Origin of the sequence: Streptomyces sp. NPDC002698, from assembly GCF_042888945.1 — a bacterium.
Lineage (GTDB): Bacteria > Actinomycetota > Actinomycetes > Streptomycetales > Streptomycetaceae > Streptomyces.
The window spans coordinates 57,672-114,216 of the sequence record NZ_JBIAQM010000013.1; the positions used below are offsets into that span (position 1 = coordinate 57,672).

The window sequence follows — 56,545 nt, forward strand, 5'->3', positions numbered from 1 at the left end:
GGTCGCAGCCCAGGGCGGCGCCCAGCTCGCGGCCCACCTGGGCGCACTCCAGGGAGTGGGTCAGCCGGGTGCGCGGGCTGGCGTCCCACACCTGGATGGGCGCGCCGCCGGATCCGGCGGCGCCGAGCACCTGGGGAAGGGTTCCGGGCGTGACGACCTGGGTCTTGCCCGCGAGGCGGCGCAGGGCCGCGGAGTGCAGCACGCGTGCGCGGTCGCGCTGGAAGGCGGTGCGGCCCGGTCGTTTGTCGGGCTCGGCGGCCCAGCGCTCGACGGCCGACAGGTCGTACTCGTCATGGGCCGTGTGGTTCTCGTGGGCCTGTGGTGCGGTGTCTTCGGGTGCCTGTCGTGCGGTGTCTTCGGTCCTCGGTGCCATGCCTTCCATGCACCGACCCTAGACGCAGACGGTGACAATCGGGGCGGGGACGACGTCGGCGCGGTGCCGGGCGCGGGGAGAAGCGCCGGGTTCAGGCCGGGACCAGGGTGCGCTCCGGGGTGGACTCGGGGGCCGCTACGGCCTGGTCGTAGCGGTGCAGGACGAGGCGGGCCATCGCCGGGTGGTCGCCCAGCGGCCGGGCGCAGATCCAGGGGGCCTGCTCGGCGCACTGCGTGGCGAAACGGCCGGGGGCGGTGAAGTACGAGGCGACGGCGATCCGGTGGCGGCCCCGGGCGGCCAGCGAGCGCACGGCGGCGGGGACGGTGGGCGCGGCGGCGGAGGCGTAGGCCGGGACGACCGGGACACCGAGGCGTTCGGCGAGCAGCTGGGCGGTGCGGCGGGTGTCGGCGGCCGAGTCCGGGGCACGCGATCCGGCGGACGCGAGGACGACGGCGCTCGCGCGGCGGGCCGCGTCACTCATCCGGGTGCGCCATCCGGCCTCCACGAGGCGGGCGTAGAGGGTTTCCACGAGCAGCGGGTGCGGACCGAGCGGGCCGGCGACACGGGCGTTCAGGCCGGGCACGGCGGCGGCGGTCTCGGGGATGTCGCGCCGGACGTGATAGCCGCGGCCGAGCAGCAGCGGTACGAGGACGGTGTCCTGCCGGCCGGCCAGGGAGGCGAGCGTGTCGCCGAGGAGGGGCTCGTTGAGCTCGATGTGGCCGAGGTGCACGGGCAGGTGCGGGCGCAGCTCGCGCACGCGTTCCATCAGGGTGCGTACGGTGGCGAGCGCGCGCGGGTCACGGCTGCCGTGGGCGACCAGGACGAGGGCGGGCGGCGGCGGGCGGCGGGTGCCGTCGGGCGAGACGAGAGCGAGGCTGCTGCCGAGCTGGCCGGCGATCCGGTTCAGGAGCTGCGCCGCGTTGCCGAGGTGGCCTTCGAGGTCGGCGCCGCGGGGCGGCGGGCCGCCGAGGCCGTGGGAGAACGCGTCGCGAGAGGAGTTCGAGGCCGTCATACGTCGATCCTGGCGGGAGGAAGTTGCCGGGCCGTTGCGTGGGCGTGACGGACGTTTTCCAGCGGTTCACCGAACGGCGGCGGCGCGCTGTGAGGGTCTCCACCTGCGGCTCTCTCCTGTCAAAAAAGCCCGGGCCGGGACATCCGGGCGAACCGAACGGTCCTACGATGCGTCTTCATCTGCTGAACGGGCACGCGGGACCCGGCGCGGGATCCGGCGCCGGCCTTCCCGGGGACACGGGCCCGCGCGCCGTCGCGAGTGACGACACCTGGGGGACATCGATCATGCCGCGTCTGCCGCGCCCGAAGCGCCCGAGCTTCCGCAGGCCCCGCCTGCCGCGTACGCGCAGGGGGCAACGGCGGGCCGTGCAGGCGCTGATGCTCCTGTGCGTCCTGGCGCTGCTCCCGGCGACCTGGCTGCACGTGTCGACGGGCGACCGGCTGCGGACGACGGCGGACGCCCCGCGCACCGGGGTCGCGATCGTGTTCGGCGCGGGCCTGTGGGACGGCGAGCCGTCCCCGTATCTCGCCCACCGCCTGGACGCCGCCGCGAAGCTGTACCGGGCCGGCCGGATCGAGGTCGTCCTCGTCACCGGCGACAACAGCCGCGAGGACTACGACGAGCCCGACGCGATGCGCGCCTACCTCACCGCGCACGGGGTGCCCGGCCGGCGGATCGTCAGCGACTACGCCGGCTTCGACACCTGGGACTCCTGCGTCCGTGCCCGGAAGATCTTCGGTGTCCACGAGGCCGTCCTGATCAGCCAGGACTTCCACATCCGCCGGGCTCTCGCCCTGTGCCGGGCGGCGGGGGTGCGCTCGTACGGCATCGGCGTGGCCGCCAGGCACGACGTCACCTGGTACTACGGCAACACCCGGGAGGTCTTCGCGGCGGGCAAGGCCGCGCTGGACGCGGTGTTCGAGCCGGATCCGCGTTTCCTCGGCCCGAAGGAGCGCGGGGTGACCCGGGCGCTGGCGGCGGCCCGCTGACGCCGACGAGCCGACACCGACGAGCCGACGCCGACGAGCCGGGAGACCTCACCGCGTACCCGGCGCCGCCGGGAGGTCTCCGCACCGGCCGTGTAACGCCTGCCTCCCCGGCGCGTAACACGCCCGCCGCAGGCTGGGGGCCATGACCGCCTCCGTGACGCCCACCCACTGCCCGTACTGCGCCCTGCAGTGCGGGATGAACCTGACGCCCGCGCCGGGCGGCGGCGTCGCGGTGACCGAGCGCCCGGACTTCCCGGTGAACCGGGGCGCGCTGTGCGGCAAGGGGCGCACGGCGCCCGCGCTGCTGTCGTCCCGGGTGCGGCTCACCTCGCCGCTCGTGCGCACCGGGGGCGTCCTGCGGCCCGCGGGCTGGGACGAGGCGCTGGCCCGGATCGCCGAGGGTCTCGCCCGTACACGCGCGGACCACGGGCCGGACGCCTGCGGGGTGTTCGGCGGCGGCGGACTGACGAACGAGAAGGCCTACGCCCTCGGGAAGTTCGCCCGCGTCGTCCTTCGCACCTCGCAGATCGACTACAACGGCCGCTTCTGCATGTCGTCCGCGGCGGCGGCCGGTATCAGGGCCTTCGGTCTCGACCGGGGGCTGCCCTTTCCGCTGGAGGACGTTCCGCGGACCGGATGCGTGATCCTCGTCGGCTCCAACCTCGCCGAGACGATGCCGCCCGCGCTGCGGTTCGTCACCGAGCTGAAGGAGAACGGCGGCACGCTGATCGTCGTCGACCCGCGCCGCACCCGCACGGCCGAGCAGGCGGACCTGCACCTGGCACCGCGCCCGGGGACGGATCTGGCGCTCGCGCTCGGGATGCTGCATCTGGTCGTCGCCGAGGGGCGTACGGACGAGGAGTACGTCCGGGGCCGTACGAGCGGCTGGGAGGAGGCGCGGGCGGCCGCGATGGCGCACTGGCCGGAGTACGTGGAACGGATCACGGGGGTGTCCGTTCCCGAACTCCGCGCCGCCGTGCGGATGTTCTGCGAGCCGGAGAACGCGATGGTGCTGACCGCGCGCGGGCCCGAGCAGCAGTCCAAGGGCACCGACACCGTGGGCGCCTGGATCAACCTGTGCCTGGCCACCGGCCGTCCGGGCCGGCCGCTGTCGGGATACGGCTGTCTCACCGGGCAGGGCAACGGGCAGGGCGGGCGCGAACACGGCCAGAAGGCCGACCAGCTGCCCGGCTACCGCAAGCTCACCGATCCGGACGCACGGCGGCACGTGGCCGAGGTGTGGGGCGTCGACCCCGCCACGCTGCCCGGACCCGGGCGCAGCGCGTACGAGCTCCTCGACGCGATGGGGACGGACATCCGCTCCCTGCTGCTGATGGGGTCGAACCCGGTGGTGTCCGCGCCCCGCGCCGCGCACGTCGAGGAACGCCTGAAGTCGCTGGACTTCCTCGCGGTCGCCGACGTCGTCCTCTCCGAGACCGCCGCCCTCGCGGACGTCGTCCTGCCGGTCGCCCAGTGGGCCGAGGAGACCGGCACGACGACGAACCTGGAGGGCCGTGTACTGCTCCGCCGGCGCGCGCTCACCCCTCCCGAGGGGGTGCGCAGCGACCTGGAGGTGCTGCACGGACTCGCCGCCCTCCTCGGCGTGGAGAAGGGTTTTCCCACCGACCCGGAGGAGGTCTTCGAGGAACTGCGCCGGGCGAGTGCGGGGGGTCCGGCGGACTACTCGGGGATCACCTACCGCCGGCTGGCCGAGGAGAACGGGGTGTTCTGGCCCTGCCCGGCCCCGGGGATCCCGGACACGGGCGCCGAAGCCCGGGGCACGGACCCGGAGGCCCCGGGCGCCTTCCGGAAGACCCCGACCGGGAATCCGGCGGTCGCGGACACCTCGGCGACGGGCGGCTCCGGCTCCGGCTCCGGCTCCGGCTCCGGCTCCGGCTCCGGGCAGCATCCGGGCACGCCGCGCCTCTTCCTCGAACGGTTCGCCACCGAGGACGGCCGGGCGCGGTTCGTTCCCGTGTCGCACCGGCCCGCCGCCGAGGAGCCGGACGACGAGTACCCGGTGCTGCTGACCACCGGGCGGGTGGTGGCCCAGTACCAGTCGGGGGCGCAGACGCGGCGCGTGGACGAACTGAACGCCGCAGCGCCCGGCCCGTACGTGGAGATGCATCCGCGGCTGGCCGAACGGCTCGGCACGGCGGACGGGGACGCCGTGACGGTGGTGTCGAGGCGCGGCCGGGCCGTCGCGCCGGCCCGGCTCACCACGGCCATCCGCCCCGACACCGTGTTCATGCCCTTCCACTGGCCCGGCGAGGGCCGCGCCAACACGCTCACCAACCCGGCCCTGGATCCGGTCTCCCGGATGCCGGAGTTCAAGGTGTGCGCGGTACGGGTGGAGGCGGCGCGGAAGGACTGACGGGGTGGGCGGGCCGTCAGCGGGCGCTCGGGTCCTGCGGCCCGGACTTCCCGACGGTCCCGGGTGCTTCCGTGGAGCCCGGGCCGGGGTGCTTGCCCGGCTCGGGCTCCTGCGTCGAGCAGGAGCTGATTCCGATGCCCAGGGCGGCGCCGACGGCCGCCCCGCTGAGCGCGAGGAGACGTCGTCGGGTCAAGTCGCGGTCGGCCATGGCCGCACCCTAGAGGCGGGACGGGCCGCGGCTCCGGGGGCGCACGGAACGGCCACCCGCACGGGTGCACGTGGCGGAACAGCGGTCACACCCCGGCCCCGCCCAGCCGCACAGGTGCGTCACGCGCGGCGGGCACACCCCGGGCCTCCCTCCCCCTGCCCACGCGCGCCGGGCCTCTCTCCCCCGCCGCACGCCCGCTCTCCCGCCGCACGCCCGCTCTCCCGCCGCACGGGCGCGCCTCAGCCGGCCCCGCCCGCCGGACCGTCTCCCCCGTCCCCGTCCCCGCCCCCATGCCTGTCCGCGTCCCCGTCCCCGCCTCCGCGCCAGTCCCCGTCCTCGATCGGCTTGCCGCCGGACCGCAGGCGGGCCGCCACCGCGGGCGCGGCGACGTACACCCAGGCCCGCACGACCGTGACGCCGTCCGCCCGCACGGCGTCACGTGCGACGCGTTCGTACAGGCTGCGCGCGTCGCCCGGGACGTACTCCTCCAACTCGTCCAGTTCCTCCAGCAGTTGCTCGTACGCCTCCGGCCGGGCGGTCACGATCTCGCCGCACACCGCGCCACCGGGTTCGTCGACGGCGTACGGGTATCCGGGCCCCGCGTACAGCGCGAGCCCGCGCATCCGCCCGGGCTCCTCGGAGCGGGTACGGCCGCGCAGGAACAGGTCGTGGTTGTGCTCGCCGGGCCGCAGGGTGCCGTAGACGAAGAAGGGCAACTCCGCTTCGCCGCGGGGGCCGACCGGGCTCAAGGGGCCGTCTCCTCCTCCAGCCAGCGCAGATAGTCCGGGCTTCCCGCCACGACCGGTGTCGCGATGATCTCGGGTGTGTCGTAGTCGTGGGCGTCCAGGAGATACGCCTCCAGCGCCGGGTAGCGCGCCGCGGTCGTCTTGAACTGGATCCGCCATTCGGAGGCCGTCTCCACGGCGCCCTCCCAGTGGTAGACGGAGGTGACCGGCCCCGAGATCTGGGCACAGGCCGCGACCCGCGCCGCCACCGCGCCCCGGGCCAGCGCCTCGGCCTTCTCCGCCGCGTCCGTCGTGGTCAGGACGGCCAGGCAGGCCGGCAGTTCCATGATCGCTCCATTCGTGAGGGTACGGAAACGATTCTCGCCGCATCCCGCACGCACTCGGCAATCTCTATGGACATGACATGTCATGCACCTTTAAATCGGTTCGGACTTCCAGCGCCTCCCCCACAGGCCCCTCCCCCCACACGCCCTCCCCAAGGCACCTTTCCAAGGAGACCGATGAGTCGAATACGGCACATCCGAGGTTCCTCTCTCGCCACCGCCGGCGCCGCCGTGACCGCCGCCACCCTGCTGGCCGCCGCGCTCGCCCCGGCCGCGAACGCCGACAGCGGGCCGACCCGGGCGACCGCCGTCGAGAACGCGGCCTCGGTACTGGCGGCCCACGCCGCGAACCTGGGTCTCACCGCGGCTCAGCACACCACCGTCCGGGACGTCGTCGTCGACAAGGACGGCACCCAGCACGTGCGCTACGACCGGACCTATCGCGAACTGCCCGTGCTGGGCGGCGACTTCGTGGTCCACCTGGCCCCGGACGGTTCGTACCGAGGCGCGAACCGCGCGACGAGCAAGGCCATCTCGCTGGCCGACGTCACCCCGGAACTCTCCGGCGCGAAGGCGGCCGGCCTGGCGGTGAACGCGCTGCGCGCCGCCAACGCCGGTGAGGCGCTGAAGAAGGTGACGGCGAGACCGCGGCTGATCGTCGACGCCCTGCACGGAAATCCGAGGCTCGCCTGGCGCACCGACGCGGTGGGCCAGGACCGGCTCGGCAACCCGGTCGCGCGCACGGTGCTGACCGACGCCCGCACCGGCGCGCGGATCGACGCCTGGGACAGCGTCGAGACGGCGACGGGCGACGGCAACTCGCTCTACGGCGGCACGGTTCCGCTGGAGACGACGCAGTCCGGATCGACGTACCAGCTGAAGGACCCGACGCGCGGGAACACGTACACGGGCGACGCGGCGAACAAGACGGACCTGTGCATCTTCGGGATCTGCATCAGCCGGGCGCCCGCGACGCTCTTCACCGACGCCGACAACCACTGGGGCACGGGCGCGACTTCGGACCGATCCTCCGCCGCGGTGGACGCGCAGTACGGCACGAACGAGACCTGGGACTACTACAAGAACGTCCACGGGCGGAACGGCATCGCGGGCGACGGCAAGGGCTCGTACAACCGCGTGCACTACGGCAACAAATACAACAACGCCTTCTGGGACGACAGTTGCTTCTGCATGACGTACGGGGACGGGGACGGCTCGACGTTCGGGCCGCTCGTCGCGCTGGACGTCGCCGGGCACGAGATGTCGCACGGCGTCACCTCGAAGACGGCCGCGCTGACGTACTCGGGCGAGTCCGGCGGCCTGAACGAGGCGACGTCCGACATCTTCGGAACGATGGTGGAGTGGTACGCGAACAACTCCTCGGACGCCGGTGACTACCTGATCGGCGAGGAGATCGTCCGCCCCGGCTTCGGCAAACCCGCCCTCCGCTTCATGGACAAACCCTCCAAGGACGGCAACTCGGCCGACTGCTGGAGCAGTTCGGTCGGCAACCTGGACGTCCACTACTCCTCCGGCGTCGCCAACCACTTCGCCTACCTCCTCTCGGAGGGCAGCGGGGCGAAGACCGTCAACGGTGTCGGCTACGACTCCCCCACCTGCAACGGCTCCACGGTGTCCGGCATCGGGCACGACAAGGTGGGCAGGATCTGGTACCGCGCGCTGACGGTCTACATGACCTCGTCGACGAAGTACGCGGGCGCGCGCACCGCCACACTGAACGCGGCCAAGGACCTCTACGGGGCGGGCAGCGCCGAGTACGCCGCCGTGGCGGCGGCCTGGTCGGCGGTCTCCGTGGGCTGACCCGCGCCGGACGCCTTCCGGCCGCGAAGAGCCGCGCAGAGTCGCGCAGAGTCCGGAGTTCCCCGGTCGCCGTGGGCAGGCGCCGTCAGGTTCGCCTGCCCACGGCTCCCGGGGAGCATGTCCGTCCCCGACGGCCGATAGTCCTCCCGCACCGGCCGGTACACGCTCACACGCACACCCGTCTTCGCGGTGACGGTGGAAACGTGTTCGAGCGGGCGTTTCGTCCGGCCCTCGGGGAAGACCGTCCCCCTCGGCCGGCAGGCGGGCCGACCGGCGGGCTGCGGGCCGGGGCGCCCGCGGACCACCAGACCGGGGACACCGCGGGCCGGCCAGGCCCCCGTCGGCGGACGATCCCGGACTCATGGCGGACAGGCCCGTCCTTCCGGCGGACGGACTCGGACTCCCCGGCGAGCGAGCCCGCACCCTCGGCGGACGACCCCGGACTCCCCGGCGGACAACCCCTGGGTCACCCATTCACACCCGCGCCCCGGCTCCTTCGGATTCCCGTGCGCGGTACAAGGGATTCACGCCGGTGACCTGCCGGAATGCCGGGGCTCCCGCCCCGCCCGGCGTTCCGTCTGACACCCGTTCACATCATTTCTGACGCTCCGTCAGAGAGCGGCCGCGGTCATGCGCCCTTTACCTCGGAAGGGCAGGGGTGCGACCGACGCTGCGGCACTTGGGGGTGCCGCGGGCCGTGCCCCCTCGGAGGAGCTGGCACGATGCGACGTACCGCCCGTCTGCTGACCGGTACCGCGCTCGCCGTCGCCGTCGCGGGGCTGGCCGCCGCGCCCGTGTACGGCGGGGACGCCGGAAGTCTGGAGGTGTTCCCCTCCAGCGTCGTCCCCGGCGAGGACGTCACCGTCAACACGGCCGCGTGCGGCTCGGACGGCACCGCGAGCGGGGACGCGGGCGCGGTGGGCGGCGGTTCCTTCACGCTCGCCGCCAGCGCGCACGAGCACGACGCGATCGGCCAGTTCCAGGTGCCGCCGAGCGCGCAGCCGGGAACGTACGAGATCGTCGCGACGTGCTCGCACGGCCGGCGCGTCACCGGCGACCTCCTGGTGACCCTCGCCGCCACGCGCGAGCAGGTCCAGCCGCGCGGGCATGTGGACACGGGTGTCGGCGGCGCGCTGGGCCCCGACCCCGTTCAGACCGCGGCGGGAGTGGCGGCACTGGCCGTCGCCGCCGCGGGCGGTACCTGGCTCCTGCATCGCCGGGCGAGAGGCGACGGGATCTGACGGACACCCTCCGCTGTCCGTCCGCCGGTACCGCCGTCCCTCCCCCTCCGTGGCCCGACGCCCCTCGCGGCCCGGAGGGGGAAGGGACCGGCATCGTCGAACACCCCACGGCCGTCGCGGGCGCCGGCCGGTCCCACCCCGGAAGGGAACCCGTGAGGAGGCTCGCGTGCGCCGGGTCAGCAATGCCGTCATAGCGTCGGTCACGGTCGTCGCCCTGTGCTCGGGTGCCTGGCTGCTGGGCAGCGGCGCCGAGGCGCACCCGCCTCCCCAGCCGTCCGCGGCGCAGTCGGCGGCCGCCGGGGACAGCGCGCGGTCCACGGGCCCCGCGATGCCCCACTCCCCGCCGGACCGCATCCGCATCCCCGCGATCGGCGTGGACGCCCCCCTGATCGGCCTCGGCCTCACCCCGCAGGGCGGCCTGGACGTGCCGCCCGCGCGGAAGAAGAACCTGGCGGGCTGGTACGAGGCCGGGACCAGCCCCGGTGAACGCGGCACCGCGATCGTGGCCGGGCACGTCGACAACGCGGAGGGCCCCGCCGTCTTCTACGACCTGGGCTCGCTCCGCACGGGCAGCAAGGTCGAGGTGGACCGGCTCGACGGCAGGACGGCCGTCTTCACCGTCGACGCCGTCGAGGTGTACGACTCCCGCTCCTTCCCCGACGCGAAGGTGTACGGCGCCGCGCGCCGGCCCGAGCTGCGGGTCATCACCTGCGGCGGCGGCTACTCGCCGACGACGGGCTACCAGGGGAACGTGGTCGTCTTCGCCCATCTCACCGGCAGCAGCCGGTAGCCCGGGCGAGCGGCGGAGCGGCGCCGGGGTCGGGCGGGCCCCGGGCCGCCGCCGGCAGTCCAGGGCGAGCCGCGGACCACCGCCGAGGGTTCAGGCGGGTCGCTGACGGCTGCCGAGGTCCCGGGTTCAGACGGCCGCGGGCGGCTGCCGAGGTCCCGGGTTCAGGCGAGCCACTGCTGGTACGCCAGGTTCGCCACCAGCGCGAACACCACCGTCAGCAGGACCGCCCGGACGAACCCGCTGCCCTGCTTGAGCGCGGTCCGCGCCCCCACCATGCCGCCCGCCAGATTGAACACCGCCATCAGGGCGGCCAGTTCCCAGAACACCGTGCCCTTCCAGGCGAAGGTCGCGAGGGCGCCCGCGTTGGTGCAGCAGTTGACGATCTTCGCGGTGGCGGAGGCCGTCACCAGGTCGAGGTGGAGCAGCGCGGTGAGGGCGAGTACGAGGAACGTGCCCGTGCCGGGGCCGATGAGCCCGTCGTAGAAGCCGATGCCGAGGCCCGCCAGGCCGATCGCGGCGAGGACGCGGCGCGCGCTGACCGGGGTGGTCGGCGGCGCCGTGCCGAAGGCGGGCCGCAGGATCACGAAGGTACCGACGGCGAGCAGGACGACCATGACGACCGGCTTGAGCACGTCGGTGCTCAGCCCGGCCGCGACGAACGCGCCCCCGGTCGAACCGGCGAGGGCCGCGAGGCCGATCCGTACGGCCAGCCGCACGTCCACGGGTGTCTTGCGCGCGTACGTCACCGCGGCACCCGTGGTGCCGACGATCGCGACCGCCTTGTTCGTGCCGAGCGCGTACGCCGCCGAGGTGCCGGCGGGCAGTCCGAGCAGCATGGCGGGCAGCAGGAGCAGCCCTCCGCCGCCGACCACCGCGTCGATCCAGCCGGCCGCCAGAGCGGCGGCACAGAGCACAAGAAGCATGGTCAGCGATATGTCGGGCATGATCGCGACCCTAAGGGACGGGTGGATGCGCGATGCACGGACCCCGTGAAGCTTGAGCGATTCCAGAGGTTCGCGCGGCGGACCACCGCGCCCGCCGGCCCGCTTCCCCGACACCTCGCCCGGCCCGCTCCCCCTGCACCTCGCCCGGCCCGCTCCCCCTGCACCTCGCTCCGTACCCTCCCCCGCGGCCTCACACCGCCGTCCCGCCCCGGCTGAGGGCAGCGTTCCTCCCGGGAAACAGAGGTGATGCCACCGGGTAACACCGGCACCGCACGGTGTGGTCATGACCTCGAATACGCGTGTGGTGGTGATCGGCGCCGGCCTCGCGGGCGTCCGGTTCGCCCGGCGGCTCGGTGAGCTCGGCGGGTCCGCGCTGGTCGTCGGCGAGGAGGAGCACCGGCCCTACAACCGGGTGCTGCTCGCCGAGGTGCTGGCCGGACGCTACGAGCCGGAGGTGATCTCGCTCCCGGCCCCGCCGGAGCTGGTCCGCGCCCGGGTCACCGGCATCGACCGCCTCGCGCGGACCGTGAGCTGCGCGGACGGTACGGAGATCGCATACGACACGCTGGTCCTGGCCACCGGCTCCAACCCGGTGCTGCCGCCGCTGCGTGGCCTGTTCGGTCCCGACCACGAACTGCCCGAGGGCGTCCACGCGTTCCGCACCATGGACGACTGCCTGGGCCTGTCGAAGGCGCTGCGGCCGGGGGTGCGGGCGGTCGTCGTCGGCGGTGGTCTGCTGGGCGTCTCCGCCGCCCGGGCGCTCGCCGTGCGCGGCGCCCAGGTGGTCCTCGCCCAGCAGGCCGAGCGGCTCATGGAGCGCCAGCTCGACCCGAGCGCCTCGAAGCTGGTGCTGCGGCATCTGCTCGACCTCGGCGTCGAGGTGCACACCGAGTGCCGGGTACGGGACGTGCGCTGCCTGGGCGGCGCGGTCCGCTCGGTGGAACTGGCCGACGGCTACGCGCTCGACGCCGACCTGGTGGTGCTGGCCTGCGGGGTGCGTCCGCGCGTGGGCCTGGCCGAGGAGGCCGGTCTCGCCGTCCACAAGGGCGTCCTCGTCGACGACGAACTGCGCACCAGCGACCCGCACGTCCGCGCCCTCGGGGACTGCGCCCAGCACGACGGCACGGTCTACGGTCTCGCCGCCCCCGCCCTCGAACAGGCGGACCTGCTGGCCGAACTGCTCGCGGGGGACGCGAACGCCCGCTACTCCGGCACCCGTTCCCTGACCCGGCTCACCCTGACCGGACGGGACACCCCCGCCGGACCCACACCCTCCGGCCTCGCTCCCTTCGACCTGGCCGCGTTCGGCGAGACCGAACCACGCCCGGGCGACGACGTCGTCCAGCTCACGGACGCCACCCGCGGCACCTACCGCAAGGTCGTCGTCCGCGACGACCGCCTGGTCGGCGGGGTTCTCGTCGGCGAACTCGGCACCGTCGGCGCGCTCGCCCGCGCCTGGGAGGGAGCCGAGCCGCTCCCTGCGGACGGCGCCCCCCTGCTCCACCTGCTCACCAACGATGGAGGCTCCTGATGTCCACGACCGCTACCGACGGGGGCCGGCCCCGCCCCACGATCGTGCTCGTCGGCCACGGCATGGTCGGCCAGCGCTTCCTCGAAGCGCTCGCCGAACGCGGTCTGACCGCCACGCACCGCGTGGTCGTGCTGTGCGAGGAGCCGCGCCCCGCCTACGACCGCGTCGCCCTCACCTCGTACTTCTCCGGGAAGACCCCCGAGGACCTCTCCATGACCGACATGGAGTTCATCCGCGGGCACGGCATCGAACTGCACGTCGGCGACCCGGCCGAGTCGGTCGACCGGGCCGCGCGCACCGTGACGGCCAGGTCCGGTCTGACGGTCGGCTACGACACCCTCGTCCTGGCCACCGGTTCCTTCCCGTTCGTCCCGCCGGTCCCCGGCAAGGACGCCGAGGGCTGTTTCGTCTACCGCACGATCGACGACCTGCTCGCCATCGAGGAGTACGCGAGGTCGCGGGCGACGACCGGAGCCGTCGTCGGCGGCGGTCTGCTGGGGCTGGAGGCCGCGGGTGCGCTCAAGGGCCTCGGACTCACCAGCCACATCGTGGAGTTCGCGCCCCGGCTGATGCCGGTGCAGGTCGACGAGGGCGGCGGGGCCGCGCTCCTGCGCACGATCGAGGACATGGGCCTGTCCGTCCACACGGGCGTGGGCACACAGGCGATCGTGGTCGGCGAGGACGGCGCGGTCACCGGCATGAAGCTCTCCGACGGCTCCGAACTCGCCACCGACCTGGTGGTGTTCTCCGCCGGTGTCCGCCCCCGCGACCAACTGGCCCGCGACTGCGGTCTGACGGTCGGCGAGCGCGGCGGCATCACCGTCGACGAGCAGTGCCGTACGGTCACCGACGCACGGGTGTTCGCGATCGGCGAGTGCGCGCTGGCGGCGGACGGCCGGGTGTACGGCCTGGTGGCGCCCGGCTACGAGCAGGCGGAGACGGCCGCGGCGACCATCGCCGAGGACGAGAGGGCGTTCACGGGCGCGGACCTGTCCACCAAGCTCAAGCTGCTCGGCGTCGACGTGGCGTCCTTCGGCGACGCCCACGGCACCACCGAGGACTGCCTGGACGTCGTCTACTCCGACTCCCGCGCGGGCCTGTACAAGAAGCTGGTCATCGGCCGGGACGGCACACTGCTCGGCGGCATCCTGATCGGCGACGCGGAGGCGTACGGCACGCTGCGCGCGTTCACCGGCTCGGTCCCGCCGGTCTCCCCGGAGTCCCTGGTCCTGCCGGCGGGGGCGGGCGCCCCGGTGCAGCTCGGCCCGTCCGCGCTGCCGGACGAGGCGGTCGTCTGCTCCTGCCACAACGTCACCAAGGGCACGATCCGCGGCGCGGTGACCGAGCACTCCTGCACCACCGTGCCCGAGGTCAAGAAGTGCACCAAGGCCGGTACGGGCTGCGGCAGTTGCGTCAAGGTACTGGGCCAGCTGGTCACCGCCGAGCTGGAGGCGAGCGGCGTCGAGATCGACAAGGGCCTGTGCGGCTGCTTCGGGCAGACCCGCGAGGAGCTGTACGAGATCGTCCTGGCGCTCAGGATCGCCTCGTACCGGACGCTGCTGGACCGGTACGGCCGCGAGGACGCCCGGGGCGGTGACGGCTGCGAGGTCTGCAAGCCCGCCGTCGGCTCGATCATCGCCTCCCTCGCCCCCACGATCGGCGCCGACGGCTACGTCCTGGACGGCGAACAGGCCGCGCTCCAGGACACCAACGACCACTTCCTCGCCAACCTCCAGAAGAACGGCTCGTACTCGATCGTGCCGCGCATCCCCGGCGGCGAGATCACTCCCGAGAAGCTCATCGTGATCGGCGAGGTGGCACGGGACTTCGGGCTCTACACGAAGATCACCGGCGGTCAGCGGATCGACCTGTTCGGTGCTCGGGTGGAGCAGCTCCCGCTGATCTGGGCACGGCTGGTGGACGCCGGCTTCGAGTCCGGGCACGCGTACGGCAAGTCGCTGCGGACGGTGAAGTCCTGCGTCGGACAGACCTGGTGCCGGTACGGCGTGCAGGACTCGGTGCGGATGGCGATCGACCTGGAGCTGCGCTACCGGGGTCTGCGGTCCCCGCACAAGCTCAAGTCGGCGGTCTCCGGGTGCGCCCGCGAGTGCGCCGAGGCCCAGTCGAAGGACTTCGGCATCATCGCCACCTCCAACGGCTGGAACCTCTACGTCGGCGGCAACGGCGGCGCGACCCCGCGCCACGCGGACCTGCTGGCCCAGGACCTGTCCGACGCCGAACTGGTCCGTCTGATCGACCGCTTCCTGATGTTCTACATCCGCACCGCGGACCGCCTGGAGCGCACCTCGACCTGGCTGGAGCGGATTCCCGGCGGCCTCGACCACGTTCGCGAGGTGGTCGTGGAGGACTCGCTCGGCATCTGCGAGGAGCTGGAGTCACTGATGACCGCGCATGTCGCGAACTACCGGGACGAGTGGGCCGAGACCATCAACGACCCGGAGAAGCTGGGCCGGTTCGTGTCGTTCGTGAACGCCCCCGACACCCCGGACCCGGTCGTCGGCTTCGTCCCCGAGCGCGACCAGATCAAGCCCGACCTGCCGCTGCTGACCATCGGACACCGACCCCTGGAAGCCCTGGAAGGAAGTGCCCAGCGATGACCCTGGCACCCGAGACGACCCGGCCGACGACGGCCCTCACGCTCCAGCTCCTGCTGGAGGGCGGCTGGTTCACGGTCTGCGAGCTGTCCCTGCTGACTCCGGGGCGGGGCGTCGCCGCCCTCCTCCCGGACGGCCGCCAGGTCGCCCTGTTCACCGACCGCGCGGGACGGGCGTACGCGATCGACAACCGTGATCCGTTCAGTGGGGCCGCGGTGCTCTCCCGCGGGCTGACCGGAACCCACCGGGGCCGCCTGTTCGTCGCCTCTCCACTGCTCAAGCAGCGCTTCGACCTGGAGTCCGGGCGGTGCCTGGACGACGAGGAGGTGCGGGTGGCGACGTACGAGGTGCGGGCCGCCTGAGCCGGTCCGGTCCCGGCCTGGCCCGGCCTGGCCGCCTGAACCGGTCCGGGTCCCCCCCCCCGGGGCGCGGCCCTGCGGTGTCAGCCCTTGAGCCCCTCGTACGTGACGCCCGTCAGCCGCTCCGAGGCGGCCCAGAGCAGCTCCGCCCTGGTGTCGTCCCGGGTCCGGCCGGCCCGCCAGGACGTCGAGGGCGAGCCGCGCCACATCGCGAACGACGGTCCGACGAAGGTGTCGGGCCGCACGCCGGGAGCGGTGGCCGCGTACAGCGACGGCAGGGCGCCGGCCTCGGCGCTCTGCGCGAAGACGCGGTTGCCGATCTCCATCAGCCGCTCGGCGCGCTTGCGCCCCTCCAGCCGGGGCCCGGCGGTCTGCAGGTTGGTGGAGGCGTACCCGGGGTGCGCCGCGGCCGCGACGACATCGGACCCGGCGGCGGACAGCCGCCGCGCGAGCTCGTGCGTGAAGAGGAGATTGGCGCTCTTGGACCGGCCGTAGGCGATCCACTTGCGATACGGCTGCTTCTCGCTGTCGAGATCGTCGAGGTCGATGTCCGAGAGCGCGTGGACCATGCTCGACACGGTGACGATCCGCGCGCCGGGGGTCTTCGCGATCAACGGGAACAGCAGCCCGGTGAGCGCGAAGTGCCCGAGGTGGTTCACACCGAACTGCGTCTCGAACCCGTCGGCCGTCGTCCCGTACGGCAGCGCCATCACGCCCGCGTTGTTCACGAGCAGGTCGAGGCGGTCACAGGAGAAGGAGTCCGCGAACTCCCTTACGGACGCGAGGTCCCCGAGGTCGAGGCGGCCGAACTCCACCTCCGCAGCGGGCACTTCGGCGGCGATCCGCTCGGCCGCTTCCCTGCCGCGGGTCTCGCTGCGGCAGGCGAGCACCACCCGGGCCCCGCCGCGCGCCAGCTCACGCGCGGTGACGAGCCCCAGCCCGCTGTTGGCCCCGGTGACGACGGCGACCCGTCCCCGCTGCCCGGGCATGTCCTTCGCACTCCAGCCACCCATGCCCCGCTCCTCCCACTGCCTCATCGTCGGCCCCACCCTACGGACGCCGCTCCGCCCGGCGCACACCCCTCCCCATCCCGTACCGCGCGCCCGCCCCGATCACCTTCCAAGTCCCGCACTCCGCGAGGACGACACCGAGCCCGGCGCCCGCGTTGCGGGGGGAACCGACCAGGTGAAGAGTGGAATGTGGGCCCGGTCCGCAACGGATGAAGCAAGCACCCCGCGAAGCGCATCTGGAACCCCCATGGCCAGAACCTTCAGGCGACGCGCCGTCCACAGCGTCAACGCATCCCTCTTGGCCGCGACGCTCGCGTTTCCAGCCGGTCTGACAAATGCGACAGCAGCGCTCCAGGCCCCCGGCGCGAGCAGGACGTCAGCGGTCGGGACGACACCGCCCCCCTCACCGGGGGACAGTCCGCCTCCCTCGTCGACGCCGAGTGGCACGCCGACGCCCAGCGGTACGACCTCCGCACCGAGTGGCACGCCTACGCCCAGCGGCACCACCTCCGCACCGACCGGCGCGTCGTCGGATCAGGAACACACACCGGACTCTGACCGGTCGTCACAGCCGCCGGGTTCCGGTGACACGGAGCAAGGGGATACCGACCCCTTCACGGAACAGAAGAGACAAATCGATGAAACCGCGACACGCCTGAACGAGACGAAGGGAATCGTTCCCGAGGAACTCGCGCCGACCGTCGACGAATTGACCACCGCGCTCGAAGCGGTCAAGGATCCCGGGACGTCGCTGCGGGACCGGCAAGGGGTCATCGAGAGCGTCGAGCATCTGACCATCGCGCTGACGGCCACCGGTGACGACAGCACACCTCCGCGGCTCCAAAAACAGCTGACCGCACTCGTGAAGCAGGTGTCCTCCGCCCTGAAGGTGGGGTACGACTCGCGGGTGCCGCCCGAGACGCGGTCCTCCGCCCTCCTGGTCATGAAGCGCACGACGTCCGCGCTGGACATGATCTGCGACTCCCGGACACCCGCGGAGCTGCGAGAACAGCTGCTGGCGATTACGGGAGGGTTGAGCAGCGCGGTGACGGGGGGCCATCGGACGGCCTCGCTCCGGGCGTTCGAGGAACAGATGGGCGTCGCGCAGGCAGACGCCGCCGCCACCCCGGAGACGTCCCCGGCGAGTACGGCCGCGGCCATGCCTCCGAAGCACCGGTACGCGCTCGTTCAGGTCGTGTACGAGCAGAACGAGAAGCTGCGGGTGTTCAACGATCCCAAGTCGTCGTCCAAGGACCGGGCCGAAGCCGAGAAGGACATGCGGGACCGGTCCGCCCGCATCAGCGACAAGCAGGAGGAGGCGGCCTCGGCCCAGGGCCGGCCGAAGGACCCCCTCGGCAAGGCGGCCGAGACCTGCAGCACCGCCATATTCCAGTCGTCGGCCGGGGACGAACTCCCCGAGGAGCTGAAGGACCTGGTTCCCGGCAGTTGGCGCCCGGAAGGAGTCAAGGACTTCTGGAAGTCCGAGGAGAAGACCGACGTCCTGCTCGACGTCCTCGCCGAGCTGGAGAGCAACGAGAAAGTCAGCGCACCGATCAAGATCGCACCGCTCATCATCGAGCTCGCCAAGGTCGTCCCGAGGGACGACCTGTGGTCCACCATCGGCCAGCGGGCCTCTTACTGCCGGTCGACCGCCGCTTACCTCGACGAGGACTACGGGGTCGCCGTCGGCACCTGGCTCGAGTAACCCGGCGGCAGCAGAACAGGGGGCGGAGCCAGCAGCTCCGCGAGGGAGACCTCGTAACTCATCTGAGCCTTCGCGACCCCGTATCTTCCCAGCTCTCTCCTCTCCTTCCGGCCCAGACCCGTCTCCCCTTTGAAATCGAACGGGGAGATGAACGACTCGGGGTCGCGTTTCGGGGACCAGATCGCCGTCACATAGCGCGGCTTGCGCGTCAGGTTCACAAGGTTGTCGTTGTGCCGCACTCTCCCGTGGTGGATGATCTGCTGAAAACACCCCCCTTCCGGGTCGCAGTAGTATCGCCCGGCATGCGGATCCCATGAATAATGAGGAGTCTTGAATTCCTCCACTCCGAGTTTCCCCCGGTCCTTCCTCATGTACGAGATCATGAGGTCGACGCTCAAGATGTCGTACTTGGCGTCCTTGGGAAGCTGGAACACATGCTTGCGCGTGTACTCCTCCCCGATTTCGAGCCGGTTGCCGGGACCGTAGAAGTGCCCGCTGCTGATCGTGGTGTGCACGAGGTGGTCGACGTGGCGCTCCGCCTCCCCCGAGTCCTCACCCCGCTGCCCCGCGCTCTCCCGCCACTCCCGCATCAGGTCCCTGTCGGCAGGGTTCTTGGAGTACTCACCCCCTCTGCCGGAAACTCTGTAGGCGTCATTGAGGATGTACACCGGAATCCCTCCGGTGTTCTTCATGTAAAGCGTCATCGGGACCTGGAGAAAACCGAGCGAACGATCCACCCGAGACCTCCCGAATTCCGCCTTCAGAGTGAGGTGCATCGGGGCCGCCGCAGGCTGGTACATGGTCGAATACGCCAGGCTGACGCCGGTCAGGAGCGCGGTGACGACCACTCCGGCCGCGAACCTCTTGGGCTGTGGGACCTCCTTCCACGACCTGTTCCGTACAAGAAGGCACAGGGCCCACAGGGACCAGCACCAAAGCGGCATGAACACCAGCGCATAAGGCGTGAACTCCACCTCTTCGAGCCACATGAACAGCAGCAGACTGTCGGTGGCGAGCGCGATGAGCACGCCGAGCAGGACGATCGCCCCGGAGGCGCGGAAGTGCCGTTTCCCCCCGTAGTCGAGTGCCGCGACGGCCGCCGCGCCCTGCACCGCGCCCGACAGGACGAACACGATCCCGTTGAGCCGTTGCGCGAAGGTCAGGGCCCCGAAGGCGTCGGGCCCCCCGACGACCGCGCTGAGGACCATGGACGCGAGCAGCCCGGCCACCATGAGCACGGTGACCCCGTGCCGCCTCCCCGCGCGGTCGGGCCACGTCCCGCTGTCGCCTCCGCGCCAGCAGACGGTTGCCGGATCCTCCAGATCCAGGTCCTCCGGGTGACCGAGGCGCCCGAGGATCCTCCGCAGCCCGGCTTCCGACCAGGCATGGCCCGCCGTCTCTCCGCCCACGACGACCCGCCGCAGCCCACGGCTGTCCGGCGGCTCGACAACGACCCAGGGACGGATGCTCATCATGGGCCCAGACTGGAACCCGCCATGGCCCGGTGCACGCGGAGCTACCCCGTTCGGCTCCCCGGAGCGTCCGGGTGCGGGAGGCGCGTCCGCCCGCTGTCAGCCGACGCACACGTTCTTGTCGGCGTGCGACTGCGGGACATCGGCCGGGGGCTTGGCCGGGCCGGTGACAGGCACTCCGGGGCCCTTGAAGTCACGTCCGAGGGTGAGAGTCATGTCGGTCCCGGCCCCTGAGCCGTCCTTGCCGGGGTGGAGCGCCGAGGCGGACAGACCCATCATCGCGGCGAGGGCCCGGGCCTGGTCGGCCTGGCCGGGAGCGTAGGCCAGGGTCGTACGGTCCTGCTGCCCCTCCGGGGCGTTGCCGCCGTTGGTGGAGTGGGGGACGCCCTTGGTGTTCTGCAGCCACTCCAGGGTGGTCTGCGCCGAGCCCTGGGGGCCGCCGCCGTTGTAGACGGTGACCCGGACCTGCGACGGGTCCGCCTTGGGGCCCTTCAGCTTGGCGTCGGAGGCCGTGGGCTTCTTCTCGACCTCGGTCAGCGAGACGTCGTTCTTGAGCGCCGCGAAGAGCGCGGGCGCCCTGGTCTCGTCGACCACGACGGTCCTGTGGTTCTTCCCCTCGGCCGGGTTGTCGACGACCGGCAGCGTCGTGAAGGTGATGTGCTCGGGATCGACCTGGTTGAGGTCCTTGGCGAGGGCGGTGAGCTTGTCGACACCGCCGATGCCGGTGTCCACCGTGAGCGACTTGGTGGCCGCGTTCGCCAGTTTGAAGAGCTTCCGGGGATCGGTGAGGGTGTCGCCGGACTTCATCTGACGGATCATCGAACTCAGGAACTGCTTCTGCAGGTCGATGCGGTCCAGGTCGCTGCCGTTCTTCAGCGAGTGACGGGTCCTGACGAACTGCAGGGCCTGTTCGCCCTGGACCGTGTGCGGGCCGGCGGGCAGGCGCAGATGGGAGCCCTGACCCCGCTCGTCCGTGTCGTCGATGTCATGGGTGAGGCAGATCGGCACGCCTCCGACAGCCGTGGAGAGGGTCTTCACGGCCTCGAAGTTGACCAGGATGAAGTGGTCGACCGGCAGGCCGGTGAGCGCGGTGACGGTCCGCATGGTGCAGCCCGGGTCGCGGCCCTCCTGCCCGAGGCTCTCGTTGAAGCGCGGGCCGTACGTCGCCTTGGGCGTCCCCTTGATCGTTTCGGTGGAGCCGTCCTTCTGCTTGGTCGGGCAGGCCGGGATGCCGGTGACCATGTCGCGCGGAATGCTCATCGCCGTCGCGTTCGACCGGTCCTTCGCCACATGGAAGAGGATCGTGGTGTCGGCGTGGCCCACGCTGCCGGCGTCCCCGTACTTCCCGCCCAGGCCTATTCGGCTGTCGGTGCCGATGACCAGGATGTTCACCGCGTCGTCGCTGGTCGCGTTCTTGTTGCCCGCGGAGCCGACGTCCACCGTGCTGATGTTGCCGTTGAAGTGCCGGTACAGCAGATAGGCCCCGGCACTGCCCGCCAGCAACACGAAGCCCAGCGTCCCCGCGGTCCACATCAGGACCTTCCGCTTCGTGGACCGCTTGGCTTTCCGGGACCTCGCCGCGCCGCCGCGGCGGGTGCCCCCGCCCGTGCCGCTGCCGCTGCCGCCCTCGTCCGGCTCCGGGACGGACCGCCGCTCCCCCTCGCGGCGCGCGCGACGGCCTCCCTGCGCCGGAACCGTGGCGGCCGGGGCGTCACCGGTGCCCTCCTGCAGCCGGTAGTCACCGGTCTCCGGGTCGAGAACCCACTGGTCCGCAGGGTCGATGTTCCTGCCGCCTCGCGTGTCCACGGTCCTCCATCTGTGCTGTGTCGCCCCTCACGGGCTCCTGCCACCCGGCCCGTGCCGGATCCGCCCCGTGGTAGACCTCGGGACACCCGTTCGGACATTCGAATGCGGCCGATGGTTGCATTCGAGTGACATACAACAGCACTGCTGGACAAGGACCTTGAAGCGGGCTCAGGTGACGGCGGACCGATACGCGGGCCCGGGGACCCGGGTACGGAGCTCCTCGGAGGACTCCCGAGGTACGGCACCCCCGTGGCGATGCCGCCCCTGTTGTCTCGACCGCCCCCGCCAATGTCCCCAGAACCATGGGGGATTCACCGCTGGCAGCGTCCGAACGTCACGACGTAGGTGCCGGCGTCGGGCGACGAGGCGCCGGCCTGGGCCGCCGAGCCGGGCTGGGCCCACGGGCCCATCTCGCGCAGCGACGGCTTGAGGATGATGGCGCGGTGGCCGGGGCTGTTCATCCACCAGTTGACGGCGGCCTGCGGAGTTCCCGATCCGCCCCACCCGGTGTACGCGATCTCGTTGAACTCCCACGAGATGGGATGGGGACAGTATCCGGCCGCCTGGATACGGGTCTGCGGTGTCGAGCCGGTCTGGGGATTGCGGTGCGGGTCCTTGCCCGGTCCCCACCACTTCAGCTGGACGGCCGCGACAGCATGCTGCTGGGCCGCGTTCGTCAGGGCCTGGTTGGTGGTGAGGGAAGGCAGCCCGCGCTGTGTGCGCTGCGCGTTGATCAGGCAGGTCACGGCAGCCCTCGCCTGGGCGGCCGTCGCGGCGGTCGGGGCCCGGTTGGCGGCAACCTGGTCGCAGGTCACGGCCGCCGCGGGCGGGGCCGCCACGACAGGGAAGAGCGTGGCCGACAAAGCTGCAACCGCGGCAGTGCTCAGCAGTTTTCCGGTGCGCGAGATGTGGTTCTGCACGGACATCCACCTCCTGCGAACACGAACGGTCTTCTCATCCAGGCTGCCACCGGCCCTGATCCGTCGCCATCCGGGGCCACGGGCCGGGCACGCCACTCGCGGACGCACTTGCCCTTCTCCCGGGCTCCTGGCGGGTGACTGCCGCGTCCACCCGGTTCGGGGCGGGGGTCCGAAGGACAGCGGAACGAAGGGGCCGCCCTGGAATGTGCAACACCAGGGCGGATTCTTCATGGTGATGGTCCGTCACGGAAACCAACCCCACCCGGAGGGCACGACGGCTTCCGGCAGGCTCAACGGCAACCGACGCCGATGAACGCCGACTTGCCCGGTCGGCGGCATGGCTTGACAGTCACCGCGGAGCATGCCGACCCGCACAGGGTGGACGGCTGACGTCCTGAGCTGGGAGGTCAGCCCTTCCCGCATACCCGAGGGCACTCTCAGGGCACTCAGTCCCCGGTCCCCTCGGTCCTGAACTGGACTCTCTCCGCGATGGTGGCGGCAGGACAGACCCGCCGCCACATGGCCACGGTCTGGTGCCTTTCCTCGGACCTCGTGCCGCACCATCGACCGCGGTAGCCCAGGACGCCCTGGCGAAGCCGCAGCTCCAGCCTCAGCTCGCCCTGGGTGACGGCCGAGGCATCCCGCCATGGCGTGTACACCAGGTCGACCTGGGCCACGTCGTTCGCCGCACGCGTCAGGACGCGGCCTGCGGCCGTCGTCATCCGCAGTTGCTGTCCTCCACCGGTCACCCGCACGTCGACCAGCGACCTGAGGTCACGTACGAGGAGAAAGGCCCAGACCCCGAAGGTGAGCGCCGTACCGCCCAGGGCGACGCGAAAGAGCACTCCGTCGACGCCGCCTCCGGTCGCTGCGAGCAGGAGCGCCAGGGTGGTCGGTCCGGCAGTACCCAGGGTGTTGATCAGCCAGCGACGCCACGGTCGGCCCGCTGACGCCATGTTGGCCCGCCACAGGATGTCATCGGTCTGCATCGGCCCCGTCCCTTGCCGGCGTCGGCGATAGGGCAATCCTACGAACCGCGATGAGGTGTTCGGAAGGGTACGTCGGCATCATGATGTGCCCGAAGGGGCGGCACCCCCGCACAGGGTGCCGCCCCTTCTCGTGGGCCGGAGCCGTCGCCCATCGGTGTTGAGGGTCGGGGACGGGCGGCGGCTCCGGGGTCTTCGCCCGGTGGGTCAGCGGTGGTCGCTGCCCTTCGAGCTGGAGGCCGCGCGGCCCGCTTCCAGGCGGGCGACCGGGATGCGGAACGGGGAGCAGGAGACGTAGTCCAGACCCACCTCGTGGAAGAAGTGGACCGACTCCGGGTCGCCGCCGTGCTCGCCGCAGACGCCGAGCTTCAGGTCGGGGCGCGTCTCGCGGCCGGCCTTCACCGCGGACTTGACCAGGGAGCCGACGCCGTCCTTGTCGATCGTCTCGAACGGGCTGACGCCGAAGATGCCCTTCTCCAGGTACGCCGTGAAGAAGGAGGCCTCCACGTCGTCGCGGCTGAAGCCCCACACCGTCTGGGTGAGGTCGTTCGTGCCGAAGGAGAAGAACTCGGCCGCCTCGGCGATCTGGCCGGCCGTCAGCGCGGCGCGCGGCAGCTCGATCATCGTGCCGATCGCCAGCTTCAGGTGCACGCCGGTGGCCGCCTCGACCTCGGCGATGACCTGGTCGGCCTCCTCGCGGACGATCTCCAGCTCCTGGACGGTGCCGACGAGCGGGATCATGATCTCGGCGCGCGGGTCGCCCTTGGCGTTCTTGCGCTCGGCGGCCGCCTCCGCGATGGCCCGTACCTGCATGGTGAACAGGCCGGGGATGACGAGGCCGAGGCGCACACCGCGCAGGCCCAGCATCGGGTTCTGCTCGTGCAGCCGGTGCACGGCCTGGAGGAGACGGAGGTCGTTCTCGTTGGAGTCCTTGCGGGACTCGGCGAGCGCGACACGCACCGACAGCTCGGTGATGTCCGGCAGGAACTCGTGCAGCGGCGGGTCCAGGAGACGGACCGTGACCGGGAGGCCGTCCATCGCCGAGAACAGCTCGACGAAGTCCTTCTTCTGGAGCGGCAGGAGCGCCTTCAGCGACTCCTCGCGCTCGGTCTCGGTGTCCGCGAGGATCAGGCGCTCGACCAGCTCGCGGCGGTCGCCGAGGAACATGTGCTCGGTGCGGCACAGACCGATGCCCTGGGCGCCGAAGCGGCGGGCGCGCAGCGCGTCCTCGGCGTTGTCGGCGTTGGCGCGCACGCGCAGGCTGCGCTTGCGGTCGGCGAAGGCCATGATCCGGTGGACGGCCTCGACCAGTTCGTCGGCGTCGTCGGCGCCCGCGTGCATCCGGCCCTCGAAGTACTCGACGACCGGGGACGGGACGACGGGGACCTCACCGAGGTACACCTTGCCGCTGGAGCCGTCGATCGAGATGAGGTCGCCCTCCTCGACGACGTGCCCGCCGGGAACGGTCATCCGGCGGCGCTTGGTGTCGACCTCCAGCTCCTCGGCGCCGCAGACACAGGTCTTGCCCATGCCGCGGGCGACGACGGCCGCGTGGGAGGTCTTGCCGCCGCGCGAGGTGAGGATGCCCTCGGCCGCGATCATGCCGTCCAGGTCGTCGGGGTTCGTCTCGCGGCGGACCAGGATGACCTTCTCGCCGGAGCGGGACCACTTCACCGCGGTGTACGAGTCGAAGACGGCCTTGCCGACGGCGGCGCCCGGCGACGCGGCGATGCCGCGGCCGACCTGCGCGACCTTCGCGTCCTCGTCGAAGCGCGGGAACATCAGCTGCGCGAGCTGGGCGCCCGTCACGCGCTGGAGCGCCTCGGCCTCGTCGATCAGCCCCTGGTCCACGAGCTGCGTGGCGATGCGGAAGGCCGCGCCCGCCGTGCGCTTGCCGACCCGGGTCTGGAGCATCCAGAGCTGGCCGCGCTCGATGGTGAACTCGATGTCGCAGAGATCCTTGTAGTGGTTCTCCAGGGTCTCCATGATCTGCATGAGCTGGTCGTACGACTTCTTGTCGATCGACTCCAGCTCGGCGAGCGGGACCGTGTTGCGGATACCGGCGACGACGTCCTCGCCCTGGGCGTTCTGGAGGTAGTCGCCGTAGACGCCCTGGTGGCCGGAGGCGGGGTCGCGGGTGAAGGCGACGCCGGTGCCGGAGTCGGGGCCGAGGTTGCCGAAGACCATCGAACAGATGTTGACGGCCGTGCCGAGGTCGTGCGGGATGCGCTCCTGGCGGCGGTACAGCTTCGCGCGGTCGCCGTTCCACGAGTCGAAGACCGCCTTGATGGCGAGGTCCATCTGCTCGCGCGGGTCCTGCGGGAAGTCCCGGCCGGCCTCGGTCTTGACGATCTTCTTGAACTTGGTGACGAGCTTCTTGAGGTCGGCCGCCTCCAGGTCCGTGTCGACGGTGACCTTCTTGAGGTCCTTCGCCGCCTCCAGGGCCTCCTCGAAGAGCTCGCCGTCCACGCCGAGGACCGTCTTGCCGAACATCTGGATGAGGCGGCGGTAGGAGTCCCACGCGAAGCGGTCGTCGCCGGCCTGCCGGGACAGACCCAGCACGGACTTGTCGGAGAGACCGATGTTCAGGACGGTGTCCATCATGCCGGGCATGGAGAACTTGGCCCCGGAGCGGACGGAGACGAGCAGGGGGTCGTCGGCCTGGCCGAGCTTCTTGCCCATCTTGGCTTCGAGGGCCTCGAGGTGCGCACTCACCTCGTCACGCAGTGCCGCCGGCTCCTCGCCACTGTCGAGGTAGGTCTTGCACGCCTCGGTGGTGATGGTGAAGCCGGGCGGGACGGGGAGACCCAGGTTGGTCATTTCGGCGAGGTTGGCGCCCTTGCCCCCGAGCAGGTCCTTGAGGTCCCTGTTGCCCTCGGTGAAGTCATAAACGAACTTCGCTCCACCAACGCCGCTTTCGGCTACGTGGGGATCTTTGTTTTCCGACACGAGTCTCGACTCCTCGACGTCGCGGTGGCTGCCCTGACGACGGGGAACATACCCAGATCGAAGGCACCTGGGTACGTCCACTTGCGCGTCATGTGCCTGTAACCACTCGTCCGCCACCAGATCCAAAGTCAAGGCTTGGCAAGTCATCGAGTGCCGATGTTTTCACTTCTTGAACGAATCAACGCTCACAGACCGCGTTTTTCGCTCAGGTGAGCAGGCTCGGGCACGTCTGAGTTTAATCGATGAACGATCAGGGGGTGGCACTGAGTGCCACCCCTTAGGGAAGTGCAGTCGCACAAGATCCGCTCATCTGAGCGCGACCCCTATCAAGGGTGGCGAGAATCACGCCACCAGGAGGACTCGAATTTCATCATCCGGACCACGATCCGGGGCGCGACACACGGAGATACGAGCACGGCCCACGGATGTCTCACCCGGATGCCGCACCGCGACGGCCCCACGGGTGACCCCGGCCGCGACGCCCGCGCGAGTGACGCCGGCCGCGGTGCCCGCGCGGGTGACCCCGGAACGGACCACCCCGGAACGCACGGCCCCGCCCGTCACACTCCGAGAGCCGCCAGCCGCTCCTCGGCCCGCTCCGGCGCGTACAGGTGCTCCACGACCAGCGCGCCCGCGCCCACGAGGCCGGCCCGCTCACCGAGCCGGGAGGTCACCACGTCCAGGTGAGCGGTGGAACGGGGCAGCGCCCGCTGGTACAGCAACTCCCGTACGCCCGTGAGGAACGGGGTTCCGGCCAGGTCCCCGGCGATCATCAGCACGCCCGGGTTGAGCAGCGTCACCACGGTGGCCAGGACGTCCCCGACCCGGCGGCCCGCCTCCCGCGCGAGCGCCGTCGCCTCGGGGTGGCCGGCCGCCAGCAGCTCGCGCACGTCCGAGCCGGACGCGGCCGGGACCCCGGACTCCGCGAGCCTGCGCGCCACCGCGCCGCCACTGGCGACGGCGGCCAGACAGCCGTACGAGCCGCACCGGCACAGCGCGTCGGCGCCGACCCGGATGTGCCCGATGTCGCCCGCGCCGCCGTCGACGCCCCGGTAGACGGTGCCGCCGACGACCATGCCGGCGCCGATACCGGTGGAGACCTTGACCAGCGCGAACGCCGAGCAGTCCGGATAACCGGCGCGCTGCTCCCCGTACGCCATGAGGTTGGCGTCGTTGTCCACGAGCACGGGGACGCGGGCGGCGCCGGTGCCCGCGTGTTCGGCGAAGGCGCGGCCCAGCCGGCCCCTTATGTCGTAGCCGTCCCAGCCCGGCATGATCGGCGGCTGGACCACGCGGCCGGTCTCGCTGTCGACGGGGCCCGGCACCGCGAGCCCGATGCCGCAGACGGCGTCGGCCGGCCGGCCGGACTTGCCGACCAGCTCGGCGAACCAGCGTCCGAGCTCACCGAGGACCGCCTCGGGGCCGTCGTCGATCACCAGGGGTCCCGCGTGCTCGGCGAGGATCTCGCCGGTCAGGGTGAGGACGGCGGCCCGGCCGTGCCGGGTGTCGAGGTCGGCGGCCAGGACGACGGCGTGCTCGTCGTCGAACTCCAGGGTGATGGAGGGACGGCCGCCGAGGGGTGAGTCGACGGGGCCGCCGGCCCCCTCGCGGAGCCAGCCCGCGCGGAACAGCCGGTCCAGGCGCTGGCCGACCGTGGCCCGCGACAGACCGGTGGCCCGCTGGAGCGCCCCGCGCGTGGTGGCCCGGCCGCTGCGCACCAGTTCGAGCAGTTCTCCGGCGCTTGCCTGGTTCCCGGTCTTCACGGTCACTCCCCGCCTTTCCGTCATGCGCACCCTCTTGCGTTCCCCAACTCTGCATTACATATTGAGTTTTGCGTGTTAAATAGACGTAACCCTACGGCAGACACTGCCGAACCGGCCGGCCGGACGTCTTCGGGGAGACCTGAGTGGACAGCACAACCCAGCTCACCGCCCTGCACAGGGGCCCCACGGCTCCTGTGAGCACCACCGGGATTCCCCCGCGCGCCTCCGGCCCGCCCTCCCCGCCGCACGCGGCCGGGATCGTCCGGAGCGGAGCACCCGTATACGATCCCGGCGGGCCGTCGGGGTCGCTGCACCTCAGGGCCTCCCGGGTGCTGGACGGCAACTGGACCGGAACGTCCACGGTGCCCTCCCGCGGTCTGTACCCGCACCAGTGGTCCTGGGACTCCGCGTTCATCGCGATCGGCCTGCGCCATCTGTCCCCGCTGCGGGCGCAGACGGAGCTGGAGACCCTGCTCGGCGCGCAGTGGGCCGACGGGCGTGTGCCGCACATCGTGTTCAACCCCTCCGTCCCGCTCGACGCGTACTTCCCGAGCCCCGACTTCTGGCGCTCCTCCACCGCCGGGCGCGCCGCGGGCGCCCCGCGCACGGTACAGACGTCGGGCATCGTGCAGCCACCGGTGCACGCGCTCGCGGTGTGGCTGGTGCACCGGGCGGATCCGGGACTGTCCGGGGCCCGCTCGTTCCTCTCCCGGATGTATCCCCGCCTGGCGGCCTGGCACCGCTATCTCCTGCACCGCCGGGACCTGGGCGGCGGCGGCCTCGCCAGCGTGGTCCATCCCTGGGAGCAGGGCATGGACAACAGCCCCTGCTGGGACGCCCCGCTCAGCCGCGTCACCCCGGCGCCGGCCCGCTCCTTCCGGCGCGCCGACCTCGACCACGGCGCTCCCGAGGACCGGCCGACGGATCTCGACTACGGGCGGTACGTGCGGCTGGCCGCGGACTACCGGGACCGGGGATACACCGACGGCGGCGGCGAGTTCGCCGTCGAGGACCCGCTGTTCAACGCCCTGCTGATCGCCTCGGAACACGCGCTGGCCGAGATCGCGCGGGAACTGGGCGCGACGGGGACGGCCCGGCACGCGCGCGCGGAGCGGCTGACGGCGGCGCTGGTGGAGCGGCTGTGGGACCCGGCGGAGGGCATGTTCTTCTGCCGGGACGAGCGGAGCGGCGCGGGCGGCGGCGACAGGGCCGGCGCGGGCGGCGGAGCCGGCGGGAGGGGCGGGCGCGGGGTGCTGATTCCCGAGCGCAGTGTCGCCGGGCTGCTGCCCCTCATCCTGCCCGCGCTGCCGCGCGACATCGCCGCCGCGCTCGTACGGACCGCGGGCGGACCGCACTTCGGGCTGGGCGAAGCGGCGCGCCTCGTACCCAGCTACGACCTGACCGGCGAGGCGTTCGATCCGCACCGCTACTGGCGGGGGCCCGCCTGGTTCAACACCAACTGGCTGCTGGAGCGCGGGCTGCGGCTGCACGGGGAGCACGGACGGGCGGACGCGCTGCGGACCGCCCTGCTGGACACCGCCGGGGAGTCCGGGTTCGCGGAGTACGTGGACCCCTTCACCGGCGAGGCCTGCGGAGCACTCGGGTTCAGCTGGACGGCGGCACTGACGCTCGATCTGCTGCACGAGTCCTCCGGGGCACCATCGGTCGTGTCCCCGCAGGGGCACGACGCGTTGACCGACACGGCGCCGGGCACCGGCGCCGGCGGTGCGGGACAGCGCGCATTCGATTTCGGGGCGGACGCCAAGGGAGGGGACCGGGGATGACGGACCGGCATCATCTGCTCGTGCACGGTGGAACGTTCGCCGCCGTGGGCGACGGCGGGGACATCAGCGGAGTGCGGGGCGGCAGCTCTCCGGACGGGTTGTTCGTACGGGACGCCCGGCACCTGAGCCGCTGGCAGCTCACCGTGGACGGCGCGGTGCCCGAGGCACTCACGCCGGTCTCGGACGGTGACACGGCACGCTGCGTACTGGTGCCGCGCGGCGGCCGCAACGAGCCGCCCGCCTACACGCTCTTCCGTGAACAGGCCGTCGCCGAGGGCTCGTTCGTGGAGGCGCTGCGCGTCACCAGCAATCGCCCGACGGCCACGACGGTGCGGATCGCGGTCACCGCGGACGCCGACTTCACCGATCAGTTCGAACTGCGTTCCGACCACCGCACGTACGCCAAGACAGGTGTCGTACGTCAGCGCCAGGTCCTGGACGACGGGGTCGAGTTCAGCTACCGGCGCGGGGAGTGGCGGTCCCGGACGACGGTCACCTCCGAGCCCGCGCCGGACGGGGTGGAGGAGACGGGCACGGGCGCGCGTCGCCTCGTATGGACGCTCGACCTCGAACCGCACGGTTCGGCGGAGCTGGCGCTGCGCGTCGCGGCCCGTCCGCACGGCGCCACGCACGAGCCACGGGTTCCCACCTCGCCCGCCGCGGCGGGCGAGCGGCTCCTCGCCCTGGAGGGCGAGTTCGCGCAGGGGGTGCCGTTCCCGACCGGCTGGCCCGAGCTGGCCGCGGCCTGTGCGCGCGGCCTGTCCGATCTGGCCGTCCTCCAGGTGCCGGCGACGGGCCTGGACGGCGAGGAGCTGCGGGTGCCCGCGGCCGGGGTCCCCTGGTTCCTCACCCTGCTGGGCCGTGACGCCCTGCTCACCTCGCTGTTCGCGCTGCCCTACCGGCCTCAGCTCGCCGCCGCCACCCTGCCCGCGCTGGCCGCCACCCAGGCGGTGGAGGTGGGAGCGGGCGCGGTCGCCCAGCCCGGCAAGATCGTGCACGAGGTGCGGCACGGCGAGCTGGCGCACTTCGGGCAGGTGCCGTACGGGCGTTACTACGGTTCGGTGGACGCGACTCCGCTGTTCCTGGTGCTGCTCGGCGCCTACACCGAGCACACCGGCGACACGGCCCTGGCCCGCCGGCTGGAGCCCAACGCCCGTGCGGCGATCGGCTGGATGCTGGACCACGGCGGGCTGACCTCGCGCGGCTATCTCGTCTACCGCGCGGACGGCGGCGGTCTCGCCAACCAGAACTGGAAGGACTCCCCCGGCGCCATCTGTTCGGCCGACGGCAGCCGCCCCACCGGGCCGGTGATGGCGGCGGGCGCGCAGGGATACGCGTACGACGCGCTGCGCCGCACCGCCCAACTGGCCCGCACGGTCTGGGACGACGAGGTCTACGCGGCGCTCCTGGAACAGGCCGCCGCCGACCTGCGCGACCGTTTCCAGCGGGACTTCTGGATGAACGAGCACGCCTTCCCCGCCCTGGCGTTGGACGGCGACGGCCGGCATGTCGACGCGCTCGCCTCGGACGCGGGCCATCTGCTGTGGTCCGGTCTGCTGGACAAGGAGTACGGCGAACTGGTCGGCCGGCGGCTCCTCGAACCGGACTTCTTCTCCGGCTGGGGAGTGCGCACGCTCGCTTCGGGCCAGCCCGCGTACCACCCGTTGTCGTACCACCGCGGTTCCGTCTGGCCGCACGACAACGCCCTGATCACCCTGGGGCTGGCGCGGTACGGACTGCACGACGAGGCCCGTACGGTGGCGCACGGGCTCGTGGACGCGGCCACGGCCGCGGGGCACCGCCTCCCCGAGGTCATCGCGGGCTACGGCAGGGACACCCATGCCGAACCGGTGCCCTACCCGCACGCCTGCGTACGGGAGTCCCGTTCGGCGGCGGCACCGCTGGCCCTGCTGGCGGCGGTCGGCGGGGCGTAGTACCACCGGGAAACCGGGCGCCGTGGGGGCGGCGCCCGGGTCGTCCGGTACGCGCGTGGGCGGCGCGCGTGCCGGACGGCCGGCGGGTCAGCCGCCGGAGGTGTCCAGTTCGGCGTCCTCGGACACGCCCGCGCAGTCGTAGGGGTCCTTCAGCCAGCCGTCCGGCAGCACGACCCGGTTGTTGCCGGAGGTACGGCCGCGCGGTCCGTCGGCGCCCGACGGCCACGGCTGGTCCTGGTCCAGCTCGGCCAGCCCGTCGGAGAGTTCGGCGAGCGACGAGGTGATCGCGAGACGCTTGCGCATCTCCGAGCCGACCGAGAAGCCCTTGAGGTACCAGGCGACGTGCTTGCGGAAGTCGATGACACCGCGCGCCTCGTCGCCGATCCACTCGCCGAGGAGCGTGGCGTGGCGGACCATGACGGCCGCGACCTCGCGCAGCGTCGGCCGCGCGTAGGCGTCGGGGCGGCCCTCGAAGGCGGCCACCAGGTCGCCGAACAGCCACGGCCGGCCGAGGCAGCCGCGCCCGACGACGACCCCGTCGCACCCGGTCTCGCGCACCATCCGCAGCGCGTCGTCCGCCGACCAGATGTCGCCGTTGCCGAGGACGGGGATCTCCGGCACGTGCTCCTTCAGCCGGGCGATGGCGTCCCAGTCGGCGGTGCCGCCGTAGTGCTGGGCCGCGGTCCGGCCGTGCAGCGCGATGGCCGTCACGCCCTCCTCGACCGCGATCCGTCCCGCGTCGAGGAAGGTGATGTGGTCGTCGTCGATGCCCTTGCGCATCTTCATGGTGACGGGCAGGTCCCCGGCGCCGCTGACGGCCTCGCGCAGGATCGCGCGCAGCAGGTTGCGCTTGTACGGGAGGGCGGAGCCGCCGCCCTTGCGGGTGACCTTGGGGACCGGGCAGCCGAAGTTGAGGTCGATGTGGTCGGCGAGGTCCTCTTCCGCGATCATGCGGACGGCCTTGCCGACGGTGGCGGGGTCGACCCCGTAGAGCTGGATCGAGCGCGGCTTCTCGGTCGCGTCGAAGTGGATCAGCTGCATGGTCTTCTCGTTGCGCTCGACCAGCGCCCGCGTGGTGATCATCTCGCTGACGAACAGGCCCTTGCCGCCGCTGAACTCGCGGCACAGCGTGCGGAACGGCGCGTTCGTGATCCCGGCCATGGGGGCCAGGACGACGGGCGGCTGCGCCTTGTGGGGGCCGATCGAGAGCGAGGAGTTCAGCGGGGAGTCCACCGTGGACGTGGGCGTGGGCATTACCCCATTGTGGCGTACCGCGCCGGATGCTCGCACGGAAGATCGTGTAGCGGTCATTAGTTAGACACACTATCGACAACGACGTACCCTGACGGCATGCCTGAGCTCAGCCACCGTCACCGGATACTGGTGCTCGCGATCTGCTGCATGAGTCTGCTGATCGTGAGCCTCGACGTCACGGTCCTGAACGTCGCCCTGCCCTCGATGCAGCAGGAGCTGCACGCGAGTGTCGCGGGGATGCAGTGGACCATCGACGCGTACACCCTGGTGCTGGCGTCCCTGCTGATGCTCGCGGGCTCCACCGCCGACCGCATCGGCCGGCGCAAGGTGTTCATGACGGGCCTGGTCCTGTTCACCATCGGCTCGGTGCTCTGCTCGCTGGCCCCGAACCTCGACACGCTCATCGTCTTCCGGATGGTCCAGGCCGTCGGCGGCTCGATGCTCAACCCGGTGGCGATGTCGATCATCACCAACACCTTCACCGACCCGCGCGAGCGGGCCCGCGCGATCGGCGTCTGGGGCGCCGTGGTCGGCATATCGATGGCCGCGGGACCGCTGGTGGGCGGACTGCTCGTCGACACCGTGGGCTGGCGGTCGATCTTCTGGATCAACCTCCCCGTCGGCCTCGCCGCGCTCCTGCTGACCCTGCGCTTCGTCCCCGAGTCCCGCGCCCCGAAGGCCCGCCGCCCCGACCCGGTCGGCCAGCTCCTCGTCATCGCCCTGCTCGGCTCCCTCACGTACGCGATCATCGAGGCGCCCACCTCCGGGACCGTCCACACCCTCTCCTTCGGCGCGGTCGCCCTCGTCGCCCTGCTGGGCCTGCTCCGGTACGAGTCCCGGCGCGACGAACCCCTCATCGACCTGCGCTTCTTCCGCTCGGTGCCGTTCAGCGGGGCCACCGTCATCGCGGTGAGCGCGTTCGCCGCGCTCAGCGGCTTCCTGTTCCTGTCGACGCTGTACCTCCAGAACGTGCGCGGTCTGAACGCCCTGCACGCGGGCCTGTGGATGCTGCCCATGGCGTTCCTGTGCTTCGTCTGCGCGCCCGTGTCGGGACGCCTGGTCGGCAACCGCGGTCCCCGGCCGTCGCTGCTGATCGCCGGTGTCGCGATGACCGTGAGCGGGGTGCTGTTCGCCGCGTTCGAGGCGGAGACGTCGAACGTCACGCTCGTCATCGGCTACGTCTTCTTCGGCATCGGCTTCGGCTTCGTGAACGCGCCCATCACCAACACGGCCGTCTCCGGCATGCCCCGCGCCCAGGCGGGCGTGGCCGCCGCCGTCGCCTCGACCAGCCGGCAGATCGGCGGCACCCTCGGTGTCGCCGTCATCGGCGCGGCCCTCGCCTCCGGCGTCCAGGCCTCCGCCTACCGGGACACCTTCGTCGCGGCCTCCCGCCCCGGCTGGTGGATCATCACCGCCTGCGGTGTCGCCGTCCTCGTCCTCGGCTGGCTCAGCAGCGGGCGCCGGGCCCGCGCGTCGGCCGAGGAGACGGCCCGCCTGCTGGAGTCCCCGGAGATCCGGGACACGGCGGGCGTACGCGCCCAGGACCCCTCCGCCGCCTGACCGGACCGGCGGCGGGGGCCGTCCCCGGATCAGACCGCCCCCGGTGCCTCCACCCGGGACGGCGCTCCGGCCCGGTCCTCGTTCTCCGCTCGCGCCTCGGCCTCGGCCTCGGCCTCCAGGGCGATCGCGTACAGCTTCTCCAGCCGTTCGCGGCTCTCCTCGTCGTGGGGCGGGTACGTCACCATGCGGGCGCCCAGGTCGGGGGCGAGCCACAGGTCCGTGTGATCGACGGTGACCAGGCCGACGTACGGGTTCGCGAACTTCTTGGTCTTGCCGCGGGTGGCGGCCACCTCGTACCGGTCCCAGTTCTCACGGAACTCCGCCGACTCGGCCCGCAGCCGCTTCAGCAGCGTCTTCCAGGCGGGCTCCCCCAGGTGCCCGGCCATCGACGCGCGCAGCTTCGCGGCCATCAGCCTCGTGGTCTCGTCGAGCAGGACGATCGAGGAGCGCCACTCCTCGTTGGTGTAGGCGAGCAGGACGCAGTTGCGGTCGGCGGGCGGGACCGTGTCGAGGTCGCGCATCATCAGCCGGGCATAGGTGCGGTTGTACGCCAGGATGTCGTACCGGCTGTTCTGGATGCAGGCCGGAACCGGCTCCAGCCGCGTCAGGATCCGGCGCAGCGCAGGGGTGATCACCGCGCACTGCGCGGCGGGCGTGGGGTCGACCGCGCCGGCGAGCTGGAAGAGGTGGGCCCGCTCGCTGGTGTCCAGCAGCAGGGTGCGGGCCAGGGCGTCGAGGACCTGCTCGGAGACCTGGATGTCGCGCCCCTGCTCGATCCACGTGTACCAGGTGACCCCCACCGCGGAGAGCTGGGCGACCTCCTCGCGGCGCAGGCCCGGCGTGCGCCGCCGGCGGCCACGGGGAAGCCGGACCTGCTCGGGCGTGATGCGTTCGCGGCGGCTGCGCAGGAAGGTGGCCAGCTCGTGCCGCCGGATCTCGCCCGCGCGGGAAGCCGCACCGGCGCCCGGCGCCACCCCATCGCCGGCCGGCCGCGCCGGGTCCGGATCCCGGCCCGTGGCCGGCGGTCGCGCGGGCACCGCGTTCGCGGCCGTCTCGCGTGCCATCGTCGTCATGCCTCCAGCGTGCCGCCCGGCGCAGCCTGTTGCCAGGTAGTGCTTGTACCAGGATAAGAAGACTCTGGTACCCGTCTGAGTACGGGAGAAGTCTGGAGGACGTGACCGAAACCGGAACTCTCACGACCACCGTCCGCGCCCCCACGGCGCCACCCGCGCTCAGCGGCCTCGGACTCTTCACCGTGCTGCTCGGCGCGGCGCTCCCCCTGATCGACTTCTTCATCGTCAACGTAGCCCTTCCGACCATCGGGCATGACCTGAACGCGAGCGAGGCCGTCCTCGAACTCGTCGTCGCCGGCTACGGGGTCGCGTACGCCGTCCTGCTCGTCCTCGGCGGACGGCTCGGCGACCTGTTCGGGCGCCGCCGGCTCTTCCTCGGCGGCATGGCGGCCTTCGGCCTGACCTCGCTCGCCTGCGGCCTCGCGCCCACCGCCTGGACCCTGGTGGCGGCGCGGGTCGCGCAGGGCGCGGCGTCCGCGGCGATGCTGCCGCAGGTCCTGGCCACCATCCAGTCGGCGACCTCCGGACCCCGCCGGGCCAAGGCGATGAGCCTGTACGGCGCCACGGCCGGCCTGTCCATGGTGGCCGGGCAGATCCTCGGCGGCCTGCTGGTCGCGGCCGACGTCGCGGGCACCGGCTGGCGCTCGGTGTTCCTCGTGAACGTGCCCGTCGTCGTGCTCGGGCTGGTCCTGGCCCGCCGTGCCGTCCCCGAGACCCGCTCGCAGCGCCCGGAGCCGATCGACACCCCCGGCACGATCCTGCTGGCGGTCGCCCTGCTGGCCCTGCTCGCCCCGCTCACCGAGGGCCGGGCCGCGGGCTGGCCGCTGTGGACCTGGGTGTCGCTGGCCCTGTTCCCGCTCGCGGCCGCGGCCTTCTACCTCGTCGAACGCCGAGCGGACCGGCTCGGCCGCACCCCGCTGGTCCCGCCGAGCCTGTTCGAGCTGACCTCGCTGCGCCGGGGCCTGATCATGATCGTGCCGTTCTCCATCGGCTTCAGCGGCTTCATGTTCGTGATCGCGGTGGCGCTGCAGCGCGGCGAGGGGCTCGGTCCCGTCCCGGCGGGGCTGGCCCTCGCGCCGATGGCGGTCGTCTTCTTCGTCACGTCCCTGTGCGGACCCCGGCTGATCGCCCGGTACGGCACCCGGGTGGTCACCGCGGGCGGGCTGATCCAAGGGGTGGGTCTGGTCCTGATCGCGCTGGCCGCCCGGCGCTCCTGGCCGGACCTCGGGGTGGCGGAACTGCTGCCCGGAGCGGCCGTCGCCGGCGCGGGCCAGGCGCTCCAGCTGCCCGTCCTGATCCGGATCATCCTCTCCGAGGTGCCGCCCGCGCGGGCGGGCGTGGGCAGCGGTGTGATGGCCACCACCCAGCAGGCGGCGCTCGCCGTCGGGGTGGCCACTCTCGGCACCCTGTTCCTGTCCCTCGTCCCGTCCCACGGGATGCGGGACGCCCTGGTGACGACCCTCCTGGTCCAGCTGGCCGGCGTGGCCCTGACCACCGCGCTGAGCCTGCGGCTGCCGCGCACGATCGGCTGAGGATCCGGCCCGCGGCGAAGACCGGCCGCGGGCCCGCGCGGGTCCTCGCCGGACGTTCCGCCCGCGCCGGACACACCGGCCGCGCCAGCCGGTCGTCCGGCGCCCGGCCTCCTCACGGCCACCGGCATATGCACTGGCCATGAGCCTGCGGCCCTCCCCCCAGGGGCTGTTGACACCAGTGGTGCGTCATGTCGTACTGAGTCGCACCGAAGTCGAACGGAGAGCGCCCGGCGATGGCCCGGCGCGTTCCGTCCGGCCGACCCGCGATCCACGATCCGAGGAGACTCCGTGGCCGAGATCAAGATCCGCGCGCTGGACCGGAGAAGGACCCGGGACGCGAGCGGTTCCGGACACTGAGCTATCCCACACCCGCCGACGTCACCCGCACCGCCGAGGCCCTGACCGCCCGGTATCCCGGCCTGTGCCGGCTGAGCACGATCGGCCACTCCCGGCACGGCGTCCCGCTGCGGATGCTGAGCGTCGGAAGAGGGCCTCGGCACGCCCTCGTGGTCGCGGGCGCACACCCCAACGAGTACGTCGGCGGAGGCACCCTCCTGGAGCTGGCCCACCGGGCACTGGGCGGCGAACGGCCGGGCACCGTATGGCACTTGCTGCTGTGCCTCGATCCGGACGGAGCACGCCTCAACGAAGGCGGGCACCGGGCCGACACCCTCTTCGGCCACTACCGGTCCTTCTTCCGCCCCACCGCCGACGAACAGCCCGAATGGGCCCCCGCCCTCCCCCGCCCGCGGTTCCTGCCGGAGAGCCGCGCCCTGCTCGACGTCATCCACCGGCTGCGGCCCTACATCCAGATCTCCCTGCACGGCACGGACATCGGCGGCACCTTCGCCCAGCTCACCCGGGACGTCCCCGGCCTCGACCGGACCCTCGCGGCCTCCGCCGAACGGCTCGGCATCCCGGTCGAGAGGGCCCCGCTGGACGCCATGCACTGGCCCACGAGCGCTCCCGGCGTCTTCGTCCTGCCGCCGCCCGGAGCACCCGAACGCCCCACCGCCTTCCCGGAGAACGCCCACCGCTCCACCTGGCTCGCCCCGCACGCCCACGGTGGCGTCACCGCGGTGCTGGAGGTACCGGTCTGGGCCGCCGCCGGATTCGCCGACCTCGCGCCCCATCCCGCTCCGGAACAACGGCTGCGGCACTGGGCGGAACGGCTGCGGGACTACGCCCACACCGTCCGCGGCCACTACGAACGGGCCCGCCCCCATCTCCCGGACCCCGGTCCGGACCCCGGCTTCAGCATGCGCAGGGCCGTGGCCGAAACACTGCGCGTGTGCGGCCCGTTGGCCGACAGCTGGGACCCCGCGCACCCGTCGTTCACCCCGCTCCCCGGCCTCACCCGCGCCCGCACCGCCAGCATCGAGGGTTTCGCCCGGCGAACCCCGCTCCGGGCCGCGGCCATGCTGCTGCGCCTGCTGGAGGAGTACGCGCCCGCCCCGGGGACCGCGTCCCAACGCACCGAGCTGGAGGCCCTCGTCGCGCGCTGGTGCGCCGCCTATTCGGCGAGTTTCACGGCGACCTGGGTACCGGTGGACCGGCAGATAGAACACCAGGTCAACGTCACCACGGCCGCCGTGGAGGCCGCCGAGGGGCACCTCGCCCCGTCCTGACCGCGACGGCACCCGCGCCGGGCTCGGCGAACTCACCGCCGAAGAACCCCCGTTGATCTTCACCATGCTGCACACTCCTTGCTGCGCAGACGAAGCGGGAGAACCAGGAGGCGTCATGCTTCAGATGAACACGAGCAAAGTGAGCCGCTGGGACCAGCACGGCCGCGAGCACACCGTCCACGTACAGCGGGCGGGCGTCCAGCGCACCATCCGGTGCGAGACGTGCGGCTGGCGCAAGAACACCCAGTTCCTGCCCTGGCTGAAGGCGGAGGAGCACCTGGCCGAGGAACACCAGGCGACGGTCGACCCCAAAGAGGCGTGAGCGCGGCGCCGAAGCGGCGTGAGAACGACCCCGAAGAGGCCTGAGGGCGGCGCCGAAGCGGACGTGGGACCCGTCGTCACTTTGGTCCAGACCTATTGACGAAAGGTCTGGACCGCGCGACTGTCATGCCTACGACACCTCACCGCACCCCCACCGGGAGGCCTCGCATGATCCGTCGGAAACTGCGTCCGCTCGCCGTCGCGCTGGCCGCGGCCGTCCTCATCCCCCTGTCGATCGCGGGCGCCCCCGGCGCCCACGCCGCGGACACCTGCGCGGTGAAGTCCCGTCCCGCCGGAAAGGTCCTCCAGGGCTACTGGGAGAACTGGGACGGTTCGGCCAACGGTGTGCACCCGCCCTTCGGGTGGACGCCGATCACCGACTCCCGTATCGCCGCGCACGGCTACAACGTGATCAACGCGGCGTTCCCCGTCATCCGCCCGGACGGCACCGCGCTGTGGGAGGACGGGATGGACGCGGGCGTGAAGGTCGCCACGCCCGCCGAGATGTGCGCGGCCAAGGCGTCGGGGCAGACGGTCCTGCTGTCCATCGGCGGAGCGGCCGCCGGTATCGACCTGAGCTCGACCGCGGTCGCCGACCGTTTCGTCGCGACGGTCGTGCCCCTCCTGAAGAAGTACAACTTCGACGGCATCGACATCGACATCGAGACCGGTCTCGTCGGCAGCGGCAGCATCGGACAGCTCTCCACGTCGCAGGCCAACCTGATCCGGATCATCGACGGGGTGCTGTCCCGGATGCCGTCGAACTTCGGGCTGACGATGGCGCCGGAGACCGCCTACGTCACGGGCGGCAGCATCGCGTACGGGTCGATCTGGGGCGCCTACCTGCCCATCGTGAAGAAGTACGCGGACAACGGGCGCCTGTGGTGGCTGAACATGCAGTACTACAACGGCAGCATGTACGGCTGCTCCGGCGACTCCTACTCCGCGGGCACCGTGCAGGGCTTCACCGCCCAGACCGACTGTCTCGACAAGGGGCTCGTGGTGCAGGGGACCACCGTCAGGGTCCCCTACGACAAGCAGGTCCCGGGGCTGCCCGCCCAGTCCGGCGCGGGCGGCGGCTACATGGCCCCGAGCCTCCTCTCCCAGGCCTGGCGCCACTACGGCACCTCCCTCAAGGGCCTGATGACGTGGTCGGTCAACTGGGACGGCTCGAAGAACTGGACCTTCGGCGACAACGTGAAGGCGCTGCAGGGCCGCTGAGGCCCGCCGGACGGCGCTCCGTCCCCGCCGGCCGCCGGCCGCACCGACGCCCGGACACCCCATGGTCCGGGACAACGCGAGGCCCCCGGTTCCCTGCTCGGGAACCGGGGGCCTCGTGAGCGCGCGGGCCCAGGTCAGCAGCCGACGAGGCGGCCGGCCAGGTAGCCCTCGATCTGGTCGAGCGAGACACGCTCCTGCTTCATGGAGTCGCGCTCGCGCACCGTGACGGCGTTGTCGTCGAGGGTGTCGAAGTCGACGGTGACGCAGAACGGCGTGCCGATCTCGTCCTGACGGCGGTAGCGGCGGCCGATGGCGCCGGCGTCGTCGAACTCGATGTTCCAGTTCTGGCGCAGCGCCGTGGCCAGGCCCTTGGCCTTCGGGGACAGATCCGCGTTGCGGGACAGCGGCAGGACCGCGACCTTCACCGGGGCGAGACGGTGGTCGAGGCGCAGCACCGTGCGCTTCTCCATCTTGCCCTTGGCGTTCGGGGCCTCGTCCTCGACGTAGGCGTCGAGGAGGAACGCGAGCATGGCGCGGCCGACACCGGCGGCGGGCTCGATGACGTACGGGGTCCAGCGCTCTCCGGCTTCCTGGTCGAAGAAGGAGAGGTCCTGGCCGGAGGCCTTGGAGTGCGCGCCGAGGTCGTAGTCGGTGCGGTTGGCGACGCCCTCCAGCTCACCCCACTCGTTGCCGCCGAACTGGAAGCGGTACTCGATGTCGGCGGTGCGCTTGGAGTAGTGGGAGAGCTTCTCCTTCGGGTGGTCGTACCACCGCATGTTCTCCTCGCGCATGCCGAGACCGGTGTACCAGTTCCAGCGCTGCTCCATCCAGTACTCCTGCCACTGCTCGTCCTCGCCCGGCTTGACGAAGAACTCCATCTCCATCTGCTCGAACTCGCGGGTGCGGAAGATGAAGTTGCCGGGCGTGATCTCGTTGCGGAAGGACTTGCCCATCTGGGCGATACCGAACGGCGGCTTCTTGCGCGAGGCGACCTGCACACTGGCGAAGTTGGTGAAGATGCCCTGGGCGGTCTCGGGGCGCAGGTAGGCGACGGAGCCGCTGTCCTGGGTCGGGCCGAGGTGGGTGGAGAGCAGACCCGAGAACTGCTTGGGCTCGGTGAAGGTGCCCTTGTTGCCGCAGTGCGGGCAGTTCAGGTCGGCCAGGCCGTTCTCCGGGAGGCGGCCGTGCTTGGCCTCGTACTGCTCCTCCAGGTGGTCGGCGCGGAACCGCTTGTGGCACGAGGTGCACTCGGTCAGCGGGTCCGTGAAGGTGGCGACGTGACCGGAGGCGACCCACACCTCGGGGGCCAGGATCACGGACGAATCGAGACCGACCACGTCCTCGCGCGACGTGACCATGTAACGCCACCACTGGCGCTTCAGGTTCTCCTTGAGTTCCACGCCGAGCGGGCCGTAGTCCCAGGCGGCACGCTGTCCGCCGTAGATCTCACTACAGGGGAAAACGAAGCCACGGCGCTTGCTCAGGCTGACGATGGAATCGATCTTGTCGGCGGCCACGGTGCTCTCTTCATTACGAACGGACGGCAGCGAATGCTTCAGGTTACCGGCGCCAGCCACCCCCGCATCAAATCGGTTCCCGCGGTAGGCCGCTTCCTGCCGATTGGATCCGCTTGATACCCGTTGCCGACGAGCGCGCGGGCGTCGTCACGAGGGCTTGTTGACAATCGTTTCCAGATTTGTTGAAAATGACTGTCATGAACGTACGACGACGCCTCATATCGGGGTCCGCCGCCGTGGCGGCCACCGCCCTCGGCCTCGGCGCCCTCACGGCCTGCTCGGGTTCCGCCTCGGCCGACGCCCGGAACGACGGCAGACTCGACGTCGTCGCCTCGTTCTACCCGCTCCAGTACCTCGCCGAGGAGATCGGCGGGTCGCATGTGAGCGTCACGACCCTGACCCGCCCCGGCCAGGAACCGCACGAACTGGAGATCAGCGCCCGGGAGACCGCGCGGCTCCAGGAGGCCGACGCCGTCCTCTACCTCAAGAACCTCCAGCCGGCCGTCGACGACGCGGTGGCCCAGTCCGACGTGAAGACCAAGGTCGACGCGGCCTCGCTGACGACGCTGGAGAAGCACGGCAACGAGGTCGGCGGGCACGCCGCCGCCCACGACCACGGCGAGGGCGAGGACACCGGCGCCGCCGACCCGCACGTCTGGCTCGACCCCGTGCGCTTCGGCCAGGTGGCCGAGGGCGTGTCGGCCGCGCTGAAGAAGGCCGACCCCAAGCACGCCGCGGACTACGAGAAGAACACGGCGGCGCTGCGGACGAAGTTCACCGCGCTGGACAAGGACTTCCGCGACGGGCTCGCGAACACGAGGACCAAGACCTTCATCACCACCCACGCCGCGTTCGGCTACCTCGCCGAGCGCTACGGGCTCACCGAGGAGGCCGTCAACGGCCTCGATCCCGAGTCGGAGCCCAGCGCGAACCGGGTGAAGGCCCTGGAGAACCTGGCGAAGGCCGACGGCGTCACGACGGTGTTCTACGAGACGCTCGTCAGCAACGAGACCGCCGGCACCATCGCCCGGGACGTGGGGCTGCGGACGGACGTCCTCGACCCCGTCGAAGGCATCACCGACAAGTCCAGGGGCAGCGACTACGTGCAGGTCATGCGGTCGAACCTGAAGGCCCTCCAGACGGCTCTCGGAACGAAGTGATCACTGTGGAGGACGTCGTGAGCGAGTCCGTCGTAACCCTGCGCGGTGTCCGGGCGGAGCTGGGTTCGCGCCCGGTCCTGCGCGGCGTGGACCTGACCGTGCGCCGCGGGGAGGTCGTCGCGCTGCTCGGCGCCAACGGCTCCGGCAAGTCGACCGCCGTGCGGGGCATCATCGGCCAGGTGGCCGTCAGCGCGGGCGAGATCGAGATCTTCGGCGTTCCGCGCCGCCGCTTCCGCGACTGGCACCGGGTGGGCTACGTCCCGCAGCGGACCACGGCCGCGGGCGGCGTGCCGGCGACGGTCACCGAGATCGTCGCCTCGGGACGGCTGTCCCGCGCCCGCCTCGGCATCCTGCGCAAGGCCGACCACGCGGCCGTACGACGGGCCCTGGAGCTCGTCGGGATGGCGGACCGCGCCAAGGACTCCGTGAACGCCCTGTCGGGCGGACAGCACCAGCGGGTCCTCATCGCCCGCGCGCTGGCCTCCGAACCCGAACTGCTGATCATGGACGAGCCGATGGCGGGCGTGGACCTCGCCAGCCAGGAGGTGCTGGCCGCGACCCTGCGCGACCAGGTCGCCCAGGGCACGTCCGTGCTGCTCGTCCTGCACGAGCTGGGCCCCCTGGAGCCGCTGATCGACCGCGCGGTCGTCCTGCGGGACGGCTGCGTCCTGCACGACGGCCCGCCGCCGAGAGCGGTCGGCCAGCACGCCCTGCCGGGCCACGACCACGTACACCCGCACGCGGCTCATGACGCCGAACCCCACCGGACGGGACTGCTCAGCTGATGGACATCCTCGACTACGCCTTCATGCAGCGGGCGCTGCTCGCCGCCGTCCTGGTGGGCGTCATCGCGCCCGCCGTCGGCATCTACCTCGTCCAGCGCCGTCAGGCCCTGATGGGCGACGGCATCGGCCATGTGGCGATGACGGGCGTCGGCCTCGGCTTCCTGCTCAACACGTCACCGGTGTGGATGGCGACGGCCGTGTCCGTGCTGGGCGCCGTGCTCATGGAGCTGATCCGCTGGTACGGCAGGACGCGCGGGGACATCGCGCTGGCCATGCTCTTCTACGGGGGCATGGCGGGCGGCGTGATGTTCACCAGCCTCGCGGGCGGCTCGACCGCCAACCTGACCTCGTACCTCTTCGGCTCGCTGTCGACGGTGAGCGAGTCCGACGTGACGGCGATCTTCCTGCTGGCCGCCTTCGTCCTGGTGGTCACGCTCGGGCTGCGCCGACAGTTGTTCGCGGTCAGCCAGGACGAGGAGTTCGCGCGGGTGACCGGTCTGCCGGTGCGCGCCCTGAACCTGCTGACGGCGGTCACGGCGGCGGTCACGGTCACCGTCGCGATGCGGGTGGTCGGCCTGCTGCTGGTGAGCGCGCTGATGGTCGTGCCGGTCGCGGCGGCCCAGCAGCTCACCCGGAGCTTCGCGGCGACCTTCGCCGTCGCGGTGGCGATCGGGGTGAGCGTGACGATCGGCGGCACGGTGACGTCGTTCTACCAGGACGTGCCGCCGGGCTCGACGATCGTCCTGCTGACGATCGGCGCGTTCATCGCGCTGACGGCGCTGGCGACACCGCTGGCCCGGCGCCGGGCCCGTGCGCAGGCCGCCGCGCAGGCCGCCGGGGATCCGGCGGAGTGCGCGATTCCGGCCACCCGCGGACCGGAGAGCACCGTCGGCGTCTGACCGGGCACAGCCCGGACTGGCACAATGGCCGGGCAAGTGCAGACGTGAGGAGGCAACGGTGACAACCGCTGGATCGCCCGTCCGGGGCCGCTCCACCCGGCAGCGTGCCGCCGTGGCGGCCGCGCTCGACGAGGTGACCGAGTTCCGCAGCGCGCAGGAGCTCCACGACATGCTCAAGCACAAGGGCGACTCGGTCGGGCTCACCACGGTCTACCGCACGCTCCAGTCCCTCGCCGACGCCGGCGAGGTCGACGTCCTGCGCACCTCGGAGGGCGAGTCCGTCTACCGGCGCTGCTCCAGCGGCGAGCACCACCACCACCTCGTCTGCCGCGTCTGCGGCAAGGCCGTGGAGGTGGAGGGCCCCGCGGTGGAGAAGTGGGCGGAGGCCATCGCCGCGGAGCACGGCTACGTGAACGTGGCCCACACGGTGGAGATCTTCGGCACGTGCGCGGAGTGCGCGGCGGCGAAGGGCTGAGCCCCCTCCCCCCGGGGCAGACGCGCGCGAGAGCCGCGAGGGCTCAAACACGGGTCATATTGCGGTCGAGGATCGCTCGCAGCCGGTCGATGTCCTCGGGGGTGCGGACGGCCCGCTTGGGCAGCAGGGTGGGAGCGTCGGCGGTCGTGTCGGAGCCGAGCACGACGAAGACGGTCCTCGTCTCCCGGTAGCGGTGCCGAGCGCCCCATCTGCGCACCCTGGTGCCTTTGTCCGTGGTCGCCGTCACCCCGGCGTCGGTGACGGTCATGTGAACGGTGCCGTGCGGCTCCGCGAGACGTTGCAGTCGGCGGGCCCAGGACACGGGCACGGACCAGGCCGCGGCCACGAAGAAGAACGTCCCTCCCAACCGGATCACCACCGCCGTCGTGTGGCCGGCGGACCACGAGACCGCCGCGCTCGAGCAGCCGGAGGCGACAAAGGCGACGAGCCCCCAGATCACCGTCGGGCGGTCCGGGCTGACGCGGAACTGCGCCCACACCGCCGCCGTGAAGTCACTCGTTCTCGGCCGGTACTCCAGCTCGACGGCATCCGCCCCGTGCGCCCGCTCCGGCACCCCGTGCGAACCCGCGCCCTCGACCACGACCCCTCCCCGGTTCGGTGGTGATGGGCCGTGATCGTAGCGCCGGATTCGAACAATGGTGCCGACTAAGGGAGTTAGGACCCGTCGCCCCGCATGGCCTGCTCCATCGCGAGCAGTTGCTCGTTCGGGACGGCGCCGCCGAAGCGGCGGTCGCGCTGCGCGTACTCGACGCAGGCCCGCCACAGGTCACGGCGGTCGAAGTCGGGCCACAGCACGTCCTGGAAGACCATCTCGGCGTAGGCGCTCTGCCAGAGCAGGTAGTTGGAGGTGCGCTGCTCGCCGCTCGGGCGCAGGAACAGGTCCACGTCCGGCATGTCCGGGTAGTACAGGTACTTCTGGAGGGTCTTCTCGTTGACCTTGGACGGGTCGAGGCGGCCGGCCTTCACGTCCTCGGCCAGCGCCTGCGCCGCGTCGGCGATCTCGGCGCGGCCGCCGTAGTTCATGCAGAAGTACAGCGTGAGCGCGTCGTTGTCCTTGGTCTGCTCCTGGGCGATCTGGAGCTCCTTGGCGACCGACTTCCACAGCTTGGGCATGCGGCCCACCCAGCGCACCCGGATGCCGAGCCCGTCGAGGGTGTCGCGGGTCTTGCGGATGAAGTCGCGGTTGAAGTTCATCAGGAAGCGCACCTCGTCGGGCGAGCGCTTCCAGTTCTCGGTGGAGAAGGCGTACAGGGAGATGCTGCCGACGCCGACCTCGACCGCACCCTGGAGCACGTCGAGGACGCGCTCGGCACCGACCTTGTGCCCCTCGGTGCGGGGCAGCCCGCGCTCCTTGGCCCAGCGGCCGTTCCCGTCCATGACGATCGCGACATGGTTCGGGATGAGCTCGCCGGGGAGTTTGGGCGCGCGGGCACCGGAGGGGTGCGGTTCCGGCGCCTTGTACTCGCGGCGCCGGCTGCCCAGGATCCCGCGTACGACCATGTGCTTCTCGTCTCCCTCTTGCTCGCGTGCGCCGGGCGCTCGTCTCGCTCTGCTTGCTGTCTGTGCTGTTGTGCCGCGCCGGTGCGCCGTCGCCGCCCCGGCCTGCCGGGGCGGCGCCTACTTCTCCACGTACCGCAGGGAGCGCAGTCCGCGCTCCAGATGCCAGTGGAGATAGGCCGACACCAGCCCGCTGCCCTCCCGGACGTGCCGCGGCTCGCACGCGTCCGCGGTCTCCCAGTCTCCCGTGAGCAGCGCGCCGAGAAGTTCGAGGGCCTGAGGCGAGGGTACGACGCTGCCGGGCACCCGGCAGTCGCCGCAGACGGTTCCTCCCGCGGCGACCGAGAAGAAGGGGTTCGGTCCCGGCATGCCGCATTTGGCACAGTCGCTGAAGCTGGGCGCGTAGCCGTTGACCGCGAGGGAGCGCAGCAGGAAGGCGTCGAGGACGAGATGCGGCTCGTGCTCGCCCCGGGCGAGCGTGCGCAGCCCGCCGACCAGCAGCAGATACTGCTGCACCGCGGGCTCCCCCTCGTGGTCGGTGAACCGCTCGGCGGTCTCCAGCATCGCGGTCCCCGCGGTGTAACGCGGGTAGTCGGTGACGATCCCGCCACCGTACGGAGCGATCGTCTCGCTCTGTGTGCACAGGGGCAGTCCGCGGCCGATGAGTTCACTGCCCCGCGCGAAGAACTGCACGTCCACGTGGGAGAAGGGTTCGAGGCGCGCCCCGAACTTCGACTTGGTCCGCCGGACCCCGCGCGCCACCGCCCGTACGCGGCCGTGACCGCGCGTGAGCAGCGTGATGATCCGGTCCGCCTCACCCAGCTTCTGGGTGCGCAGCACGATGCCGTCGTCGCGGAACAGACTCATACGGCCCATTCTCGCCTACGGCGCACGCGTCCCGGCCCGGACGGGTCGCTTCGCGTCCGGGGCCTTGTCCCGAGCGCCGCCCGGGACACCTCACCGCGCCCCGGGAGCACCCCGGGGACACCCCCGCGCCTCACGGCGCCCCGGCCGGTTCACAGCACCTCGCCACGGCTGCGGGCGTTGACGTACGCGGTCGCCGCGCTGATCCGTTCCGCCGCGGTCGCCTGCCGGACCGCCTCCGGCACGCAGTCCCACTCCCTGCCGCCGCCGAGCGGCCTGAGCTGCACGTACGGCCCTTCGTACCCCATGACCACGCCGATCCTCCCGGTACGCGTGTCGACGGCGCAGGAGCCGGTCGGCGGCCGTACCGCCTTCATCGCAGGGCCGCCGCGAGCCGGGCCGCGACCTCGACGGAGCAGCCGCCCAGGACGATCAGCGGACAGGGTGTGTCGCGCGCCACGCTCGCCGGGTCGACCCGCAGGGACGGCAAGATGATTCCGGCCCGCGCGAGCGCCGTCCGTAAGTCCTGCACAGTTTCCTCCGCCTCTTCGACGCGGTGCGCCGAGTCCCGCCGGCCGTCAGGCGGCGTGTGTACGTGCGTCCGTCCGTGCGTTCGTCCGTGCGTTGGCGCTTGTCCTCGTGCGTGCTCTTCCTTCACCTGTTCCACCGGCCCTTGTCGATTTCACGCTTCGCATCCTCATCGTGACGCTCCGCATCTAAAATCGGCAGGGTCCCGCTCGCTACAAGCACGGTGCAGTGCAAGGGGGTTGGCCCATGGCCAACGGTTCGCGGCAGGCCGCCTGGGAGTTTTTCGGTTCAGAACTGAAACGACGCAGGGAGGGTGCGGGTTTCACCCAAGCGGAACTGGGGGCTCGGGTCTTCGTCTCCGGCGGCTATATCGGCCAGTTCGAACAGGCCATCCGCAAGCCTCAGTTGGACGTGGCTCAGCGCATCGACACGCTGCTGCGCAGCGACGGCTTCTTCGAGCGCATGTGGCACAAGCTCATCGACGACAAGCGGTACGCGGGGTATTTCGCGGCCGTGGTCGAACTGGAGCGGACGGCCACGAGGATCGCGGAGTTCGCGCCCGCGCTGGTGCCGGGTCTGTTGCAGACGGCGGGGTATGCGCGGGCGGTCATGCTCGCGGGCAACCCGTTCGCCCCGGACGAGTACATCGAGGAGAAGGTGAGCGCTCGTCGCGAACGGGCGCACATCCTGGACGACGCGAGCGGGCCCGTCTACTGGGTGATCCTGCATGAACAGGTGCTGCGGGTCCCGGTCGGCGGACCGGTGACGATGGCAGAGCAACTGGACCACGTCATCGGCCTCGTACGGCGGCGGCGTGTGCTCGTGCAGGTGCTTCCGTACGCGGTGGGGGCGTATCCGCTCATAGGTCGGATGGTCCAGCTCATGGAGTTCCCCGACGCCCCGCCGACCGCCTATACAGAAGCCGTGTATTCCGGCAACCTGCTCGATGAACCGGCCCTGGTTCAGCGGGTGCGGGAGGCATACGATCTGCTCAGGGCCGCCGCGCTGCCGCCGGACGCGTCCCTGTCTCTGATCGAATCGGCGACGGAGGACCACAGACGATGCGCGAGTACGACCTGAGCCTTGCTCGGTGGCACAAAAGTACCTACAGCGACGACAACGGCGGCAGTTGCCTCGAAGTCGCCGCCGGAGCCCCCGGTGTCGTCCCCGTCCGGGACAGCAAGCTGCCGGACGGCCCCGTACTGCTGATCGGCACCGACGCCTGGGCCGCGTTCGTCGCCGACTTCGCGGGCTGAACCTCCGCGTCACCGGGCAGCGTCACGAGTACGCGCGGCCCGGTTCACCGACACCAGTCCCGCCTCGTACGCGATGATCACCAGGTGGACGCGGTCCCGTGCGTTCAGTTTCGAGAGCAGGCGGGTCAGGTACGTCTTCACCGTGGCCACACTGATGAAGAGCCGCTCGGCTATCTCGGTGTTGGACAGCCCGCTGCCGACCAGTGTCAGGACCTCGCGCTCGCGGTCGGTGACGCCCTTCAGCTCGGATCGTCCACGGGCGAGTTCCGGGCGGGCGGCGGTGAAGTCCTGGATGAGCCGACGGGTGATGCCCGGGGCGATGAGGGCGTCTCCGGCCGCCACCACGCGCACCGCCGTGATGATGTCGTCCAGGCCCGTGTCCTTGACCAGGAACCCGGACGCGCCGGCGCGCAGCGCCCCGTACACGTAATCGTCGTCGTCGAAGGTGGTGAGGACGACGATCCTCGTCGGGCTCGTCGGCGCGGAGGTGTCCGCCGTGATCCGGCGGGTCGCCTCGATGCCGTTCATGCCGGGCATGCGGATATCCATGACGACGACGTCGGGGCGCAGTTCTCCGGCGAGCGCCACCGCCTCCTCGCCGTTCTCCGCCTCGCCCACCACCTCGATGTCCTCGATGTCGGCGATGACCATGCGCAGGGCCGTGCGGATGAGCTGTTGGTCGTCGGCGAGGACCACGCGCACCGTCATCGGGCGCCCGCCCCACCCGTGGCCGGGAGCGGGAGGCGGGCGCTCACCCGGAACCCGCCCTCGGGGCGCGGGCCCGCGGTGAACTCGCCGTGCAGCAGGGCGGCCCGCTCGCGCATGCCGATGAGACCGAATCCCGTATCCGTGGTGCTGCCCCTGCCTCGGCCGTCGTCGGTGATCTCGACCGAGACCTCCGTGTCGCGGTGGTCGACGGTCACCCGGCAGACGGTCGTCGCCGCGTGCCGCAGGACGTTGGTGACGGACTCCTGCACGATCCGGAACGCGGACAGGTCGATGTCCGACGGGAGCCTGCGCCGCTCGCCGGTCCAGTGGATGTCCACGCGGACCCCGGCCGCGGTCGCCGCGGCGGCCAGCCGGTCGAGGTCGGCCAACCCCTCGGCGGGGCCCGGCGGCACGGCCCGCGCGGTGCCGGTCCCGCCCTCGCCGGACACGGCGGGAAGGGCCGTCTCTGCGGAGCCGTGTTCCCGGGACCGGTCCCGCGGGTCCGCGTCACCGCCGTCATCCGGGCCGCCCGGGTCCGGGTCTCCCGAGGGGCGGTGCCGCTCGCCCCCGCCCGTCCGGGCCTCCTGGCCCCCGTGGTCCGCCTCGCGCAGCGCGACGAGCATGCGGCGCAGCCCGGCGAGGGTCTCGCGGCCGGCCGTCTCGACCGCCGTCATCGCCTCGCGGGCGGCGTCCGGCTGGGTGTGCGCGACCCGGGCCGCCGCGCCCGCCTGGAGGGCGATGATGCCGATGCTGTGGGCGACCATGTCGTGCATCTCGCGGGCGATGCGCAGGCGTTCGTCGGTGACGGCCTGGCCCGCCGCCCGGGTCCGCAGCTGTTCGGCGTGGACGCGGGTGCGGTGGGTGGCGTCACCGAGCAGCCAGGAGACGACGGCGGTCAGCGCCACGGTCAGCGCCACGAGCGTCTCCACGTTCCATCCCATCAACATCCGCACCACCAGCCAGCCGACCGGAACGGCGAGCGCCATGGCGAGCGCGGTCACCGCGGTACGGCGGGGCCGGGCGGCCGCGATGAAATAGAGGGCGACGTCGACGGCCAGGTACTGGGCGAGCCGGACGGCTCCCACCCCCAGATTGCTGGTGAGCAGGGCCGCCGCCATGAGCAGCAGGGTCAGGGCGGTCAGCGGCCGGCGCGTGAGCCGGTGGCTGCCGGCCAGCGCCAGGACGCATGCCACCGTGAGGAACAGCAGCCCGTCCCAGCGGTAGAACTGGGCAGCGGGCAGCTCGTCGGCCGCCGTCGCGCCGGGCAGCCGGATCCGCGCGAGGAAGGTGAACACGGTGCTGGCGCACCAGGCCACGGCGACCCAGGCCCCGGGCGGCACACGCTTGAGCAGGGGAAGCGGTTGCGTGACATGCATGCGTCGATCGTATGCAGCGGGCCGGACGGGAACATCAATCTGCGGATGTACGACCGGGGTTGACACGGGACACGTGAGACAGGTGCTCACGGACCCGCACCCGAAGGGAAGCATCCTCCGTTTCCGGGCGACGCGCCCCTAAGGGCTGTCGTTCGAATCAGCCCGGCGCGCCGAAGCGGCCTACGTACGCGCGCTGCCACGGGGTCTCGACCGCGTGCCGGTCGTAGTGCTCGCGTACGTACGCCACCGCCTCGCGGGGCGGTACGCCGTCGAGGACCGCGACGCAGGCCAGGGCCGTGCCGGTGCGGCCCCGGCCGCCGAAGCAGGCGATCTCGACGCGTTCACCGGCGGACCGCCGCCAGGCCTCCGTGAGCACCTCGTGGGCCTCCGCCCGGTCGGCGGGCAGCCGGAAGTCCGGCCAGCGCACCCAGTGGGCCTCCCAGGGGACCGGGGGCGGCTCCTTGCCGAGCAGATACACGGCGTACGCCGGCTCGGGACCTCCGTCGGCCGGAAGCGGCCGGCGCAGCCCCCTGCCCCGGATCAGCCGTCCGGAGGGCAGCGACAGCACCCCGGCGCCGTCCGGGTCCCAGGTGGCGCCGTCGGAGCCGGTGCCTGACCGCGCGCCTGGTTCGGGTGCGGTCTCGGATTCGGGTTCGGTCACAGGGCCAGCGTAGGACGGTGCGCGGGGCCGGGGCCCGGGAGCGGGCGGGAGGCCGACGGGGTCTTCGTTCAGCTCACGCCGCGGGAGCCCTGGGCGGCGCGCGCCTCGATGCCCCGGAAGTGGTCGGCCATCGCGCGCTGGGCGCCCTCGACGTCCCGTACCCGCAGGGCCGTGAGGATGTCGCGGTGGCGGCGGGCCGTCACCTCCGGGGTGATGTCGTCGGTCCAGCCGCGCACCACGGCGACCCGCCGGAACACGGTCCAGAACGCGCCGAGCAGCTGGGGGACGAGCGGGTTGCCGAGCGAGGCGTACAGCAACTCATGGAACCGGCTGTCGAGTTCGGGGAAGGAGCGGCCGTCGTCGCCCGCCGTCTCCATCTCCGTGACGACGGCTTCGAGCCGGTCCAGTTCCTCCTCGGTCAGCACCTCGGCCACCCGGCTTATCAGCCCCTCCTCCAGTACCTCGCGGACCTGGAGGATCTCGGCCAGCGCCGCGGTCGGATCGTCCGGACGGGCGAGTGTGCGGAAGGTCAGTCCGTCGACGAACGGCGTCATGGACGCCTCACCCACATAGGTGCCGTAGCCGTGCCGGATCTCGACTATGTCGAGCGCCTGAAGGGCCTTGAGCGCCTCACGGACCGAATTGCGGCTCACGCCGAGATCGTTCATCAGCTCGGTCTCGGTGGGCAGCGGCGCACCGGCCCGAAGCCCCTGGTCGAGGATCAACTGCATGACCTCGCGCTGGATCTGGCTGCTCACCCGGCGCTCGGGCCGGCGCCGGTTCCCGGTCTCCTCAGGCATGCGCCGCATCGTACGCTCGCTGGACATCGGACGTCCCACCTCCGGGCTGATTAAACGCCAAGTTCGGCCAACTGCCCCTGTTTCATACCGCCATTGGTCGCACCTGTGGAAGATACGCCATTCGTGTGCGGGCCCTTGACCCTCTCCGCGCCCCCTCCTATGGTCGCGCTGCCCCCTATGACGTAGGACGTCGTATCTCCTGCTTCCCGGGCCGGCCGCACCGACCGCTCCACCGCCTCACCGGACCGCTCAACTGGACCACTCCTTGCTGGAGGAACCGTGCGCGACGTGAACCGCACTCCGGCGCCGCACCGCCGGTCGTTCCTGAAGTACACCGGGGCCCTGGGCGCGGCCGCCGCCCTCTCCTCGTCCCTGTCCGCCTGCTCGTCGGGGCCGGAGTCCACGAACGACACCGGCGGCTCGGGCGGCGGACAGAACGCCACCCTGACGGCCGTGATCGGCTACGGGAACGACGGAAGCTGGGATCCGACGCAGACCGCGTCCGCCTTCTGCATGGCCGCCAACAACCACATCTACGAAGGCCTGCTCGACACCGACCCGATCTCCCGCGAGCCCTACGCCGCGCTCGCCACCCAGGTGCCCGCCGACCTCACCGGCACGTCCTGGAAGTTCACGCTGCGCGCCGGTGCCACGTTCCACGACGGGAAGCCCGTCACCGCCGACGACGTGGTCTTCGTCTTCGACCGGATCCTCGATCCGAAGACCCAGACCCTCGCCAAGGGCTTCTTCGCGAGCTGGCTGAAGGAGGTCCGCAAGATCGACGCGCGGAACGTCGAGCTGGTCCTCAAGTTCCCCTTCCCGGAAGGGGTCTCCCGGCTCACCCTGGCGAAGATCATGCCCAAGCACGTCTTCTCGCGGCCGGGCGCCTGGGACGACGCGATCAAGGGCAAGGCGATCGGTTCGGGACCGTACCGGCAGACCGCGCACCACCCGAAGTCCAACACGACGTTCGAGGCGTTCGCCGCCTACAACGGGCCGCGCAGGCCCGCGTTCAAGAAGATGAACTGGCTGACCATAGTGGACGCCGCGCCCCGCGTCGCGAAGATCTCCGGGGCGAGCGCCGGGGCCCAGATCGCCGACAACGTCCCGTACGCCAACATCGCGCGGCTCCGCGAGGGCGGCATGACCGTCCAGGGCGGCGCCGGCATGAACAACCTTTTCCTGATGTTCAACACCCGGCACAAGCCGTTCGACGACGTGCGCGTCCGGCAGGCGCTGCGCTACGCCATCGACACCGGCAAGATGGTCCAGGTCGCGCTCAAGGGCCACGGGAAGCCGTCGAGTTCCTTCCTCAACGAGGCCAACCCCTCCTACCGGCCCGCGAAGACCGTCTACGCCTACGACCCGGAGAAGGCGAAGAAACTCCTGAAGGAGGCCGGGGTCAAGGGGCTGGAGATCGAGATCCTGTCGGTGAACGTGAGCTGGATCGTCGACTGCCTGCCGACCGTCAAGGCGTCCTGGGACGCGATCGGCGTGCGGACGACGCTGGCCCCGCAGGAGACCACGGCCGTGTTCACCAAGATGGACCAGAAGCAGGACTACCAGGTCGTCGCCGCCGCCTCGAACCCCAACCAGTTCGGCCTCGACGCCGACCTGATCATGCACTACAACTACGGCCCCCAGAACCTCTGGATGGGCTACGCCCGCTGGGCCGGCGACCCGGTCGCGAGGCAGCTCTTCAAGGACATGGACCGGGCGACCCAGGAACCGGACGCCGACAAGAAGAAGGCGATGATCCAGGACTACATCGACGTCGTCGCCGAACAGGCCGTGCTCTACCCGGTCGTGCACAACGAACTGATGACGGCGTGGAATCCGCGCCGGCTCGCGGGGATAAGGCCGCAGCCCTATCCGGGCATCAACCTGCTGCAAGCCAAGTGGGTCTAGGCGACAGGAGAGTCCGTACGTGGTCGCCATCGTCAGGATCCTGCTGCGCCGCGTCGCGCTGCTCGTGCCGCTGATGCTCGGGATCGTCCTGTTCGTCTTCCTGGTGATGCGGTTCTCGGACGTCGACCCGGCGTCCGCGTTCTTCCAGGGCGCCAACCCCACCCCGCAGCAGCTCCACGACTTCAGGGAACGCAACGGACTGCTCGACCCCCTGCCCGTGCGCTACTTCGACTTCGTGGCGGACCTGCTGCACGGCGACATGGGCACCAGCGCGCTCACCCGGGCGCCGGTCGTCGAACAGGTCACCACCGCGCTGCCGCTCACGCTCCAGCTCACCTTCCTGGGGCTCGGCATCGCGGTGGTGCTGGCGCTGCTCGGCGGGGTCACGGCCGCGATCCACCGCGACCGGCTGCCCGACCAGATCATCCGGGTGGTGTCCCTGACCGGGGTCGCCGCACCGGGCTTCTGGCTGGCCCTGCTGATGATCCAGTACCTCGCCGTCGACCAGGGCTGGTTCCCGACCGGCGGCTACATCAACCCGGCCGACTCGCTGACCGGCTGGCTGAAGACCATGGCACTGCCCGCTCTCGCGCTCTCCCTGCCGGTCGCGGCCCAGCTCACCCGGATCGTGAGGACGTCCGTGGTCGAGGAGCTCGACAAGGACTACGTGCGCACCGCGATCGGCAGCGGGCTGCCGCCCCGGGTGGTCGTCGGCCGCAACGTCCTGCGCAACGCCCTGATGAACCCGCTCACCGTGCTGGGCCTGCGGGTGGGCTATCTGCTGGGCGGGGCGGTCGTCATCGAGACGATCTTCTCGCTGCCCGGCATGGGCAAGCTGATGATCGACGCCGTGCAGAACGGGGACCCGGCCGTCGTGCAGGGCGTCGTGCTGACCACGGCCATCGGGTTCGTGGTCGTGAACCTCGTCATCGACATCCTGTATCTGCTGGTCAACCCACGGCTGAGGGAGGCGACCTGATGTTCACGCGGAAGGATCTCGCGGGGGCCCTCGCCCGGCCCGGCGTCCGGCTGCGCGGCTGGCGCAGGCTGCCGCCGCTGTCGAGGATCGCGGTCTGTTTCCTGGCCGTGGTGCTCGTGGTGGCGGTGTTCGCCCCGCTGCTCACCCCGCACGACCCGCTCGACCAGCAGCCGCAGACGGACGGCACCGGGCATCCCTCGGCGGACCACTGGATGGGGCAGGACAGCCTCGGCCGGGACATCCTGAGCCGGCTGATGTACGGGGCGCGCTGGTCCCTGGCCATCGGTCTCGGCGCCACCGCCCTGGCCCTGGTCGTGGGAGCACTGCTCGGCGCCCTCGCCGCGACCTCGCGCAAGGCGGTCGACGAGACGCTGATGCGCGCTCTGGACGTGGTGATGGCGTTCCCCGGCATCGCGCTCGCCGCCGTTCTCGTCGCCGTGTTCGGCGGCGGCATCACCGTACTGATCTGCGCGATCGCGTTCCTGTTCACCCCGCCCGTCGCCCGGGTCGTGCGGGCGAACGTCCTCGACCAGTACGGCGAGGACTACGTCACCGCCGAGCAGGTGATCGGCGCCCGCACCCCGCACATCGTGCTGCGGCACGTGGCCGTCAACTGCGCGGCCCCGGTCCTGGTGTTCTGCACCGTGCAGGTCGCCGAGGCCATCGTGTTCGAGGCCTCGCTGTCGTTCATCGGCGCGGGCGTGCGGCCCCCGGACCCGTCCTGGGGCAGTGTCATCGCCGACGGCAAGAACATGGTGCTGACCGGCGGCTGGTGGGCCACCGTCTTCCCCGGCCTGCTGATGCTGGTCACCGTGCTGTCGCTGAACATCCTCTCCGAGGGCGTCTCCGACGCGTGGGCCGCGCCGG

General features: G+C 71.7%; 50 protein-coding genes (2 of these 50 only partly in view). 25 read left to right on the forward strand and 25 right to left on the reverse strand.

Features of this window, described 5'->3' with window-relative positions:
- Both ACFYW9_RS20025 and ACFYW9_RS20030 read right to left on the reverse strand, forming a co-directional pair.
- Nucleotides 1-382, reverse strand: the 5' end (the start) of a protein-coding gene (locus ACFYW9_RS20025) for a deoxyguanosinetriphosphate triphosphohydrolase (RefSeq protein WP_389151831.1). It extends 1,061 nt beyond the left edge of the window; only the first 382 of its 1,443 coding nucleotides appear in the window; the start codon lies at nt 380-382; its stop codon lies off the left edge, out of view.
- A gap of 82 nt (nt 383-464) precedes the next feature.
- On the reverse strand, nt 465-1,385 hold the full coding sequence (locus tag ACFYW9_RS20030; protein ID WP_351867190.1) for a sirohydrochlorin chelatase: 921 nt from the start codon (nt 1,383-1,385) through the stop codon (nt 465-467).
- Nucleotides 1,386-1,669: 284 nt separating this feature from the next.
- Between ACFYW9_RS20030 and ACFYW9_RS20035 the strand changes: the two genes are divergently transcribed.
- Both ACFYW9_RS20035 and ACFYW9_RS20040 read left to right on the forward strand, forming a co-directional pair.
- Nucleotides 1,670-2,374: a vancomycin high temperature exclusion protein gene (locus ACFYW9_RS20035; protein WP_389152175.1), complete on the forward strand. Its 705-nt coding sequence runs from the start codon at nt 1,670-1,672 to the stop codon at nt 2,372-2,374.
- Between the two features lie 142 nt (nt 2,375-2,516).
- Nucleotides 2,517-4,748, forward strand: coding sequence for a molybdopterin oxidoreductase family protein (locus tag ACFYW9_RS20040; RefSeq protein ID WP_389151834.1), 2,232 nt, complete (start codon nt 2,517-2,519; stop codon nt 4,746-4,748).
- Nucleotides 4,749-4,764: 16 nt separating this feature from the next.
- Here ACFYW9_RS20040 and ACFYW9_RS20045 read toward each other — a convergent pair whose 3' ends face one another.
- The 3 genes from ACFYW9_RS20045 to cutA form a co-directional block, all read right to left on the reverse strand.
- Nucleotides 4,765-4,956, reverse strand: coding sequence for a twin-arginine translocation signal domain-containing protein (locus tag ACFYW9_RS20045; protein ID WP_351867184.1), 192 nt, complete (start codon nt 4,954-4,956; stop codon nt 4,765-4,767).
- Between the two features lie 239 nt (nt 4,957-5,195).
- Nucleotides 5,196-5,672, reverse strand: a complete 477-nt coding sequence (locus ACFYW9_RS20050) for a gamma-glutamylcyclotransferase family protein (RefSeq protein ID WP_389152178.1) — start codon at nt 5,670-5,672, stop codon at nt 5,196-5,198.
- A gap of 29 nt (nt 5,673-5,701) precedes the next feature.
- A complete protein-coding gene (gene cutA / locus ACFYW9_RS20055) occupies nt 5,702-6,028 on the reverse strand; it encodes a divalent-cation tolerance protein CutA (protein WP_389151838.1) in 327 nt (108 codons plus the stop codon).
- A gap of 174 nt (nt 6,029-6,202) precedes the next feature.
- Between cutA and ACFYW9_RS20060 the strand changes: the two genes are divergently transcribed.
- The 3 genes from ACFYW9_RS20060 (at nt 6,203) to ACFYW9_RS20070 (ending at nt 9,877) form a co-directional block, all read left to right on the forward strand.
- On the forward strand, nt 6,203-7,846 hold the full coding sequence (locus ACFYW9_RS20060; protein WP_389151841.1) for a M4 family metallopeptidase: 1,644 nt from the start codon (nt 6,203-6,205) through the stop codon (nt 7,844-7,846).
- Between the two features lie 722 nt (nt 7,847-8,568).
- Complete coding sequence (locus ACFYW9_RS20065; RefSeq protein ID WP_351867174.1) at nt 8,569-9,087, forward strand: hypothetical protein; 519 nt, start codon at nt 8,569-8,571, stop codon at nt 9,085-9,087.
- 166 nt (nt 9,088-9,253) lie between these two features.
- On the forward strand, nt 9,254-9,877 hold the full coding sequence (locus ACFYW9_RS20070) for a class F sortase (protein ID WP_351867171.1): 624 nt from the start codon (nt 9,254-9,256) through the stop codon (nt 9,875-9,877).
- Between the two features lie 161 nt (nt 9,878-10,038).
- Here the strand turns inward: ACFYW9_RS20070 and ACFYW9_RS20075 are convergent, their stop codons facing one another.
- Nucleotides 10,039-10,821, reverse strand: coding sequence for a sulfite exporter TauE/SafE family protein (locus ACFYW9_RS20075; protein WP_389151846.1), 783 nt, complete (start codon nt 10,819-10,821; stop codon nt 10,039-10,041).
- A 283-nt stretch (nt 10,822-11,104) separates the two neighbouring features.
- Between ACFYW9_RS20075 and ACFYW9_RS20080 the strand changes: the two genes are divergently transcribed.
- From ACFYW9_RS20080 to nirD, 3 genes are read left to right on the forward strand one after another with little or no spacing between them, the layout of a single operon-like run.
- Nucleotides 11,105-12,352 carry an NAD(P)/FAD-dependent oxidoreductase gene (locus ACFYW9_RS20080; protein WP_389151849.1) on the forward strand — a complete coding sequence of 416 codons (1,248 nt, stop codon included), beginning with the start codon at nt 11,105-11,107 and terminating at the stop codon, nt 12,350-12,352.
- Entirely contained in the window at nt 12,352-14,970 is a 2,619-nt protein-coding gene (gene nirB / locus ACFYW9_RS20085; protein WP_389151852.1) for a nitrite reductase large subunit NirB, read from the forward strand. Before ACFYW9_RS20080 ends, nirB begins: the two co-directional genes overlap by 1 nt.
- Complete coding sequence (gene nirD / locus ACFYW9_RS20090; protein ID WP_389151855.1) at nt 14,967-15,329, forward strand: nitrite reductase small subunit NirD; 363 nt, start codon at nt 14,967-14,969, stop codon at nt 15,327-15,329. Before nirB ends, nirD begins: the two co-directional genes overlap by 4 nt.
- 80 nt (nt 15,330-15,409) lie before the next feature.
- Here the strand turns inward: nirD and ACFYW9_RS20095 are convergent, their stop codons facing one another.
- Nucleotides 15,410-16,339, reverse strand: coding sequence for an oxidoreductase (locus ACFYW9_RS20095; protein ID WP_389151858.1), 930 nt, complete (start codon nt 16,337-16,339; stop codon nt 15,410-15,412).
- Between the two features lie 706 nt (nt 16,340-17,045).
- Between ACFYW9_RS20095 and ACFYW9_RS20100 the strand changes: the two genes are divergently transcribed.
- Nucleotides 17,046-18,041, forward strand: a complete 996-nt coding sequence (locus ACFYW9_RS20100; protein ID WP_389151861.1) for a hypothetical protein — start codon at nt 17,046-17,048, stop codon at nt 18,039-18,041.
- On the opposite strand, the gene ACFYW9_RS20105 is transcribed toward ACFYW9_RS20100, so the two are convergent.
- The 6 genes from ACFYW9_RS20105 to ACFYW9_RS20130 form a co-directional block, all read right to left on the reverse strand.
- Nucleotides 18,008-19,513: a hypothetical protein gene (locus ACFYW9_RS20105; protein WP_389151864.1), complete on the reverse strand. Its 1,506-nt coding sequence runs from the start codon at nt 19,511-19,513 to the stop codon at nt 18,008-18,010. The genes ACFYW9_RS20100 and ACFYW9_RS20105 overlap by 34 nt on opposite strands.
- Nucleotides 19,514-19,612: 99 nt before the next feature.
- On the reverse strand, nt 19,613-21,319 hold the full coding sequence (locus ACFYW9_RS20110; RefSeq protein WP_389151867.1) for an LCP family protein: 1,707 nt from the start codon (nt 21,317-21,319) through the stop codon (nt 19,613-19,615).
- A 311-nt stretch (nt 21,320-21,630) separates the two neighbouring features.
- Nucleotides 21,631-22,245, reverse strand: a complete 615-nt coding sequence (locus ACFYW9_RS20115; protein WP_389151870.1) for a CAP domain-containing protein — start codon at nt 22,243-22,245, stop codon at nt 21,631-21,633.
- A 440-nt stretch (nt 22,246-22,685) separates the two neighbouring features.
- Nucleotides 22,686-23,228, reverse strand: a complete 543-nt coding sequence (locus ACFYW9_RS20120) for a hypothetical protein (protein ID WP_389151874.1) — start codon at nt 23,226-23,228, stop codon at nt 22,686-22,688.
- 204 nt (nt 23,229-23,432) lie between these two features.
- Nucleotides 23,433-26,174 (reverse strand): pyruvate, phosphate dikinase, encoded by a 2,742-nt coding sequence (gene ppdK, locus ACFYW9_RS20125; RefSeq protein ID WP_389151877.1) that lies wholly within the window; start codon nt 26,172-26,174, stop codon nt 23,433-23,435.
- A gap of 560 nt (nt 26,175-26,734) precedes the next feature.
- The gene (locus ACFYW9_RS20130) at nt 26,735-27,961 is read right to left on the reverse strand and encodes an ROK family protein (RefSeq protein ID WP_389151880.1); all 1,227 of its coding nucleotides are present in this window, start codon (nt 27,959-27,961) and stop codon (nt 26,735-26,737) included.
- 119 nt (nt 27,962-28,080) lie between these two features.
- On the opposite strand from ACFYW9_RS20130, the gene ACFYW9_RS20135 reads away from it, so the two are divergent.
- Together ACFYW9_RS20135 and ACFYW9_RS20140 are read left to right on the forward strand one after the other, a co-directional pair.
- On the forward strand, nt 28,081-29,721 hold the full coding sequence (locus ACFYW9_RS20135) for a hypothetical protein (protein WP_389151883.1): 1,641 nt from the start codon (nt 28,081-28,083) through the stop codon (nt 29,719-29,721).
- Entirely contained in the window at nt 29,718-31,655 is a 1,938-nt protein-coding gene (locus ACFYW9_RS20140; RefSeq protein WP_389151886.1) for a glycogen debranching N-terminal domain-containing protein, read from the forward strand. Before ACFYW9_RS20135 ends, ACFYW9_RS20140 begins: the two co-directional genes overlap by 4 nt.
- A gap of 87 nt (nt 31,656-31,742) precedes the next feature.
- On the opposite strand, the gene dusB is transcribed toward ACFYW9_RS20140, so the two are convergent.
- Nucleotides 31,743-32,909 (reverse strand): tRNA dihydrouridine synthase DusB, encoded by a 1,167-nt coding sequence (gene dusB, locus ACFYW9_RS20145; protein ID WP_351867128.1) that lies wholly within the window; start codon nt 32,907-32,909, stop codon nt 31,743-31,745.
- 96 nt (nt 32,910-33,005) lie between these two features.
- On the opposite strand from dusB, the gene ACFYW9_RS20150 reads away from it, so the two are divergent.
- Nucleotides 33,006-34,469 (forward strand): MFS transporter, encoded by a 1,464-nt coding sequence (locus ACFYW9_RS20150; RefSeq protein ID WP_389151891.1) that lies wholly within the window; start codon nt 33,006-33,008, stop codon nt 34,467-34,469.
- A 29-nt stretch (nt 34,470-34,498) separates the two neighbouring features.
- Here ACFYW9_RS20150 and ACFYW9_RS20155 read toward each other — a convergent pair whose 3' ends face one another.
- The gene (locus tag ACFYW9_RS20155) at nt 34,499-35,542 is read right to left on the reverse strand and encodes a helix-turn-helix transcriptional regulator (RefSeq protein WP_389151895.1); all 1,044 of its coding nucleotides are present in this window, start codon (nt 35,540-35,542) and stop codon (nt 34,499-34,501) included.
- A gap of 101 nt (nt 35,543-35,643) precedes the next feature.
- Here ACFYW9_RS20155 and ACFYW9_RS20160 point away from each other — a divergent pair, with 101 nt between their 5' ends.
- The 4 genes from ACFYW9_RS20160 (at nt 35,644) to ACFYW9_RS20175 (ending at nt 40,244) form a co-directional block, all read left to right on the forward strand.
- Nucleotides 35,644-37,074 (forward strand): MFS transporter, encoded by a 1,431-nt coding sequence (locus ACFYW9_RS20160; RefSeq protein ID WP_389151898.1) that lies wholly within the window; start codon nt 35,644-35,646, stop codon nt 37,072-37,074.
- A 233-nt stretch (nt 37,075-37,307) separates the two neighbouring features.
- Entirely contained in the window at nt 37,308-38,702 is a 1,395-nt protein-coding gene (locus tag ACFYW9_RS20165) for a M14 family zinc carboxypeptidase (protein ID WP_389151901.1), read from the forward strand.
- A gap of 115 nt (nt 38,703-38,817) precedes the next feature.
- Complete coding sequence (locus ACFYW9_RS20170; RefSeq protein WP_328668932.1) at nt 38,818-39,024, forward strand: hypothetical protein; 207 nt, start codon at nt 38,818-38,820, stop codon at nt 39,022-39,024.
- 167 nt (nt 39,025-39,191) lie between these two features.
- Nucleotides 39,192-40,244: a chitinase gene (locus ACFYW9_RS20175; RefSeq protein WP_389151904.1), complete on the forward strand. Its 1,053-nt coding sequence runs from the start codon at nt 39,192-39,194 to the stop codon at nt 40,242-40,244.
- A gap of 134 nt (nt 40,245-40,378) precedes the next feature.
- Here ACFYW9_RS20175 and ACFYW9_RS20180 read toward each other — a convergent pair whose 3' ends face one another.
- The gene (locus ACFYW9_RS20180) at nt 40,379-41,761 is read right to left on the reverse strand and encodes a glycine--tRNA ligase (RefSeq protein ID WP_389151907.1); all 1,383 of its coding nucleotides are present in this window, start codon (nt 41,759-41,761) and stop codon (nt 40,379-40,381) included.
- A gap of 197 nt (nt 41,762-41,958) precedes the next feature.
- Here ACFYW9_RS20180 and ACFYW9_RS20185 point away from each other — a divergent pair, with 197 nt between their 5' ends.
- Genes ACFYW9_RS20185 through ACFYW9_RS20200 form a run of 4 tightly spaced genes read left to right on the forward strand, consistent with a single transcriptional unit; the run spans nt 41,959 to nt 45,080 of the window.
- Nucleotides 41,959-42,921, forward strand: coding sequence for a metal ABC transporter substrate-binding protein (locus ACFYW9_RS20185; protein WP_389151910.1), 963 nt, complete (start codon nt 41,959-41,961; stop codon nt 42,919-42,921).
- Nucleotides 42,921-43,706, forward strand: a complete 786-nt coding sequence (locus ACFYW9_RS20190; RefSeq protein ID WP_351867322.1) for a metal ABC transporter ATP-binding protein — start codon at nt 42,921-42,923, stop codon at nt 43,704-43,706. Before ACFYW9_RS20185 ends, ACFYW9_RS20190 begins: the two co-directional genes overlap by 1 nt.
- Nucleotides 43,706-44,605, forward strand: a complete 900-nt coding sequence (locus ACFYW9_RS20195) for a metal ABC transporter permease (protein ID WP_389151913.1) — start codon at nt 43,706-43,708, stop codon at nt 44,603-44,605. Before ACFYW9_RS20190 ends, ACFYW9_RS20195 begins: the two co-directional genes overlap by 1 nt.
- Before the next feature lie 58 nt (nt 44,606-44,663).
- A complete protein-coding gene (locus tag ACFYW9_RS20200) occupies nt 44,664-45,080 on the forward strand; it encodes a transcriptional repressor (protein WP_328555661.1) in 417 nt (138 codons plus the stop codon).
- A 43-nt stretch (nt 45,081-45,123) separates the two neighbouring features.
- Here ACFYW9_RS20200 and ACFYW9_RS20205 read toward each other — a convergent pair whose 3' ends face one another.
- The 5 genes from ACFYW9_RS20205 to ACFYW9_RS20225 all read right to left on the reverse strand — a co-directional run bounded on the left by ACFYW9_RS20205 (nt 45,124) and on the right by ACFYW9_RS20225 (nt 47,994).
- A complete protein-coding gene (locus ACFYW9_RS20205; protein WP_389151917.1) occupies nt 45,124-45,681 on the reverse strand; it encodes a YcxB family protein in 558 nt (185 codons plus the stop codon).
- Between the two features lie 74 nt (nt 45,682-45,755).
- Nucleotides 45,756-46,601 (reverse strand): isoprenyl transferase, encoded by an 846-nt coding sequence (locus tag ACFYW9_RS20210; protein WP_389151921.1) that lies wholly within the window; start codon nt 46,599-46,601, stop codon nt 45,756-45,758.
- Nucleotides 46,602-46,718: 117 nt separating this feature from the next.
- Nucleotides 46,719-47,465: a DNA repair protein RecO gene (gene recO, locus ACFYW9_RS20215; RefSeq protein WP_389151924.1), complete on the reverse strand. Its 747-nt coding sequence runs from the start codon at nt 47,463-47,465 to the stop codon at nt 46,719-46,721.
- A gap of 149 nt (nt 47,466-47,614) precedes the next feature.
- Nucleotides 47,615-47,839 carry a hypothetical protein gene (locus tag ACFYW9_RS20220; protein WP_389151927.1) on the reverse strand — a complete coding sequence of 75 codons (225 nt, stop codon included), beginning with the start codon at nt 47,837-47,839 and terminating at the stop codon, nt 47,615-47,617.
- Complete coding sequence (locus ACFYW9_RS20225; RefSeq protein ID WP_351867086.1) at nt 47,836-47,994, reverse strand: hypothetical protein; 159 nt, start codon at nt 47,992-47,994, stop codon at nt 47,836-47,838. The genes ACFYW9_RS20220 and ACFYW9_RS20225 overlap by 4 nt, the downstream gene beginning before the upstream one ends.
- A 242-nt stretch (nt 47,995-48,236) precedes the next feature.
- Between ACFYW9_RS20225 and ACFYW9_RS20230 the strand changes: the two genes are divergently transcribed.
- Both ACFYW9_RS20230 and ACFYW9_RS20235 read left to right on the forward strand, forming a co-directional pair.
- On the forward strand, nt 48,237-49,070 hold the full coding sequence (locus ACFYW9_RS20230) for a Scr1 family TA system antitoxin-like transcriptional regulator (RefSeq protein ID WP_389151932.1): 834 nt from the start codon (nt 48,237-48,239) through the stop codon (nt 49,068-49,070).
- Nucleotides 49,052-49,246 carry a DUF397 domain-containing protein gene (locus tag ACFYW9_RS20235; protein WP_389151935.1) on the forward strand — a complete coding sequence of 65 codons (195 nt, stop codon included), beginning with the start codon at nt 49,052-49,054 and terminating at the stop codon, nt 49,244-49,246. Before ACFYW9_RS20230 ends, ACFYW9_RS20235 begins: the two co-directional genes overlap by 19 nt.
- Before the next feature lie 9 nt (nt 49,247-49,255).
- Here ACFYW9_RS20235 and ACFYW9_RS20240 read toward each other — a convergent pair whose 3' ends face one another.
- From ACFYW9_RS20240 to ACFYW9_RS20255, 4 genes are all read right to left on the reverse strand, one after another.
- The gene (locus ACFYW9_RS20240; RefSeq protein WP_389151939.1) at nt 49,256-49,954 is read right to left on the reverse strand and encodes a response regulator; all 699 of its coding nucleotides are present in this window, start codon (nt 49,952-49,954) and stop codon (nt 49,256-49,258) included.
- The gene (locus ACFYW9_RS20245) at nt 49,951-51,330 is read right to left on the reverse strand and encodes a sensor histidine kinase (protein WP_389151943.1); all 1,380 of its coding nucleotides are present in this window, start codon (nt 51,328-51,330) and stop codon (nt 49,951-49,953) included. The genes ACFYW9_RS20240 and ACFYW9_RS20245 overlap by 4 nt, the downstream gene beginning before the upstream one ends.
- A 157-nt stretch (nt 51,331-51,487) precedes the next feature.
- Entirely contained in the window at nt 51,488-51,898 is a 411-nt protein-coding gene (locus ACFYW9_RS20250) for a protein-tyrosine phosphatase family protein (RefSeq protein ID WP_389152182.1), read from the reverse strand.
- A 161-nt stretch (nt 51,899-52,059) separates the two neighbouring features.
- Nucleotides 52,060-52,800 (reverse strand): FadR/GntR family transcriptional regulator, encoded by a 741-nt coding sequence (locus tag ACFYW9_RS20255; protein WP_328458427.1) that lies wholly within the window; start codon nt 52,798-52,800, stop codon nt 52,060-52,062.
- 270 nt (nt 52,801-53,070) lie between these two features.
- Here ACFYW9_RS20255 and ACFYW9_RS20260 point away from each other — a divergent pair, with 270 nt between their 5' ends.
- The 3 genes in view from ACFYW9_RS20260 to ACFYW9_RS20270 are tightly spaced (at most 19 nt apart) and all read left to right on the forward strand, a layout consistent with a single transcriptional unit that may run on beyond the window.
- On the forward strand, nt 53,071-54,699 hold the full coding sequence (locus ACFYW9_RS20260; protein ID WP_389151946.1) for an ABC transporter substrate-binding protein: 1,629 nt from the start codon (nt 53,071-53,073) through the stop codon (nt 54,697-54,699).
- Nucleotides 54,700-54,718: 19 nt separating this feature from the next.
- Nucleotides 54,719-55,678 carry an ABC transporter permease gene (locus ACFYW9_RS20265; protein WP_328452685.1) on the forward strand — a complete coding sequence of 320 codons (960 nt, stop codon included), beginning with the start codon at nt 54,719-54,721 and terminating at the stop codon, nt 55,676-55,678.
- A protein-coding gene (locus tag ACFYW9_RS20270) for a dipeptide/oligopeptide/nickel ABC transporter permease/ATP-binding protein (protein ID WP_389151950.1) crosses the window boundary here: on the forward strand, nt 55,678-56,545 show its beginning. It continues 1,109 nt past the right edge of the window; the window shows 868 of its 1,977 coding nt (coding positions 1-868); its start codon is at nt 55,678-55,680; the stop codon falls past the right edge of the window. Before ACFYW9_RS20265 ends, ACFYW9_RS20270 begins: the two co-directional genes overlap by 1 nt.

Excerpts from the sequence above, each read along its gene's own strand:
- ACFYW9_RS20150 (WP_389151891.1), top strand. The coding sequence starts at position 33,006 with ATGCCTGAGCTCAGCCACCGTCACCGGATACTGGTGCTCGCGATCTGC.
- ACFYW9_RS20030 (WP_351867190.1), bottom strand. The coding sequence starts at position 1,385 with ATGACGGCCTCGAACTCCTCTCGCGACGCGTTCTCCCACGGCCTCGGC.
- ACFYW9_RS20045 (WP_351867184.1), bottom strand. The coding sequence starts at position 4,956 with ATGGCCGACCGCGACTTGACCCGACGACGTCTCCTCGCGCTCAGCGGG.
- ACFYW9_RS20235 (WP_389151935.1), top strand. The coding sequence starts at position 49,052 with ATGCGCGAGTACGACCTGAGCCTTGCTCGGTGGCACAAAAGTACCTAC.
- nirD (WP_389151855.1), top strand. The coding sequence starts at position 14,967 with ATGACCCTGGCACCCGAGACGACCCGGCCGACGACGGCCCTCACGCTC.
- nirB (WP_389151852.1), top strand. The coding sequence starts at position 12,352 with ATGTCCACGACCGCTACCGACGGGGGCCGGCCCCGCCCCACGATCGTG.
- ACFYW9_RS20120 (WP_389151874.1), bottom strand. The coding sequence starts at position 23,228 with ATGCAGACCGATGACATCCTGTGGCGGGCCAACATGGCGTCAGCGGGC.
- recO (WP_389151924.1), bottom strand. The coding sequence starts at position 47,465 with ATGAGTCTGTTCCGCGACGACGGCATCGTGCTGCGCACCCAGAAGCTG.
- ACFYW9_RS20075 (WP_389151846.1), bottom strand. The coding sequence starts at position 10,821 with ATGCCCGACATATCGCTGACCATGCTTCTTGTGCTCTGTGCCGCCGCT.
- ACFYW9_RS20210 (WP_389151921.1), bottom strand. The coding sequence starts at position 46,601 with ATGGTCGTACGCGGGATCCTGGGCAGCCGGCGCCGCGAGTACAAGGCG.
- ACFYW9_RS20245 (WP_389151943.1), bottom strand. The coding sequence starts at position 51,330 with ATGCATGTCACGCAACCGCTTCCCCTGCTCAAGCGTGTGCCGCCCGGG.
- ACFYW9_RS20220 (WP_389151927.1), bottom strand. The coding sequence starts at position 47,839 with ATGAAGGCGGTACGGCCGCCGACCGGCTCCTGCGCCGTCGACACGCGT.
- ACFYW9_RS20230 (WP_389151932.1), top strand. The coding sequence starts at position 48,237 with ATGGCCAACGGTTCGCGGCAGGCCGCCTGGGAGTTTTTCGGTTCAGAA.
- ACFYW9_RS20065 (WP_351867174.1), top strand. The coding sequence starts at position 8,569 with ATGCGACGTACCGCCCGTCTGCTGACCGGTACCGCGCTCGCCGTCGCC.
- dusB (WP_351867128.1), bottom strand. The coding sequence starts at position 32,909 with ATGCCCACGCCCACGTCCACGGTGGACTCCCCGCTGAACTCCTCGCTC.
- ACFYW9_RS20080 (WP_389151849.1), top strand. The coding sequence starts at position 11,105 with ATGACCTCGAATACGCGTGTGGTGGTGATCGGCGCCGGCCTCGCGGGC.
- ACFYW9_RS20170 (WP_328668932.1), top strand. The coding sequence starts at position 38,818 with ATGCTTCAGATGAACACGAGCAAAGTGAGCCGCTGGGACCAGCACGGC.
- ACFYW9_RS20060 (WP_389151841.1), top strand. The coding sequence starts at position 6,203 with ATGAGTCGAATACGGCACATCCGAGGTTCCTCTCTCGCCACCGCCGGC.
- ACFYW9_RS20165 (WP_389151901.1), top strand. The coding sequence starts at position 37,308 with ATGGCCCGGCGCGTTCCGTCCGGCCGACCCGCGATCCACGATCCGAGG.
- ACFYW9_RS20115 (WP_389151870.1), bottom strand. The coding sequence starts at position 22,245 with ATGTCCGTGCAGAACCACATCTCGCGCACCGGAAAACTGCTGAGCACT.
- ACFYW9_RS20040 (WP_389151834.1), top strand. The coding sequence starts at position 2,517 with ATGACCGCCTCCGTGACGCCCACCCACTGCCCGTACTGCGCCCTGCAG.
- ACFYW9_RS20240 (WP_389151939.1), bottom strand. The coding sequence starts at position 49,954 with ATGACGGTGCGCGTGGTCCTCGCCGACGACCAACAGCTCATCCGCACG.
- ACFYW9_RS20195 (WP_389151913.1), top strand. The coding sequence starts at position 43,706 with ATGGACATCCTCGACTACGCCTTCATGCAGCGGGCGCTGCTCGCCGCC.
- ACFYW9_RS20130 (WP_389151880.1), bottom strand. The coding sequence starts at position 27,961 with ATGACGGAAAGGCGGGGAGTGACCGTGAAGACCGGGAACCAGGCAAGC.
- ACFYW9_RS20140 (WP_389151886.1), top strand. The coding sequence starts at position 29,718 with ATGACGGACCGGCATCATCTGCTCGTGCACGGTGGAACGTTCGCCGCC.
- ACFYW9_RS20035 (WP_389152175.1), top strand. The coding sequence starts at position 1,670 with ATGCCGCGTCTGCCGCGCCCGAAGCGCCCGAGCTTCCGCAGGCCCCGC.
- ACFYW9_RS20105 (WP_389151864.1), bottom strand. The coding sequence starts at position 19,513 with ATGAGCATCCGTCCCTGGGTCGTTGTCGAGCCGCCGGACAGCCGTGGG.
- ACFYW9_RS20255 (WP_328458427.1), bottom strand. The coding sequence starts at position 52,800 with ATGCGGCGCATGCCTGAGGAGACCGGGAACCGGCGCCGGCCCGAGCGC.
- ACFYW9_RS20185 (WP_389151910.1), top strand. The coding sequence starts at position 41,959 with ATGAACGTACGACGACGCCTCATATCGGGGTCCGCCGCCGTGGCGGCC.
- cutA (WP_389151838.1), bottom strand. The coding sequence starts at position 6,028 with ATGGAACTGCCGGCCTGCCTGGCCGTCCTGACCACGACGGACGCGGCG.
- ACFYW9_RS20155 (WP_389151895.1), bottom strand. The coding sequence starts at position 35,542 with ATGACGACGATGGCACGCGAGACGGCCGCGAACGCGGTGCCCGCGCGA.
- ACFYW9_RS20175 (WP_389151904.1), top strand. The coding sequence starts at position 39,192 with ATGATCCGTCGGAAACTGCGTCCGCTCGCCGTCGCGCTGGCCGCGGCC.
- ACFYW9_RS20095 (WP_389151858.1), bottom strand. The coding sequence starts at position 16,339 with ATGGGTGGCTGGAGTGCGAAGGACATGCCCGGGCAGCGGGGACGGGTC.